This is a genomic window from Methanoculleus sp. UBA374, from assembly GCA_002508705.1.
Classification (GTDB): Archaea; Halobacteriota; Methanomicrobia; order Methanomicrobiales; family Methanoculleaceae; genus Methanoculleus; species Methanoculleus palmolei.
This window is the reverse complement of the sequence record DAYL01000034.1, coordinates 1-56,443: the sequence shown is the minus strand read 5'-3', so window position 1 is coordinate 56,443 and position 56,443 is coordinate 1. Positions and strand designations below refer to the sequence as shown.

Sequence of the window (56,443 nt, the reverse complement as noted above, 5' to 3'; positions counted from 1 at the left end):
CTCCAGGCGATAGAAGACCTGGGCTTTGAGGAGCCCACGCCGATCCAGGTACGCACAATACCAATGATACTCAAAGGCCGCGACGTGACCGGCCAGGCCCAGACCGGGACAGGAAAGACGGCAGCGTTCGGCATCCCGGCAATTGAGCGCGTCGACCCCGACAGCCGGGCGACACAGGTTCTTGTCCTCTCTCCCACCCGAGAACTCGCCATTCAGACCGCCGAAGAGTTCTCCCGCCTGGCAAAATACCACAAGGGCATCAGCACCACCCCGATCTACGGTGGCCAGCCGATAGACCGGCAGTTCAAGGCATTGCAACGCGGCGTCCAGATCGTTGTCGGGACCCCCGGCCGGGTGCTCGACCACCTCGACCGCGGGACGCTCTCGTTTGCCCGGGTAGGCCTGGTCGTCCTCGACGAAGCCGACCAGATGCTGGATATGGGATTTCGTGAAGATATCGAGAAGATCCTGGACGAAACACCAAAAGACCGCCAGACGGTTCTCTTCTCGGCCACCCTCCCGAAACCCATCCTCGATATCTCGAAGAAGTTCCAGAAGAACCCCGAGTTCATCTCTGTCGCACGGCGCGAGGTGACCGTCCCGCAGATCGAGCAACTCTACATTGAGGTGCGGAATAGAGACAAACTCGAAGTCCTCACCCGTCTGCTCGATATGTACGACCCGGAATTGACCCTCGTCTTCTCAAACACCAAAAAGGGCGTCGACGAACTGACCACGCACCTCCAGGCCCGCGGCTACTTCGCCGAAGGACTCCACGGGGACATGAAACAGACCCTCCGGGACCGGGTGATGGCAAAGTTCCGTGCGGGGACGATCGACATTCTCGTCGCCACGGACGTCGCCGCGCGGGGCATCGATGTAGAGGACGTCGACCTGGTCATCAACTACGACGTCCCGCAGGACATCGAATATTACATCCACCGGATCGGCCGGACAGCGCGTGCCGGCCGCACCGGACGGGCCGTCACGTTCGTGGGCCCGAAAGAGTATTTCAAACTCCGGACGATCCAGGACTACACCCGGATCAAGATCGCCCGCATCCCGCTCCCAACACAGGGAGATGTTGAGGAGAGCCGGACACGGAAACTCATCGACCGGGTACAGCACATCATAGAGGAGGGCGACCTTGAACACTACATGAACCTCGTCGACCAGATATCCGAAGACTACACCTCACTTGAGGTTGCCGCGGCCCTCCTGAAGATGGAGCTTGCCGGGAGCAGTCCGGGCGACAGGAACCAGGTCCTGCCGCAGGAGATCGGACCGGCTCAGGGGTTGGCTCTCCTCAAGATCCCGGTCGGAAAAGAGCACCAGATCCGGCCCAAAGATATTGTCGGAGCACTCGCAGGCGAGACCGGGATTCCCGGGACCGCAATCGGAGCAATCAATATCTACGAGACATACTCCACGGTCGATCTCCCCCTCGACCTCGCCGACCAGGTCATTGAGGGAATGAAAGGGAAAACCATCGCAAGGGTCCGACTGACCCAGCCGATCGAGATCATCGGAGCGCCGGGGAGCAACGTATCTTGGGACAGGCGGTAAGTAAGAGCATGCGGGCTGGCTCCATTCCGGAGCACCTCTTTTATCGGGCAACGTGAAGAGAAAGGCCGCTGAACCACACTCCGGCTTATTCGGAACGCTTTTACACGAAATCTGGAATTCATTTGGTAAAGGTTGACGGGGGTGCTTCACGGCAGCCCGGAAGTATGGGGGGTTTCCCGGCATACCGGCACCGCCCCCTCCCATAGGAGAAAGGATTATATCCTAGAATACGTATTTTGTCATCGAAGGGGGTGGTGGCGTCAACGGATACGAGATGCAATCACTGAATCTCCCGAAAGTCTCATCACCAAGTGCATCCTCCCGGTAAGACCTGCCCAATAAACTCATATCACCCACAAGAGATACGAATACCATGGTGTGCTGTAAGCCTCTGACCGGGTTCAGACAACCTGTGCTGCCGACCCTGCATCCAGAGGGCGTTGACGGGTGACCAGACGACGCGTCACGCCCTCCTGGAAACCCGATCTGAAGTTAGGAGACGCGAGACCGTGAAGTCCATGTGACTGCTCCTTCGAGGTCGTCCCCGGGGACACCCTCCCTCTGAATTGCAGTCCCGTAGACCGATTGCTGCGTTCGGGTCGCGGTCCACGACGAGCCTGCAATGCGGGCAGGCATGGACCGCGCCCGGAGAGCTTTTTTGCGACGATCATCTCACACAGATAGTTTCGAAAAACGGTTACAGGTGTCGTGGGCCTTCTGCCTGCCTTCGTCCTGAAGCATCAATGCGTGAGAGATAATAATTTATACTGACTTAAGCGGTTATCAAAAGCAAACGTCGTTTGACAGCGATCAAATTTGATTTATACCTGTTTCATGGTAAAATGGGCACGCGAAAAGGATAATAGGAGAGCATGGATTCGGACCTTCCGTGCGGGGCCGGGCAGGGGAGCACCATGGCAATCCCGGGGAGGAACGCCCATATAGGCAAGGGACCAAACGCTACCTGATGCAATGGCCCGAAAGGATGTTACATCGGTCGTCGCTTACGACGACATAACCTTCAGGAGGATGCCGGATTCGGCCGATGCCGTCTACGTCGTCGGCGAATACCGCATCGACGACATCCGGCCGGACGAGAGAGTCCTCGATATTGGGGCGAACGTCGGTGCGTTCTGCATTCGGGCCGCCCGGAGATCCCGGCGGGTCCTGGCCGTCGAACCAATCCTCACGGAGGCACTCCGGGAGAATGTCAGAGCAAACGGCGTCGACGTCACGGTGTTCGACGGGGCGCTCGGCGATGGAAGCGTAAGGCGGATCGCCTGGGGAAACCGGACCCTCGCCGTGAAAACCCGGACCCTCGAGGAGTTCATCGATACGGCCAGGGGCTGCGACTTCCTGAAGTGCGACTGCGAGGGTGCGGAATGGTCCATCCGGCCCGGGGCCCTCGACGGGGTGCGCCGGATCGAGATGGAACTTCACATGCCCCCGATCGGGGGGCCGGTGAACAGGGCGCTCCTCGACTACATCGGGGAGCACTACGACTTTACGATCGACCGGACCCCGGGCTACGATGTGCGGGGCGTGATGGGGATCCTGCACGCCGCCCGCAAGAACGGCAAACGACATCTTCGCCCTCAAATGCCGGGAGTTCCCGTCTCCGCCGATAACCAGGATTCGGTCGACACGCATAAATAGGAGTCAGGATCACCACCCCGCCGGTGAAGCAGTATGGCACAGGTAAAGGAAGGCGACACCGTCAAGGTGCACTACACCGGGAAACTGGAAGACGGCACGGTCTTTGACAGTTCCAACGAACGAGAGCCTCTGGAGTTCACCATCGGCAACGGACAGATTATCTCCGGGTTCGAGCAGGCTGTGATCGGCATGACGCCGGGAGAGACAAAGACCGCCACGATCCCCCCGGAAGAGGCATACGGTCCGCACCGTGAAGACATGACGCTTACCGTAGACCGGGAGCAGTTCCCCGAAGATATCAACCCCGAGCCGGGCCAGCAACTCCAGATCCAGCAGCCGGACGGCAAGGCGGCAATCGTCGTCGTCAGCGACGTCTCGACTTCGACCGTGACGCTGGACGCAAACCATCCGCTGGCCGGAAAACCCCTGACGTTCGACATCCGCCTCATGGATGTCGTCAACGCGGCATGAGAGCGGGTAACCGGTGACCACCGGCCCACTCTTATGTCCGCAGAACTCTTCTCAACCCCGCAAGCGGGTGGGTATTGACGATATCGTCCGCCGAGAGCCAGCCTCGCCGGGCGGTCGCGACCCCGAACTCCATGTAGCGGAGGTTCTCCCGGCTGTGGGCGTCCGAACCGAGCGAGAACCGGACTCCCGCCTCGCGGGCCGCGAAGCAGTTGACGTCGGAGAGGTCCAGACGGGACGGAAAGGCGTTGATCTCCATCAAGACACCGAGTTTTGTTGCGGCATCATAGACCGCAGATAGATCGATCCGGTAGGGCTCGCGTTCAAGGAGGATCCGCCCCGTCGGGTGGCCGATGATGTCGACGTGGTCGTTATGCATCGCCGTGATAACCCGCCCGGTCATCTCCCGCTCGGTCTGCTTGAACCCGGAATGAACGCTCGCCACCACAACGTCAAGGTCGGCGAGGACGCTGTCCGGGAGGTCCGGCTTCCCATCCATGCCGATGTTGCACTCGGTGCCGGAGAGGACGGTGAAATCATCGCCGGCCACCCGGTTAATCCGCTCGATCTCGCGCACCTGGTCGGCCAGGCGCCCGGGGGAGAGGCCGCGGGCGATATGGAGGGCCTCTGAATGGTCGCAGATGGCGATGTACCTGTAGCCGAGTGCTCGCGCCGCCTCCGCCATCTCCTCGATGGAGTGAGCGCCCTCGCTCCAGCGGGTATGGACGTGGAGATCGCCCCGGATCGCGTCGTAGCCGACGAGGTCGGGCAGGGTCCCGGTCCGTGCGGCCTCGATCTCGCCGCGGTCCTCCCGGAGTTCCGGCTCGATCCAGGCAAGACCGAGAGCCCGGTAGACCCCGCCCTCGTCCTCGCCCGCGACCGTCCTGCCGCTTGCAAGGTCTACGAGCCCATACTCGTTCAGCCGCCAGTTTCGCGCAACAGCAAGTTTCCGGAGAGCAATATTGTGCTCCTTTGAACCCGTGAAATACTGGAGCGCGGCCCCGAAATGCCCGTCCTCCACAACCCGGAGGTCGACCTGGATCCCGGTCGCGAGCACCACCGACGTCTTCGTCGTTCCCCGGGCGAGAACCCGCTCAATACCCGGAAGGGTGGAAAATACCTCCATCACCTCCTCCGGGCGCGAAGAGGTCGCGAGGACGTCGACGTCCCCGACCGTCTCCTTCCTGCGCCGTATCGAACCGGCAAGGCTCACCTGCCGGACCGACGTGAGCGACGAAAGACGCCGTTCGATATCGCGGGCGACGGGCAGGATATACCCGAGAAGGCGGCGCTCTTTTGCGGTCCGGCTCATCCGGACGCTCTCGAGGATGTTCTGCTCGGTCTTCTCCCCGAACCCGGGGAGGTCGCGGATCCGGCCGGCCGCTGCCGCCGCCTCCAGGTCGTCGACGGTCCGGACCCCGAGTTCCCGGGCGAGATAGACCGCCTTCTTCGGCCCGATCCCGGGAAGCCGGACCAGGTGCTGCACGCCCTCCGGGAGTTCCTCGCGGAGAGACGCGAGGTAAGCGAGGCGGCCAGTCTCGACGATCTCGCGGATCTTTTCGGCGATGCTCTTGCCGACGCCGGGGATATCATCGAGGTCGCCCTCCCGCGCGACGTCGGCGATATCCTCCGGAAGAGTCTCGATCGCCCGGGCTGCCCGCCGGTATGCCTGCGGCTTGAACCGGACGCCTTTGATCTCCAGGAGGTCCGCGACCTCGTCGAGGACCGCCGCGACCTCTATATTGGTCACCTGCGAAAGATTCTCCACCGTCACGCCTCCCGCTGCCGGCGGAACATGGCCGCGACCTCGGTGGTCGTCGTCGCCTGTTCCGGGCTCTTCTCGTCCCGCCACCGCACGAACCGCGGGAACCGGAGGGCGAGCCCCCGCCGCCGCTCCGGGTCCCAGTTGCAGGTATGGACCGGGCTCTCGGTGATCTCAAGCCCGAGCACCTCCACGACCCGGGCCGGCACGAACCAGAAGTCGGGTGCCGCCTGCGGGTTCACCATCACCCGCGCCGGCTGCCGGTCCGTCCTCGCACCGGCGAGCCGTCGGGGGAGGCCCGCGAGTTCTTCGTCAGAGAAACCCGTGCCCATGCCGCAGACCGTCTGAAAGAGGTCTTCCTCGTGGTTATAGGCGGCACAGAGGACCGAACCGTAGGTCCCGGCCCGCTTCCCCCGACCGGCGCTGGCGCCGACGATGACAAGGTCGAGCGTATCGGCAAGGCCGGGAGCGTAGTCCCCCTTCCACTTGATCCACTGCCACTCCCGCGCTCCCGCCCGGTAAAACGAGTCCTTTGCGCACGACTTGCAGACGATCCCTTCGAGCCCGCGTTCAATGCAGGCGCTGTAGAACTCCGTGATCCCGTCGGTATCCCCTGTTACAATGCGGTCGGCGACGGAGATCCGGTCGTCCCCTGAGAGGACCGCCTCGAGTATCGCCCGCCGGTCGGGGTAACTCCGGGAGAGGCAGGACTCGCCGTTAACGTAGAGGAGATCGAAGACCCGGTAGGTCGCGGGGATCTCGCCGGCAACCTCCCGGACCCGGTACTTCCGTCGCCGCCGCATCAGCGTCTGGAACGGCTGATAGGTCCCGGCCTCATGGTTGAACGCAACCGCCTCGCCGTCGAGGATCGCCGTCTTCGCCGTAACGGAGCCCCGGACGCGGCGGACGATATCGGGGTACTGGTCGGTGACGTCGGTCAACCGCCGCGAAAAGAGGGTGACGTCGTCGCCGTCCTTGTGCGCCTGAATCCGTTCGCCGTCGTACTTCTCCTCGACGGCGATGACGGGAGAGCCGATCCGCTCGAGGATCTCCGAGATCCTGGCGACCCGCTGGGGAAGCATCGGCCGGACGGGCCGGTGCAGGGCGATGGTGATTGCCTGCACCCCGGGCGGCCCTTTCACCCGGAGCGTCCGGGCCACAAAACCGATATCGGATGATACGTTGTAGGCATGCTCGAGGAGCGGGCGCCCCGTCTTCGATCCCAGGTATGCCTCCGCAAGGGCATCGAGGAGCGTCATATCCCCGACGCCGAGCCGCATCTCCCCGGTGGCGAGCCGGACCAGGTAACGCCGCTCAGGCGGCGTGGCGGCGGTGAGCAGCCGTGCGAGGATGTTTTTCTTCTCTTCCGCCGAACCCTGGCCGGACGCATGGGCGATCCCGACAAGACCGCGGTGGACGTCGGCGACCGAGAGCGATCCTGTGGCCGGGGCCTCGATCAACCGGGATGCGGCGTCGCCGTAATCGCCGAGTTCCCGCGTCGCCGCCTCGACGAAAGCCGGATCGGTTCCGGCCGCAAGAGCGATCGCCGCCGCCGTGGTCCGGTCCCCGAGGCCCAGATTCAGATCGCTGGCGCCCGGACCGATCTCTCCCAGCACAAAGTAGCAGACGATGCCGATCTCGTCCGGCTCCGCCCCGGCGAGCAGTCGCGCGAGAAGTGCGGTCATCTCGTTTCGGGACGATGTCGCCTCAAGCCGCTCAAAGCAGGAGGTGAGGGTTGCAAATTTCACGGCTGACCGGTTTCTTCACTGCCGGGAGCTACATCAACGTTGCGGTCTCCGGCCCGGCGGGGACTTTATTACCGACCGGGGACAGGGTAGGTGCATGGAGCCCCTGATACGTGTCGAACCTCCGGGTGAGAAAGCCCTCGAGGTGCTCCGCCGGGACGCGGCGGTCATCTCCCGGTCGATCGTGAGGAAGTACCCCCTCGTGCTGCAGAAGGCGAGCGGCGTGAATCTCTGGGATGTCGATGGAAACCGCTACCTTGATTTTACGGCCGGGATCGCCGTAATGAACGCGGGGTGGAACCACCCCCGGGTCGTCTCCGCCGTCCAGGAGCAGGCGAAGTACCTCTCGCACGGGGCGTTTCTGGACTTCTGCTCCGAAATCCCGGTGCGGTGCGCCGAGGAATTGGTGAGACTCCTCCCGGACGGGCTTAACCGGGTTTACTACGCCAACTCCGGGGCGGAGAGCATTGAAGCGGCGATGAAACTTGCCCGGCACCACACGGGCAGGAACTTCTTCATATCGTTCTACCGCGGGTTTCACGGCCGGACCTACGGGGCCCTCAGCCTCACCGCCTCGCAGGTTATTCAGCGCCGCGCCTTCGGGCCGTTTCTGCCGGTTGTCCACGTGCCTTATCCCGATCCCTATCACCCGCTCGGCGGGGACCCCGCGACCTGCGACGCCGACGTCATAACCTACCTTGAGGATACCGTCTTTCGCTCCGAGGTCGCGCCCGACGAGGTTGCCGCGATCTTCGTCGAACCCGTACTGGGGGAAGGTGGATACGTCGTCCCGCCGCCGGGTTTCCTTCCCCGGCTGCGGCGGCTCTGCGACGAGCACGGGATCCTCCTTGCGGCGGATGAGGTGCAGTCGGGGTGCTTCCGGACCGGGCGGTTCCTCGCCTCCATGCACGCCGGCGTCACCCCCGATATCGTCTGTCTCGGGAAAGCGATCGGCGGAGGGTTGCCGCTCGGCGTCACCGTTGCCTCCGAGGAGGTCATGGACTGGCCGCCCGGCTCGCACGCGAGCACCTTCGGCGGGAACAACCTTGCCTGCGCGGCGGCGCTCGCCGTGATGGCTCTCCTCCGTGAAGAGGGGTTCGGAGACCGGGTGCTGGAAAGAGGAGAGTATCTGATGGAGCGCCTGCGCGAACTTGCGGAGCGGCATCCGATCGTCGGGGACGTTCGCGGCCTCGGGCTCATGGCAGGGATGGAACTCGTCCGGGACCCGACCACAAAGGAGCCGGCAGGAGAGGAGCGGGAGACCGTCCTCCGGCACGCGTTCGAACACGGTCTCGTCCTGCTCCCGGCAGGGGAGTCGACGATCCGGTTCAGCCCGCCCCTGACCATAGACGAGGAGGAGATCGATATCGGCATGGATATCCTCGACAGGGTCATGGAGGGGTTTTAATGCCGGAGTCGGAGAAGGTCACCTACGTCTCGCTTGAATCGGACGAGAGGCTCCACGGCGAGTACGAAGCGGCGCTCCATGAGATCGAGCGGGAGTTCGGAAAGCGCCACCCGATGTACATCGGCGGCCGGGAGGTCACGGCCGATCGGGAGTTCGAGGTGTGGTCTCCCATCGACGCGACCGTCCTGCTCGGGGCGTTCTCCTCCGGAGGAGAGGAGCATGCCCGGCAGGGAATCGCCGCAGCGAACGGGACCTTCCCGGAGTGGAGCCGGAGGGACTGGCGGAAACGGGTCGCGGTCATCAGGCGGACGGCCGATGCAATTGAGGACCGGCTCTTTTCGCTTGCAGCCCTCCTGACTTTTGAAGCAGGGAAGACCCGGTCCGAGGCACTGGCGGAGGTCGGCGAGACGGCCGATATGCTCCGGTATTACTGCGGGGTCTACGAGCAGAACAACGGCTACGTGCTCTCCCTGCACTCCCCGGCCCCGGGGGAGGAGTCCCGGAGCGTCATGCGGCCGTACGGCGTCTGGGCGGTCATCTCCCCGTTCAACTTCCCGATAGCGCTTGCCGCTGGCATGATCTCCGGGGCGCTCCTCACCGGGAACACAGTCGTCTTCAAACCGACAAGCAAGACGCCTCTTTCCGGGGCGACCCTCTTCCGACTTTTTGCGGAGAGCGGGGTCCCTCCCGGCGTCCTCAACCTGGTGACCGGGCCCGGGGGCCCCTTCGGCAGAGTCGTGGCCGCCCATCCGGACGTCGCCGGGATCGCATTCACGGGGTCGCGGGCCGTGGGGATGCGGCTGGAGCGGCAGACGGTCGCGGTGCAGCCCTACCACAGACCGCTGGTCATGGAACTGGGGAGCAAAAACCCGGTGATCGTCACGGCGAACGCCGATATCACAAAGGCGGTTGAGGGTGTGGCCCGGGCGGCCTTCGGGTTTGCGGGACAGAAGTGCAGCGCCGCATCCCGGGTCTACGTCCAGGCATCGGTTGCGGAGCGGTTCCTGCAGGCGCTCCGCAACCGGGCGGAGCGGATGGAAATCGGGGACCCCCGACGGCGGGAGGTCGCGTACGGCCCCCTGATCGACGACGATGCGCGGCTGACCTTCCAGAAGGCGGTCGACGAGGCGATCCGGGACGGCGGCAGGATTGTTGCCGGCGGGAAGGTCCTCGAGGACGAACGCACCGGTCGGGGCGCCTACGTCCGGCCCACGGTCATCGCCGGCCTCGCGCACGATCACCGGATCTTCCGGGAAGAACTCTTCGTCCCGATCCTCGCCGTCGGCACCTTCGAGACCCTCGATGAGGCGCTCGCGCTCGCAAACGCGACGGAATACGGCCTGACGGCGGGAATATTTACAGAAGACCCAGAAGAGGTGGAGAATTTCTTCGACAGGATACGGTTCGGGGTCGTCTACGCCAACCGGCGCGGAGGGGCGACGACCGGAGCCTGGCCCGGGGCCCAGCCTTTCGGGGGCTGGAAGGCGAGCGGAACGACCGGCAGGGGTGTCGGGGGACCCTACTACCTCCTCTCGTTTCTCCGCGAGCAGGCAGAGACCCGGGTGACGGAGCCGGGCGGAGATGAACAGGACCTCGCCCGCCGCACGCCGGCATCACAATAAGGGGAGAGGTCCCACCACCCACACAAGGAAGAGATCGGCATGGGCAAGCGCAGGAAGATATCGGTCGTCGGCGTCCTCGTCTCATGGGCCATCGGACTTGTCGTCTTCCTGATCCTGCTCGGCCTCCTGAACGCCCTCGCCGGCTCCTCCGTCCAGACCCCGGTCTTCCTCCGCATCGTCGCGTTCCTCAACGCGAATCTCGGGCTGCTGATCCTGATCTCGGTAACCTTCCTCATCGGCGACCTCTTCGGCGCCCTCGCGTTTCCTCTGAACCTGCCCGGCCCGGTCTTTGGCGCCGTCGGTGCCGTCCTTCTGGTCGTCTTTCTCTTCCGGCTCATCCGGATCGTCGGCGAGATCGCGGGCATTGGAATCTTCGCGCTGCTTACCGGGACGCCCGCGCTCCTGATCTCCCTCTTCGTCTTCGTCGTCGTGCTCGTCGGGGGATACATCGCGCTCTTTGCGGACCCACCCGGCGAGGATCACAGCTGAAGCATGAGCCGACGATTATTCGGACCCTTCCGCCTCCTCAAACGTACTCACCCCATATTCCTGTAACCGGCCGGTCTCCGGGTTCATACGAACTATCACGAAGAGTTCATACTCGGGGTTCTCCCAGAGGGCGAGGGCAGGGTTGTCCTCCCGGGCCCGGAACCCAAGGTCTTCGAGGCCCTTGCAGACGTCGCCGTAGGTGGTGCTTGCGGCGATCATCTCCCGGACCCGGCCCTTTCTGGTCTCCTGCTCCTTCCGGTAAGCCGCTATCGATCCGCGCATGCGATTGACCATACCGCATACGTCCTCATAAATTTGACCCGGCGGGAGACAGGTGAGAAGAGGCGGAGATCGGGTTGTCCGGAAAAAAGACCTTATCGGGCAGTATATCCAGGGAAATCTTCCCTGTGGTCTTCAAGGTCGTCGTAGGCGGCCACCCTGTACCCCGCATACCCGCCCCCGAGGTTCATCCTGAGCAGGACAAAGATCCTGAGGGCAGGCTGTACCCAGATCGCGACATCGGCATCGTCCTGCTCGGGAACGAAGTTAAGCGACCGGAGTGTCTCTTTGACACTGGCGTAGTCGGGCGTCGACTGGATCATCTCCTCGATCTCCGCCATCACGGCCCGCTGCTGTGCCGCTGCGATATCATCAAGCATGGCTCTCCCGATCGATCGTCTCATATAAAACATGATCCGGGAGCGGATATCGAGAAGAATCTCGCCGCCCCGGGGCGTTGCAGCCCCCCGGACCGGCGTCTTAAATGCCGGATTTTCACATTCCACAGAGTAAAACTACGAAAATTCCCGTAGTTAAAGCAAGATATTTATTTTCACCAAATCAAGTGATGACTGATATCTATGCGAGGAAAGACAGCACTTCTGGGGATTGTTCTGGCGATCCTTCTCTCTGCCGCGGTGATCGGCAACGTCACCGCACAGGTGTCGGAGGAGTCCACAGACAAACTGATCCATGTTTCAGGGACGGGCAAAGTGACGACCACACCCGACCAGGCCGTCATCCGGTTCGCGGTCGAGACCGAGCACGCCGACGTTACGGTGGCGCAGCAGCAGAACGCCCAAAGAATGGACGCCGTGATCAATGCTCTAAAGAACGCAGGAATTCCGGAGAAAGATATCCGGACCGCCGGTTACAACATCATCCCGGTGACCGAAAACAACGACCGGCCCCTGACTACCGACGCAAAGGTCCGGTTCTACCGCGTCGTCAACACCCTTGAGGTCACGCTCACCGACGTGAATCGCGCCGGAGAGATCATCGACCTTGCAGTCGCGAACGGCGCAAACCGGGTCGACCGGTTCACGTTCACCTTAAGCGACGCAAAACAGCTGGAGTTCCGCTCGCAGGCCCTGACCGCCGCGGTAGCGCAGGCGCGGGGCGACGCGGACGCGGTTGCCGCGGCCCTCGGGAAGACCATCGTCGACGTCAAAGAGGTCAACGTCGGAAACAACTACATACCGCTGGCTTACGACAGCAGTTATATGAACATGGAAAAGACGGCGGGTGCGGCGGTCCGGACCCCGCTCGAGGTCGGTGAGATCGACGTGACCGCAACCGTCTCCATCTCCTACGTCATCGGGTAACGCTTTCGCAAAACCCACTTTTTTTTGTCTGCAGGTCCGGGGGCGGTCTTATGCACCGTCCCGGTGAAGATATCGGCGCCCTCATCGGGGCGGCGTATCTCCGGCATCCCCAAACGGCGGGACTGCAGGCACGGCACCCGGAGTCCCTCCTGCGGAGGAGGGGGCGGAAAGGCGCACCGGACCTAAAAGGGTTACTCCATCCGCTCTCGCTTTTCAGGAGCCCTGTTCGTCACCCTGAGTTCGTCCGCAAACCGGAGGGTCTGTTGCGGGTAGGGCATCTCGATACCGTTCTCTTCGAGCGCCTGTTTGATCTTCCAGAGGAGGTCCGTCCTGACGCCCCACCAGTTCTGAGCCGGCGCCCAGATGTAAGCGGTCAGGTTGACGCTGCTATCGCCGAAGTTGTCGACGAAGACCGAGGGCGCCGGATTCTTCAGTGCGAACGGATGGGTCGCGATGACCTCCTTCATGATCCGCATCGCCGCCTCTGCATCGTCCTCATACCTGATGCCGATCTGATACTCAAACCTTCGGGCGGCGTTATGGACATAGTTGGTAATATTGGAGGTGAAGACCTTTTCGTTTGGAATCCGGACGTAAATCCCGTCATAGGTCTTGATGACGGTCGAGAGGATGCGGATATCCTCGACGTTACCGCTGACGTTCGCGACGTTGATGCTGTCGCCGATCCGGATCGGGTGCTCGAACATGAGGAAGAGGCCGGAGATCAGGTTGGAGACGACGCTCTGGCTGGCAAAACCGAGGACGAGACCGGCAACGCCCCCGGCCACCAGGAGGCCGGAGAGGTTGAAATTGAGCTGCGGGAGAGCGACGACGAGCGCCCAGACGATGATGAAGTAGTAGATCAGTTTCACGAGCAACTCGCGCTCGTTCTTGGGCAGCCGGTCCCCGAGGGCTCGCCGGACGTTTATCGCGACGATCTTCGCGATGGTGACGCCGACGATGAGGATGATCGCAAAATACAGGAGGTCCTCGACGGTGATCGAACCGACGCCGATAGGGATCTCCAGAACCTCGGTCAGGTCGAACGTCATGACAGCCCCCACTCCATCAGGTATCCCCGGGAGAGCACCGGGATCTTGCGGGCCGTGTAGAGCTCGATGGACTTCACCATATCCGATTTGAGGGGCACATCGACGAAGTCCGTCTCCGCAAGGAGCTTGGAGAGAATCTTCATGGTGGTAGTGACCGCCACGAACTCACCGTAGTAGAGCTTCATGTCGGTGCTGTCAAAGACCGCCCGGGAGACCTCCGCCCATTCGTGGGATGCATTCGAGATGGAGAGTTCCATCACCCCGTCACAAAAAGATTCGACCGGAGGGATCTCCGGGTAGACGGCACTCCAGTAGTACCGGGCGATGACCCCGGTCGTCGCCGGGCCGTAGAGCGTATACTTCTGACGTCCGGGAGCGAAGACGTCCAGCACCTCAATGCATTTTGCAGCATCGAGATACACGCCGATCTCGACGGGGAACTTCAGGTAGATCGTCTGGGTGGCACCGGGCCCGATGACCATCGGAGGGAATTCCATCATCAGGAAGTCCGTGATCTCCTCAGGGAGGTTGACCGGCTCCACCGGGTTGATGACGATCTCATCTGTCTCCGAGACCAAGATCCGCTCGAACGTCTGCCCTTCGCACCTCCGCCGGTAGGTCATAAGACCGTTCACCGGCCCGGCCTCCACCGAAACACTCCCGCATTCACGATGGAAAGCGCCTCTATACCTCCCAAACATCATCTATAATCTGCAAATACTCAAATATTAACTTACTTCAATGACGTAAGATGCCGATTTTTGCGTCCCGGAGCACAATCCGGAAAGACCCCCAGAAAAAGCCTGTTACTCCTGTTCCCGGAGAGAACCTGCTTATTGTAGTAACTCCGGCTGCCCAGACGGGATGAGATCTGAGAAAATATAAATATCAAATCGCCCGGGATGTATATTTTGAAGAGAATAAATAGACATCCTTTTAAGCGACGGTTCCAGAAACTTTCTCTGCGTATTAGTCCCGGTTCAGGGTGATACCCGTCGTTTCCGCCTTTTGCGGTAGTTGTCGTGAAGGTAGGGGCTATCACCACTGATCGGAAGCAGTAATTAATAAGAGGCGTCGAACTTGTCCAGAGAGAAGATCTTCCCGGCGGCCAAGAAGGTGCCACCGGGGCAACTTTGCAGGGGCGAAAACCGTCCACAGGTGATGCGCGTGAAGATGTACCAGGAGATTGCCAGAGGGCATATGAATTGCAGCCAGATACCTGTGGGTATCTTCGACCGTCTCCAGCAACCGACACTCGTTCTCGACTGCGAGGGGCGGGTGGTTATCTGGAACGACAGCATGGTACAGTATACCGGCGTTCCGGCAGAAAATATCGTTGGAATGGGCGGGTACGCGCATGGAGAAGCGCTGTTCGGCGAGAAACGTCCTACACTCGCGAACTACCTCCTGACTCGCGGCGATGCCGGAAGCGACTACCAGCAGCACAACGAAAGTGAGGAGACATTCACCGAGTCACGCATCACCCTGGCGTCCGGGAGAGAGGTTGTCTGCACGGCAGCTTCCCTCTACGACACCACCGGCAGACAGATCGGTGCCGTTGAGACCATCCGGAACACCCCGGAAGAGGAAACGATCCAAGAGTCTCGTGGAGGAGCGGAGGAGCAGATCCAGGTCCTGGCAAGCGCTCTGCCGGATATGATCTTCAAGCTCAACCGGGACGGCGTCTTCACCCAGTTTTACTGGTCCGAAGCCCGGAAAATGGGCGTAGACCCGGAAAAAGTCATCGGTGCGGCTCCCGGCGTCCTGCTCCCGCCGGAGGAGGCGGACTTCCTGACCGGAGCCGCTCGCCGGGTCATCGAGATGGGAGAGGTCGTCTCGAAGACCCGGTCGTTTATGTGGCACGGCGACCGACGGTCGTTCAAAGTCACCATTCACCCCCTGCACAACCAGGCCGGAAAAGTCGTGGCCGCCGCCGGGGTCAGCCGCGACATCACCAGCGTTCTCTGCCGTGAACGAACCATTCAGGAGACCGGCCAGCTCTCCAGCCTTTACCTCGACCTGCTCGGCACCGACATCTACAACACCAACATGGTCGCAGCAACGATCATCGAGATGCTTCGGGAGCGGCTCTCCGGCGAAGAGGCGGAACTCGCTCAAATGGTCAAAAATACGGTCGAGCAGGGGATCAACGTCATCAAAAACGTCGAACTCTTAAATACGCTCAAAACTCATCGCATCTGCCTGGAGCCGGTTGACCTGGACAGCAGTATCCGCAGCCAGATACGCCGGTACGCAGGCATCGATATCAGGTATGAGGGAGAAAAACTCATGGTCTGGGCGAACCCTCTCCTCGAGCACATCATATCAAATCTGATCAGCAACAGCATCAAGTTCGGCGGAATGAAGGTGCGGATTGAGATAACCGTCATGGAGGCCGGAGATACCGTAACGCTGACGGTTGCCGATACCGGCATCGGCATACCGGACCATCTGAAGCCCAACATATTCGATCGCTTCGCCAGGGGAAACAAAACCGCATCCGGGAGCAGAGGTCTTGGACTCCATATCGTCAAAACCCTCACAAACCAGTACGGCGGACGTGTCTGGGCGGCGGATCGGGTGCCCGGCAAACCGGAGGAAGGAGCGGCAATAAAGGTGATCCTGCAGAAGTGCTAGGCCGACATCCGGTTATGGCCAAGGGTACTTAGATATATATTCTCTCAAGGACTATATCCTACCGCATCATTCCCATCGGGGACTGCTTCAATGATACGAACCATATGCTTTAAAGAACGACGATACATCGAAGAGTTGAGAATTCTTACCAGAGCGACCGCGCTGGACTGCATCATCGATGAACGCTTCGACCGGGTAGTATACCTCATAAAAGAAGGCGATATGGGTCTCGCCATCGGCCGAAAGGGAAGCAATATCAGGAAAATGCAGCGGGTCCTCGGAAAACGCATCGAGATGGTTGAATATTCCCCGGAAATTGAAAATTTCACGAGGAATGTATTTAAGCCTGCCAGCGTCGTCGGTGTCAGGAGAGAAGACGACGGGAGACTCACGGTCTACGTCGATCCGGGCGATCTCGGCATCGCCATCGGGAAGAGCGGGTGCACCATCGAGAAAGCACGGCTCCTCCTCTCCCGGTACTTCGACACTGTCCTTGGTGAGGTGCTCGCGGAGGAAAACACCCATGCGTGACTGGAGCATCCTCGACGAGGTCTGGGAGGTCATCCAGGACCGGGCAGAACACCCCTCTGCCGAGAGTTACGTCAGTTCGGTCCTGACGCACCGGAAAGGAATCGACAAATCCCTGGAGAAGGTCGGTGAAGAAGCAGTCGAGTTCATCCTGGCCGCAAAGAACCAGGTGCCGGAGAGAACGGTCTCCGAAGCGGCCGACCTCCTCTTCCACTTCCTGGTGGCGCTTCAGGCATCCGGCACCGACATTTCGACTGTGCTCGACGAACTCTCCGCACGTCGAAAATAACCATAGTCATCCGGATTTCGGGGCGGGGCAATTCCCGGCGAACCGCTCAAAGGTATTCCTTCAGGTCCACCATCCGGGGAAGATCGTCCTTCTTCACGGCCGCGGACTCGACGACTGTATCTTCGATCATGATGGGAGCACGGTAACGCAGAGCGATGGCTATCCCGTCGCTCGGCCGGCAATCCATGATCTCGGTGCGCGACCCCTGCCGGAGGAGGAGTTTGGCATAGAAGACCCCCTCTTCCAGGGAATCGATGTGCAGGGCGTCGAGGGCTATCTCAAAATTCCGGAACAGCTCGACAATGAGGTCGTGGGTTATGGGCCGGGGAAGCATCTCACTATTTAACGCATTATTTATCGAAATCGCCTCCCAGAGCCCGACGTATATAGGTATCGTGCTGTCCTCCCCGGCATCCAGGACGACTGTCGGCGCCGCCCCCATATCGCTCACCGACATGAACACGCCCTGCACCCTGCAACTTTGAGCAGTCATGTTATCATCTGACATGAGCCTTATGACGTTTAAACCTTGGGGTCAATCCTTGCTATTTCTTCACGCGGGCAAGATACTCGCGCCGTACAATGACGAGACTCGACAGGAGACCGACGAGTATGTTGAGGTAGTAGAGGATCAGCCGCCAGAGAAGGACGAAGACCCCCACAATCGACGATGGGATGAAGAGGCTGTAGAGCGATGTGGCGCCGAGCTCCGCAATACCCGAGCCTCCGGGCGTGAGCGGGATCATCATGATGACGGCAAGGATAAGCTGGGCGACGAACGACTCGATGAGGAAAGGCGGCTGCCCAAGACCCACAAGGAGCAGCGAACCGATGGCAAACTCTGCGAACCAGAAGAGCGTTGTAAAGATAATCCCCCATACAAGGCCAACCTTTCCGCGGTTCACGAACCTGACGAGGCCGTCGTTAAAGTTGTCCACCTCCCGATCGATCGTCTCAAGGAGGCTCTCGAACCGCTTTAAGTGCCAGCGCCGGTCGATCCACCGCGACATCCTTTTGAGGAGACGCTTGAGGTAGTCCGGGTTCCTCACCGAGTAGACGAAGACCAGCACAAAGAGGATGACGGCTATCCAGGCGGCGTACATAAGGAGGCTCAGGCCGCTGAACCCTGAGGCAAGGCCGCTCCAGTACCGCCCGAGGAAGAGCATGGAAAAAGCCCCGAGGGCTCCAAGGACGATCCCATCAAGAATCCGCTCCATAACGACGACGGCGGTGGCGTCTCCGATCGGGACGCCGGCCCGGTAGAGTTCGTGAACCCGGACCGGTTCGCCTCCCGCCTGCGCCGGGGTGACCGACGCAACGAGTATGTTTGCCAGTACCAGGTTCATGCAGTGTTTAAAGCCCACGCGGTATCCGAGCGACGCTGTCATCAACTGGATACGGAGGGCCCAGAACCCGAACGAGACGAGGTGGAGGAGGACGGCAAGGACCAGGTAGAGCAGACTCACCCGGCTGAGATACTCGATCGTCATCTCGTCGACGGTGAAGTACAGGACACCCACCATGACAAGGGTGCTAAAACCGATCGAGATGAGCAGCCAGGTCCACTGGGACTTCTTCATGCTTTACGACGCTCCGTGTACTGGGGACGGATTCGGAGACCCGGTCCCCGAACGCCAATAGATATCCGCAGATATCATGCAAATTATCGGGCAATTTCAGGGGAAGGTGCCCGAAATGAGTTAATAGAGTATCGTGCAGCTACTATTTAACGATGATTTTATCGGATTTCGGCGGGATTGTCAGGATTCGGAAAACCCGCCGTCCGCGCACAGAGCATTACGAAGACCTCTAGACGGTGAAGAGTCCCCGGTCGCCGGTTATACGGAATAACCCGGCACGGATACCGGCATCAAGCCAGGCATACCCATAGCTGAACCGGGCGAGGGCCCCGGCAAGGTCGCCCGCTTCGAGGCACTCCACACCCCCGGTATACCAGGAGTGAGCCGCGGCATGGAGCGACTCGGCTCCCGCACAGAGGGGACTCGCCCTGTCCGGCCCCGTGCAAACCGCCATATAAGCATCAGAAAGCATCCGCCGGTAACGATGGGTCTTTTCATCCAGATGGGCGCTCAGTGAATCCGGGATGCATGCATCCACATCGACCGGGGGGTGGGCGGCAAGCGGTTCGAGCAGCCCGAGGCGCGAGCCCGCGTCGAGCCAGCCGATCCCGTATGCAAACGCGGCGAGCGCGTTTACCGGGTCACCCGCCCGGAGAAACGTTGTGCCGTCGCTCTGGTATGCTATGGCCATCTCGACCACCTCGTCCGCTGCCCGGTGGAGGAGAGTTCCCGCCGGAACGGCAATCCGGGTCCTGGAGAGGGACCCCCGGTAGAGAGTTCCGTAGTCTTCGAGGATCATAGGCCGGCAAAGACCTCCAGGTACTCGCGCTCCATGGGGTGGAGTTCCGCCGGCACGAGAAGGACATGGAGCGGAGGCCCGAAATCGGTCTCTTTGAGGTCCACGCCTGACCCGGCGCGAACCACCGGGGCCGCCGATCCAGCCCGGGCGATGCCCACGTAGAGTGCCGGCGGTTCGATGCCGAGCTTCTCCGCCATCTCTTCGAGGAGAGCGATCGCTTCGGGGATGCACATGTAGCGGTCCTTCTGGATATCAAGGTAGACGAGCGTATGGAGAGAAAGAGCGAGGTTTGCCGCAACCGTCTCGATCGGAGTCGTGGGGAACCACCCTTTCGCGGGGAACGGCACCGAACAGGATTTCCCGAACCGGTAATTCTGGAGACCGGAGAGGCCCGAGACGGCGCTCGATATGGACGAAGCGTGGATGATGGACGTCTCAATGCCGGCGGCGGCCGCCCGCATCCGTAAGTCGGCATGCGTCGTCGAGACCATGGGGTCCCCCCCGGTCAGGAACACCACCCGACCTCTCGCGGCACGTTCCAGGACCTCACGGGGGTCCTGCTCGACGTCCTCCCGCACGAGCACCCGGACCTCCTTGCCGAAGAACGCCTCCATCGCGGCGACATCCGTCCCCATCAGCCGGGACGTATACGACTCAAGGTAGATGGCATCGGCATCCCGGACGCAATCGAGACCTTTGACCGATATATCCCCGAGATCGTAGAGCCCGAGGCCCACAAACGTCAGCATGGCCGGTTCGACTCCGGAGCAGGCATCATCGTCATCCCTCAATCGTCAGTATGTCATCATCGTAGAAGTAGCGGATCCAGGGAGTCGTTCTGCCGCGGATGCCGATAACGCGGAAGCTCCGCTCCACCGGCTGCCTTCCGTCATCCGTCCTCACTTCAATGACAATGTTCATCAGCTGCTTGATCGTGGCTATGATCTTCTCATCGAACGACTCGCTGTTAAGGACATAGACGCCGATCCCCTCGATTTTCTTCACCCGGTTCGTGATGACGTGGAGAAACTTGAAGGTCACCTCCAGCCGCGCATACAGAAGGAGCGTCGAGACCGAATTGACGCAGAGCCGGACCGGCGGGGGCATCGGCCCCGGAGGATCGGCCATCACCCCCTCTTTCCACATATACTCCACCATCCGGAAGAACTTGATCCCCATGTTGGTCAGGTCGCGGGGGCTCGTGACGAACTTCACCTTCGCCGTGTCCTGCAGGGTCGGCACCGACGTCTTCGTGACCGCGTCGATGAACCCGATATGGCTCATGTTCACCCCTGCCCCCTTGAACACATCGGCGACGACGGCGACACGCTCGTCGGTCGTGATTGCAACGGTCCATTCCCCGGACTGGGGGCAGGTTATCCTGTACGCGAGGTGTTCCGCGTAGGCAAGAGGCGGTGCCAGGACGAGGATATTCGTGGCGGCCCGCAGGCCACCGAATTCCCTGTCTATCATCGGGATACCGGTTTTATAGAGATACATCACATCACCAGCGGCAGTATATGGAACAGAAGACTTCCGACGAGGAGGCCGAGGGCGACCGTATAGACCGTGATTGCAAGCGTGATCTTTGAACCGACCTCGCGCAGGAGGACGGTGATGGTCGCGAGGCAGGGGACGAAGAGGACCGTCACGACCGCAAAGATATAGAGTTGCAGAGACGAGAGCACCGCCCCGAGGTTCGCGGTCCCTGCGAGGATGGCAAGGGTCTCAAACGCCATCTCCTTACGGAGAATGCCGAAGACGAGCGCCGTCGCCGAGTAACCGGGCAGGCCGAGGAGGGCCATGGTGTAGGGCTCCACCAGTTGTTCGAAGGCGCCCATGACGCCGAAGAATTCGAGCAGTCCGAGAACGACGCTTCCCACGAGGAGCAAAGGCATGGCGATGAAGAGGAACTCGGAGAGGCGCAGCCAGGCCTTCTTCATCACGAGTTTCGGAACCGGCCGGCGGAGCGGCGCCATTTCCATGATCATGCCGAACCGCTCGCCGGGCGTCACCCGGGAGAGGAAGAGCCCCGTGATCAGGATCAGGACAAAGACGATGGCGTAGACGCTGAATGCCGCTCCGATACCGACAAAACCCGCCACAATCCCGGCAATGATGACGGACCGGGCCGAGCAGGGCACCATGGTGACCAGGAACGAAGCGATGACGCGCTCCCGCCGGGAGGAGAGAAGTCGTATGCTCATAATGGCCGGCACGTTGCACCCGAATGCCAGCGTCAGCGGGATGACCGCACCGCCGTGCATCCCGACCCGGTGCATCGCGTTGTCGGCGAGAAAGGCCGCCCGGGTCATATACCCGGAGTCCTCGAGGATAGAGATGATGATGTAGAAGAGGAAGACATACGGGAACGCTATCCCGAAACCCGCCTGGAGCGCGAGCAGGAGAGATTTTCCCAGTTCTTCCACCAGAGGGGGCAGCCCGAGCGCGAGGAACGGCTGGAGCAAAAAGACATCGAAGAACTCCACGATAACTTCCTCAAGAAACGATCCCGTGATGAAGACCACAAGAAGCATCCCCACGAGGATACCGAGCATGATGGGGATGCCCGGGAACACCCGCGTCAGGATGCGGTCGAGATCGGTTTTGGGGAGGTGGGCCTTCTCCTTTATGGTGAGTCCGGCGATTTCGTGGGCGAAGTTGTGCCGGTTGGCCGCGATGATCTGGGCGACCGTCATCCGGTGCCGGGACTCGATCTCGTCGGCAATCGTCCGTGCCGCTTCGAGCAACTCCGGATTATCGCCAAACCCAAGGAGCGCACGGATGCTCTCCTTTCGGTCGGTCCCGAACATCTTTTCAAGGCTCCGGATGGCAGCCTCGATGTGGTGATCGTAGGGGATCTCAATCGCCGACGGGCGGGGAGCGGCAAGAGCCGCTGGAATGATCTGGTCGATGTTCTTCCCCTGCGACGCGGCCGTCGGGATCACGTCGATGCCGAGGAGGTCGCGGAGCGGGCCGGGATCGATTTCGAGCCCCTCTTTTACGGCTTCGTCGGCCATATTCAGCACAACGACCATCGGAAGACCGTACTCCGCCACCTGGAGGAGAAGATAGAGGTTGCGTTCCAGACGCGTGGCGTTCAACACCACGATGACCGCATCGGTGTCCTTCTGTTCCAGGAACCGACGGACCAGATTTTCTTCCTCCGAACTTCCATCCAGGGAGTAGACACCGGGGAGGTCCACAAGTTCGATGATCTCCCGCTGGAAGCAGGTGTTGCCCCGCTGCAATTCGACGGTGGTCCCGGGGTAGTTGCTCACCTCGACGCCGAGACCGGTGAGCTGGCTGAAGATCATGGATTTGCCCACGCTGGGGTTACCGATCAGTGCAAACCTCATGGGCACGACTCCACAATGATCGATGTCGCTATCTCGGGGCTGATCGCAATGTCGCACCCTTTCACCCGGACCACGATCGACTGGTTCGGTAGTTTCCGCCGGATCTGCACGACTTCACCGGGGAAGATGCCGAGGTCGAGCAGCCTCCGGTTCCGCCGGGGCCCCTGGATCATCGCTACCCGGGCGGTATCCCCTTCCTTGCAGTCGAGCAGCGTGCAGGTTCCCTGCCCCCGGCGGCAGCGTCCCATATGCCGCCCCGGGGCGGTTTGCGCGTCGTCCATGTAGGTGGAGAGCCGATCGATGGTCTCGTCGGAGATGCCGTGCTCGAGCGTGCAGGCCTCTTTGCTTGCTCTCTCCGCATCAACGCCAAGCATCTCCGTCAGGAAGCACTGCAGGACACGGTGCTTTCGGGCAACCTGCGACGCGACCGCCGACCCGTTCTCGGTCAGCCTGACGGCATCGTCCGATACTCGCTCAAGGTATCCTTCCTCGACCAGGGAGGCGAGAGAAGCGTCGACGGTCGCCTTCTCGACGCCGAGTGCCGCGGCTATCTCCTGCGACGTCGCCGACTGCCTGCCGTTTTCCGTGATCGTGAGAATTGCTTCAAGGTAATCCTCAACTGTGGAAGAAAGCATGTTACACTTTCTTTCATTTCTACAAGTTTATGGATTTGGGTTATCATAGTCGTCTATGAAAAACAGCGCCGTGCCGTCTTCATGAACCGAACAGACGGGGGTTCGTCCGAAGCGCCTGACGAACGTTAATGCCTATATGGTTTTGCAAATGATCGATTGATCATGGAAAGCCCGGGTAAGCAGGTCACCAACAGGGATGTCGCCGAACGGCTCGCGTTCATGAGCCGTCTACTCGAGGTCGCGGGAAGCGACCGATACCGGATCGGGGCTTACGAGCGGGCGGCACGGCAGGTCGAGCGACTCCCCCTCCCGGTTGCCGGACTCGACGAAGAGGAACTGACCCGGGTCCCGGGCATAGGAGTCAAGATAGCCGGACAGATCCGGGAGATCGCCGCCACCGGATCGTTCCGGGAACTCAACGACCTGCAGACAGCCGTTCCCGGGTCGCTCGTCGAGCTGCTCGACGTTGCCGGGGTGGGACCCCGGACCCTGCGCGTCCTCTGGAAGAGACTCGGTGTCCGGACCGTGGAGGATCTCGCGCAGGCAGTGGAAGGGCACCGGATCAGGGCGCTCCCGGGTTTCGGCGTAAAGAAGGAAGAGATGATCAAAAGAGGCATCAGGCAGCTTCGCCGGAAATCGGACCGGATGACCAGACAGCAGGCCGAGGCCGTGCTTGCGAGCGCGCGAGCATTGCTCCCTCGCGGAGGGTATGCGGTCGCGGGGAGCTACCGGCGAGGGTCAAGTACCGTCGGCCGGATTGAGATTGTCGCTATCGGAGACCGGAGCACATTCTTGCACCGTCCTGGAACCGCCGCCGACGGGGTCGCCGGCGAGAGCGCTGAAGAAACCGTGCTCTTTGTCAACGACGCCGAACTGAACATCCGATTCACCGACCCCGAACGGTGCGGCACCGCACTCCTCTGCGCCACCGGCTCCCGCGGGTTTTTAGACCGGCTCGGTGCGGTAGCACAGAAACAGGGTTACCGGCTTGACCGAAACGGCCTCGCGGACTCGGCGACCGGGAAACTGCAGACGTTCGAGAGCGAGGAGGAGGTCTTTGCGTTCCTTGGCATGGCGACTATCCCGCCGGAACTGCGCGAGAACCGGGGCGAGGTCGAACTTGCCCTCCAGCACGCCCTCCCCGACCTTGTCGACCTCCACGAGATACGGGGGGACCTCCACGCCCACACCACCTCAAGCGACGGCCGCCAGTCGCTGGAAGACGTGGCAGAGGCAGGAGATGCCCGGGGCTATGAGTATATCGCAGTCACCGACCACTCGTCACGCATGAGCCCGGATGCTCTCGCAAAGCAGCGGGTCGAGATCGAGCGGGTCAACCGGCGGCATGTCTGCCAGCTCCTTGCCGGGAGCGAGGTGGAGATCAAGAGCGACGGGAAGTTAGGGTATTCGAATAAGGTCCTTGCAGACCTGGACCTGGTGATCGCCTCGGTTCATACTGGATTCAGCCAGGACCAGGATACCCTGACCCGGCGGGTCCTCACCGCGATGGAGAACGACCACGTCGATATCATTGGCCATCCTACCGGGCGCCTCCTCGGCCGGCGACCGCCGTACGCAATCGATCTTGTGCGCGTGGTCGCTCATGCGGCGGAGACGGGGACCGCCCTTGAGATCAACGCGTCGCCCCACCGGCTTGACCTTGAGGATATTTATATCTGGCACGCGAAGAAGAAGGGAGTGAAACTGGCTGCAGGAACAGATGCTCACAGGATTGGCGAATTCTCGAATATGCGCTACGGCGTTATGCTGGCGCGCCGGGGCTGGTGCACCGCGAGCGATATTATAAACACCCTCTCTCTATCCGGGTTGCTGGAGTGGAGGTCGTGATCTACCGTCTCTACGAGAAGATCCTCCTTCGGGACCTCCATACGCTTCCGGAGCAGATCTGTTTCATGATCACCGAGCAGGATATGCTCGACGCCCCGGGCAACCTCTACCGCGCCACCCAGTGGTGCCGTGACCTCGGGATCAGGAGCGTCATGTTCCACATCAGTACCACCGACCCGGCCCGGCTGGAGCAATGCCTTCCGCAGATCCGCGCGATCTCGTCGATTGCGCACCTGACCCTGCACTACCTGGACGGAATGGAGGCGAGCGGGGAAGGTATGGACGTAACGGTGGCGATCGGGAAGAGCGGGCGGGAAGAGATCGCCGACTGCGTGAGAAGGATGGCCAGAGACGGTGTAGACCCATCTTCGGTCGACGAAGACCTGCTGGAGTCATACCTCACCTTCAACTACGAACCGGACCTCGTCATCAAAACGGGCGGCAACCACCTGACCGACTTCCTCATATGGCAGTCGGTCTACTCCGAACTCTTCTTTCTCGACGTCAACTGGGCGCTTCTGCGGAAAGTGGATTTTCTCCGGGCACTCAGGGATTACCAGTCGCGCGCGCGCCGGTTCGGGCGATGAGATGTATCCGGCGCGAGGTCCGGAAAACCCTCTGCCTTTATCGTCAGGACCGACTCTCTGCACGCTCCTTCAGGCGCATGCGCTGGTCATAGACGCGCATCGCCCGCAGGAGATCGATCTTCCGGAACGCCGGCCAGTAGGGGGCGCAGAAGTAGACGGCGGACTCGTGGCCGTTCGCGAGCCAGGGGAGGAAGTTGGATGTCCGGTAGTCGTTGCCGGTGCGGATGATCAGGTCGACGGGGGGTATCGGCGCTCCCCGGTTGAGGTGGCTCTCGATGGTCGCGGTGCTGATAGCCCGAGGATCGATGACGCCCTGCTTTATTTCATTCAGTATTGACCGGGTTGCATGCACGATCTCGTTTCGGCCGCCGTATGCAAGCGCGATGTTGATGTAGTAGTCGGTGTAGTGCAGCGTCGCCTTCTCCGCCGCCTCAATGGTGGCAAGAAGGGCGTCGGGGAGGAGGGACCGGTCGCCGATCATCTGTACCCGGATATGGTTTTGATGCACCCGCTCGTCGGTCAGTATCGCGACAAATTTCTCCTGGAAGAGCGTAAAGAGCGATTTTAACTCGCTCTTATCCCTCCGGAAGTTCTCGGTGGAGAAGGTATAGAGCGTGATGTGCTGCACCCCGAGATCGCACGCCCAATCGAGGACATGCTCCGTGGTGTCCGCCCCGAGCCGGTGTCCTATTGCGGTATCGAACCCCTGTTCTTTGGCAAATCGGCGATTTCCGTCCTGGATCACCGCAACATGCCGGGGAATGTGCTTCACCTCCCATCGCAAACAGCGCTCATAGAGGGCCTCAATCCGGGACCTGAGTATCACAGAGGCGTCACCTCCACCACCATACCACCGTTGGGGTAGCGCTCGACGACGTACTTCCGGCCGGGCAGCCCGGCACCCTCGCCGGCAAGCACCCACCATGCCATCTCGACCCTTCCATCGCAGACCATATAATCATCCTCATCGAGGCTCGCCAGAAACTCGGTGACGGGGACCGCCGGTTCGAGCACCCCGTACACGACAGTCCCGTCATCGGTCACCTCTTCAAACGGACGCGCAGTATTGGCAGCGATCCGCTTTAACCGTTCCCGCAGCTGGACCGAGTCTTTGAAGACGGATGAGCAGAAATGGACTTTCGGGTCGTCGGGGAGTTCTTCCACCCAGCGGCGGGCGCCCAGCACCGCGTTATGCAGTCCGTCCTCGGGTTCGAGCCCGCGCGCGCGCATGGCGGCGGCGCAGGTCTCGCCCCACTCCAGTTCGTTGATGTTGAGGAAGTCAAGGAGCGGCAGCACGGCGGCAAGGGCGCCGATGCCCGGGAGCGCCGGCACCTCGATGCCGATGGAAAAACCCATTCGACGGGCGATGACGGCAGAACGGGCGTAGTCGGTCTCGCTGATGCGGGGCCAGGACTCGTGGGGCGGGTGGAGCCGGATCTCGTCGACCAGACCCTGCAGGCGCCGGAACATGGTTTCGTCCGGTGCAAGGCCGGTGTAGAGATGGATCTGGTGATCCTGGCCAAAATGCTCTTTGAGGGCCCGGCAATACTCCACCACGCGGTCAAGTTCAAGCAGCGGTTCGCCGCCGGTGACACCGGTCCCGAGAGCGCTCATGCACTCCGCTTCCTCGATGGCCTCCGACGGCGACGAGACCTGCCGGTCGTTTGCAAAAACAACATCCCGGCCTTTTCTCTCGCGCGAGAGCGGGCAGTACCAGCAGGTGCGGCGACACCGTCCGGTCACGAAGAGAACCATCTTTGCTCCCTGGTGGCAGAGGACACAACCCGGGCTCAGATGCGGCCCGTCGGAGGATACTCCCGAATCCTGTGGCATAAGACTGTATTATTTATGGCGGATGGAGATGAAAAGGTTTAATGATAAAGGAAGGAAGGGCAGAAAGACCAGATATGGGCATTAAATTGCCATACGCTCCAGGATTTTGCGTTTATCCTTCGGGCCGCAGGTGGCGGTGAACAATAAACAGATATAGGCCACGCACAGAAAATGATCCTGATAATGTCACCCAAGCCGCGCGATGACGGCCTCTCGGAGGTTGTCGGTTTCGTCCTTCTCCTCGGCGTGATCGTTGTCGCACTCTCGCTCTACCAGGTCTACGCAGTCCCTGCGGCGGGAAGGGAGAACGAGATCGCGCACATGAACCAGGTGAAGGACCGGTTCGTAGACTATAAGATCGGTCTGGATTCGCTCTGGGTGAACGAAAGACATGGGGTGCTCCTCTCGACGGCCTTCGACCTCGGGACGGGCGCGGGCGCGACCGGCGGCAGAGTCTTCACGCTCCCCATCTTTACTCCTGCGGGCTCGGGGGGGACGGTCTCGGTGATGAGCGGGGGGGCCAACCTGACGATTGAAGCCGGGACTGAGAGCACGACCATCCCCCTCGGCAGCCTTACCTACCGGTCCTCGAACAACTACTGGGTGGAGCAGACCTGGACTTACCAGATGGGCGCGGTCTTCCTCTCCCAGGAAGAGGGGACGACGGTGCGGGTCGGGCCGTCGATCGCGGCCTACAAAACCACCGACGGCAACACCACCCTCACCATCGCCCCGATCAGTCTCGACGGGGCGGCCACGATAGCGGGCTCGGGGCCGGTGCGGGTCGAGACAAGGATGCGCTCGAGCGGTTCTTCCTCCCTCAACGGGGCCTACGATCGGGTGAACCTGACCATCGAGGCTGGCGATCTGACGACGGCCAGAGCCTGGGAGAGAGGTTTTGGGGAGGTCCGGCAAAGGGCGATAGAAGAGGGGGTTGATACCTCGTCGTGGTCGATTGAACGGGACGGGAACACGACCCGGCTCATCGTCCGGCCGCCAGCAGACGAGAGCGAGACGGTGACCCTCAAGGTGTATCCGGCGAACTACACGGTGACGATCCATAACGCGGCGTCCCTGGTGGAGTGAGCGGTATGAGACAACATCGCGGTGAAGATGGAATCTCCGAGGTGGTCGGGGCCATGCTCCTGGTCGGCGTGACCGTCCTCGCCGTGGTGATCGTGGCGGTAGTCCTCCTCTCCGGCTACCAGCCGGACGAGGTCCCCCGTGCAGCCATCGTCGCGGGGAACGAGAGCGGCCGCCTCGCCCTCGTTCACGAGGGAGGCGACCCCCTCAGGGCGGGGGAGTACCGGATCTACGTTGACAACGAGAGCGGCCTTGCTGACGGGACCGATGACTTCATCGGACTTGAAGACGGCGTCTGGTCGATCGGGGGAGTCCTCACCTACACAGGCGACGCAAACCCTACCCGCGTGATCGTGACCGCAGTCGCAGGGAGCGGCGAGACGATCCTTGCCGAGGTGGCCTTCAGGGGAGGGGGGAAGACGTTCTCCCCGGACCCGACGGAGCCGGGGGCCGGGACCGTCTCTGCAAACTTCACCGCCAACGCCACCTACGGCCCCGCCCCGCTTGCCGTCCGGTTCACCGACACCTCCACGGGCAGGCCGACCGCCTGGCTCTGGGACTTCGGAGACGGAAACACGTCGACTGTGCAGAACCCAACCCATACCTACGCGGCCCCGGGCAACTACACCGTCAGCCTGACCGTAACGAGGGCGGGAGCATCCGATACCGAAACAAAGACAGGATACATCACCGTTACAGCATCTTCAACCGGGCACGATGCCCTGCTCAACACGGCAGTGGGAAAAACGGGCTCTCTCATGCCGGGCGGCTATCTCGAATTCAAGGTGACCGGAGCCTACTCCTACATCGAGATCGGGGGTACGCGCTACGACCTCGCGATCGGCGATACGGTGAAACTGGTCATCGGAACGAGCGGAAGGGGCGAGATCTACATGAGCGGATCGACGATCACAACGTTTGCCTACGACGATGTAACGCTCTATATCAACGACGGCAGGAAAGGAACCGCAAAAATCAACGGCATCTACATCCAGAGCCACGAAGACCTCGTTTCAACACTGACACTGAACGTGCCGTCGAACAATATGTGGACACGGTTCACGGTGGATGATGAAACCATCATCGATGGTGATGATGACCGTGAAATTACCCTCTACAACCTGATGCCGGGAACGGATGGGCTGATGAATCTGAACAACGGGCAGGAGACGATCTACTTCGTGGGATCGATCACCAATTACATATTCTACGGGTAACGTTTATGGAAAACAACCAAAATGACGTGCAAACAATCTCCAGTCATTCACCCCGGGGCGAATACTGGATGGAATATGGAGGTTCGGCTCTGCCTGACCTCTTTGTGAAGAACCATCAGGCGTTGAGATGACCATAAGTTCCGCTCCTCGAGATAGTGTGATTTCTGCTGTCTCCGCTTCAATTGCCCTTGATAAGCGTGGCATTGCCGGAGGTAGTGTACAGAAAGTAAATGTATCGATGAAGACAACCAAGTTTCAGGACGAAACGTAAAAGGACCCTTCATGCCCGGCGACACCGCCGCCTCCGACCTCATCGGCGTCATGGCTCTCATCGCCGTCTTCGTGACGGCGGTAGCGATAGCCGGGGTGGCGCTCCTCTCCCACCCGCCCGGGGATGCGGCGCCCGCAATGATCGCCCGCATGGAGACCGATAGTGAGGGAGGGACCGTTTCAATCTACCACGACGGCGGCGACCCGCTTGAGAAGGGGCGCTTCGCGATCCTCGTCGACGGAGTCGACCGGACGGCCGATTTCAGCCTTATCGACGCCGCAGGAGAAAAGCATGAGATCTGGACGTCGTGGAAGACCGGGGAGGCCCTTGTCCTCGATACGAACGGAACGGAGAACCTCCGCATCCAGATTGTCGGAGAGGGCGTGAGACGCACCGGCGGCGACTGGCTCCTCCACGACCTCGGGAACGGCACGGCGGTGACGCCGACAACAGGACCCACACCGACAGAGACAGCAGGACCAACACCGGTGCCCCTTGCTGCGAACTTCACCGCCAACGTCACCTACGGCACCGCCCCGCTCGCCGTCCGGTTCACTGACACCTCCACGGGCGGGCCGACCGCCTGGCTCTGGGACTTCGGGGACAACGCTACCTCGACCGACCGGCACCCAACTCATATCTACGCGGCGCCGGGCAACTACACCGTCAGCCTGACCGTAACCCGGGCCGGGGCCTCCGACACCGAGACGAAGACCGGGTACATCATCGTCTCCTGCTGCTCGTCCCCGGGGCTTCTCGGCACCTATTACCCGACCAGAGAGTTCACCGGCACGCCGGTCCAGAGGGTCGATCAGAGACTCCGGTTCGCCGACGCGGAGGCCGGGAGAATATATCGTTGCGGTTCCGACGAAGAGGACTGGCCCAACAGCACTCTCAACAAGACCGAGCAGTTCAGCGTCGTCTATGAAGGTTACCTGCTCGTTCCGGCGGATGCCACATACACCTTCTACCTCACCTCAGACGACGGGTCGCGCCTCTGGATCGATGCCGTGGACGAGGGTGCCGAACCCCTGATCGACCACTGGGGTTACCACAAGCCGGAGGAGAAGAACAGTTCGATCCATCTCTCCGCCGGGTCGCACCCCATCAAGGTGAAGATGTTCGAGAACAACGGAGCGGCCGTCCTTTACCTTGAGTGGTCGTCGCCCGACTTCGAGCGCAAACCGGTCGATTCCTTCTGTCAGGGCACGGTGCAGGTCTCTGCAAACTTCACCGCAACACCGCTGAACGGCACCGCACCCCTTGAGGTGCAGTTCACCGACGCTTCCATGGGAGGGGTGACATCGTGGTTCTGGAACTTCGGGGACGGCACCACGTCGACTGTGCAGCATCCGAACCACACCTACACGGCGCCGGGAACCTACACCGTCAGCCTGACGGCAAGCAACGCCTGCGGGTTCTCGACCGAGACCAGGACCGACTACATAACCGTGCTGGCCCCGCCCGTTGCAAACTTCACCGCGAACGTCACCGAAGGAAACGCGCCGCTCGTCGTCCAGTTCAACGACACCTCGACCGGCAATGTGACCTCATGGTCCTGGGACTTCGGGGACGGCAACACATCGACCGAGCAGAACCCGGTGCATATCTACGAGAGCCCCGGCAACTACACCGTCAGCCTGACCGCAAGCAACGCCTACGGCAACGACACCTGGACCAGAGAGGACTACATCCGGGTTACAAAATCCTTCATCGATTTCATCATAGACGAGAACGTCTTCGTCTACGGAAGCGCCCTCCAGTTCGGCGGGAACAACGTCAACGGCCCGGGAGCAACGGTCATCGTTACCGGTGGGCTGACGACGAGTGACCTGAACGGCGGCGCCTCCATCGCCGTGACGGACATCTACATCGACGGCGACGTTACCCTCGACGACGGGAGCGCGGGCCTCGGGTCGGCAGAAAAACCCGGGTCCATCTACGTCAACGGGGACCTTGAGTTATGGAGAGGCGCAAGAGAGATCTATGGCGACGTGTACGTTGCCGGCAACTTCAGCCTGAAGGACGCGAAGATCCACGGGAACGTCTACGTCGACGGAGACCTCACACTCGAATGGACCCCCTGGATCGCGGACGATGCATACATCTACTACACCGGCACGAACACGACCCCCAGCAACTACAATGCCGATATCCTTGCAAAATGCATCCACCAGGCAACAGTGCCCGGATTCACCATGCCGGATCAGGGGATACCCTCCGTGAAATCTGACGAATGGTATGCGACACGAGGGTACGTCTCGGGCGGAGACCTGACGAGCAACATGAAGGTATTTGCCGACAGTTACACCTCCGAAGGTTGGAAGCACACCGCAACCAACGTCATCATCATCGCACGCACCGGCGACATCACCATAACAGGGCTGGGCGGTAGCGGTGTCACCGGCATCTTCTTCGCCCCGAACGGGAAGGTAACGTTTAATGGTGCATTCCTGGAGGGAGTCGTCGTCGCCCGCGACGGATTCGACGTCACCAGCGGCGGAACGACGGTCACCTTCAAGAACGTCGAGGTATACGTCAGCGACCCTGCGGACTATCCGTTCTGACGGGTGAAGATAAGGATCACAGGGCCGACCATAGCCCTCACCCCAAATATCATCTTCGCCCCACTCCCCGCCGTCGAGCAAGCATGAAAAGCCTCCCTGCCCCTAACCGGGAACGAAAACCCTTATAGACGGAACCGGTCCTGCTCGTGTGCATTCTCCGGCAGGCGGGCATATCTCCCGAGGAGTGGAGCGCAATTGAGGATTAAAACTCCATTCTAGGCCAGACTGCTCTTAGCGCATCTCAGGCGCCCAAACCCCCGTTCGCCCCGGCGTGAACTCCGCACCCGACGACAACCTCCCGGACAGCCTACATCGGCCCATCCGGCCCCGTCACCCTCCCCTCGTCCATCAGGTCCGTGTAATCGTCGAACCAGTAGGCCTCCGGGTTGCTCTTATAGACCATGAACCGGCCTATGTCCTCCGGGTTTTCCGCCTGGTTGTACTTGAAGAACGTGAACTCATCGGTCCGGCCCACCACCTCGATCTTCCCCGTCGCGTGGGAGATCACAAACCGGGCCCGCTTCGCCAGCCCCGAGCAGCCCGACCGCGCCTGCTCGAAGATCCGGTAGGACTCCTCCACCGGCACCGCGAACGTCCGGTTGCCGGTCGTCGGGCGGCACTGGAAGACATAGTAAGGATTCGCCCCGATCGAAGCGAGTCTCTCGAAGAGCGCAGCAAGCACCGCCGGGTCGTCGTTGATGCCGCGGATCAGAGGCGTCTGGTTCATGACGACCGCTCCGGCATCCTGCAGGAGAGAGACTGACTGACATGCAGCGTCGGTCAGTTCCCGCGGGTGGGTGAACTGCGCCATGACGTAGATCCGCTTTTCGTCCGTGCTGTACTTCCGGATCATATCGAGGAGCGCCGGGTTATCGGTGACCCGGAAGGGATCGTATGCAGGCACCTTCGTCCCTATCCGGATGACCCCGACATGATCGATCCCCCGGAGTCGCCGGACGATATCGGCCAGCCCGGCGGCCTCAAGCATCAGCGGATCGCCTCCGGTAAGCAGGACGTTGGTGATCTCCGGATGGTCCCGGATGTAGAGAAGTCCCTCCGAGACGTCCTTAGTCACTTCGCGCGCACTCTTGATGAAGAGACGCTTGCGGAAGCAATAACGACAGAGACCGCCGCAGAGGTCGCTGACCAGCAGGAGAGCAGTCTCCCGGTATTTGTGCTGCAGCCCCGGCGCCATGGTGTATCGGTGTTCGGACGACGGGTCAAGTTGCCCCCAGGGCTCCAGTTCCTCAAGGGTCGGGATGATCAACCGCCGGATAGGGTCCCGGGGATCGCTCCAGTCGATCAATGAGAGGTAATAGTCGTTTGCGCGAAACGCAAAGAGTTCCGTTACCCGCGCAAGGTCGGCACGCTCCTCCGGAGGGATACCGGAGATCCTATCGAGCGATGATAGGTAGACCGGAGTTCTGGTATCATTGATCTGGCCCGTTGCATCATCGACCGGATTCTGGGTATCATCTCTTGTGTTCATGGGAATGCCTCCAGACCGACACTCTGCCGTGCATGATGCGACCCGCACAGGCCGGGGGACAGGTGCATGAGAGCGAGAGCGAGAAGAAGATCCGATCTACGCGCAAAGATTCATGAGAGATTCATGCTCTCATGCAGGAAACCGTCGTTTCGGCATGTATCACAGAGTGTCGGGTTTGGTTTGTACCTGAAAAAAGGGTCTGACGATATTTAAACATTCGGTTTGAGGTGCAAAAATGCAGGGATCTCGCCCGGATTCCCATCGACTCCCCGGTTCGTCAGGGCAGGGCGGGAGTGCAGATACCCGGGCGGAAGGGCAATGCCTCTCCCGCTTACAGGGGGTCTCCGACCGGTGAAACGGTCGGAGGCGCTATCTCCTCTTCTTTCTGGCCATCGAGAGGATATCCACCACGTATCTTCCTTCTTTCTCCAATCCGACGACAACTTCATCAGATCTGGCCAATTTATCGATGTTCAGTTCGTACGAACCCGGCCCGAGGATCCGGATGCTCTCAATCCGCTCAAAGACCTCGATCTCCTCTTTTTTCCGGTCCTCGCGGATCTCAAGCACGTTCTCACCCGTTTCCCGGGCTATTTCGTCGATGGTCTTCTCTTTCAGCACGTCGTCGTGCCGTTCGGCCTCACGAATGTAAAGAAACTTCTTTCCGCCACAGCTCGGGCACCCCTTCAGTATCTTCGTCGAACCGTCCTCGAATTCCCTGCCGCATTGCGTACACTTGTGAGGCATATCTATCACCCGTACTTATCCCGCTACTTTGAAGATGAGACCCACGCACTGATGAGGTCTTTCTCCTTCTTAAGGGTCCGAAGCTGGTTTGCAGGCCCGATCACGGTCAATCGGCTCTCAGAGCGCTTCCCTCCAAGCAGTTTGCCGAGGAATCCGGTCGGCGCTTCCCGAATCGGATAGGTCTCCATCTCAATCCCGGAAAACCCGTCGGGCGCGATCTCCCGCATCGTGATCTCGATAAGTTTACTCTGTTCGTCCGGCGCGAGACCCTTCTCCAGAACAACGATGTTCCCCTCCATGACATCGTCAAGGATCAGGCGAATCTTCTCCATGGATGTGAGCCGGTCGAGGCGATCTGCCGAAATAAGGTCTATCTGTACACCCTGTATCATCTCCATCACCCAAAGTATGATGCCATCTTTTCGTACAACTCGTCCACGTTGTTCCCTTCAAGACCCGAGATGGAGATCACCGGGTGCTGAGGAAACGCACTCTTGATCCGGGCGGCAGAAGCATCAGGGAGGTCGTTCTTGTTCGCAACGATCAGGACCGGGAGACTCCGGCTCTCGATGATCCCGATCAGCATGATATTCACCTGCTGGAACGGGTCCTGCGTTGAATCAAGCATGTAAATGACGCCGTCGATATCCTCACGGAGCCAGTGCATCGCCTCGGCCACGCCCTCGGTAGCCTCCCGTGCCCGCTTGATCGCTTCCTCCTTCTCGATGCCGTATTCAACGAACTCGTTATAATCAATCTTGGTCGTCACGCCCGGCGTATCGACGATGTCGATGGTGATCGAGTTGCCGTTGTGGCTCGTGATGGTGATGTCCTCCTTGCGCCGCACGCGGCGGGTTTCGTGAGGCACCTCACTGACCGGCCCGACTGCATCACCCACCCAATCCCGCACAATTCTGTTTGCAAGCGTCGTTTTGCCTGCATTGGGAGGGCCGTAAATCCCAATACGGCAGGTCCGCTTCTTAAAGAGCGTCTTTAAGAACGTTGAGATCTTTTGTTTTGCACGAACGAAGAACGTCATTAAGCTCCCTCAAGTAGGCCGATTCGCCTATACTAAGGTGTGTTATGGCACTCACAAATACATATAATTATATGTTCCGTTCAGCGCACCCATCTGATTTTATGGAAAGAACCGCAATCCCAGAGCGAGAGAATTCTTTTATACTGTTGAGACCTAGATACACTTGCACCGGGGGAATCAGACCGCATATCGACCGGATTAGAAGAATACCAACATATTGATCGGATCAGGTGAATCCCATGATGAACAACAGCGATACTATCCGTTTCGAGACACGCATACCGGTAAGGGAGGTCATGCAAAGTCATCCAACGACAATCGATGTGGGAGAGGCCGTTGCCAGAGCGGCGCAGACCATGTGCCGGGATGGAGTCGGCAGTTGTATCGTACTGCAAAATAACCTGCCCACCGGGATCGTCACGGAGGAGGATATCAACTGTAAAGTCGTGGCAAAAGACTTAAAACCGAGCAGCATTCAGGTTCGCGAGATCATGAGCACCCCGCTGATCACGATCGGTGCCGATAAACTGGTCGGCGACGCGGCGGCAATGATGGTGAAGCACCGCGTTCGCAGACTTCCCGTCGTTGAGAACCAGATGGTTATCGGGATCGTGACGGTCAGAGATATTCTCACCGTTGCAGCCGAAGTGAACGAACTGCTGGCAGATCTTATTGAGATCAATCGCGAGGAGGAGTATGCCATGGGCGTCTGCGACCGATGCGGGAAGATGTCCGACGACCTATCAAGGGTCGACAACCTTATGCTCTGTCCCGCCTGTCGGGAGGAGGAACAATTGCTATGAAAGTGGCCTCAAGCCTGATGGTGGAAATACCCACCCTGCACTACGACGACTACGTCACGAAAGCGCGAAGCGTTCTCCGGGACGACGTCTTTCGTGAACTTTTCGTCGTAGACGAGACAAAGCGCCTGATGGGATACCTGGACATATCCGACGTCCTGTTGGTGATAGACACCAAATCAAACGTTACCATCAAGGGCTTTATCCGGGAGGCCGCCCGGGTCGCTCCGGATACGCCCCTAACAGAGGTCGCCCTCGCCATAATGGAGGCCCGGACAAACAGCGCGGCGGTCGTGAACGAAGACGGCCGGCTCCTCGGGGGAGTACTCTTCTCCGAGCTCTTTCCGGTCCTGATCTCCCGCTACAACATCCCGGGGAGGGTCAAGGACGTCATGTCGCGGGAACCCGTCACCTGCGAATTCCGGGAGCCCATACACCGCATCTACAGCCTGATCACCTCCAGCGGTTTCATTGCATTCCCGGTTCTGCAGAAGAAAGAAGTCATCGGCGTCGTCTCCCGTCGAGACCTTCTGCGCGCCGGAAACATTCGTATGTCGGTGAAAAACCAGGCGGATACCACGGTGGAGCGGGTGATGACAACACCCGTCATCAGCGTAGCACCCGACGATACGATTGCAACGGCGAGCCGGCTGATGGTCGATCATGATGTCAGCATCCTCCCGGTTATCGATGAAAAAAAGAGGTTTGTCGGCGTTATCGACCGTCACGACGTTCTAAGCAGTCTCCCCCGATGAGGAGATTTCCATACCATATCTTTCCGAAAAGAGTGATACTATGCAACCGAACTCCAATAACTCAGAGAAGAAACCGGCCGACCGGCTCCTGAAGATGCCGGGGAAAGGCGAACGCGGGCCTGTCGATTTCAAGACGAGGGTCGCCGGGCACGAAGGCGAAGTCATGGCGATCGCCACAAGAGATGTTGTCGTGGCACAGCGGACCACCTCGATCATCCAGGCAGTCGAGATCATGACAAGGGAAGGGTTCCGCAGGCTGCCGGTCGTCGACGCGGGTACGCACCGCCTCCGCGGGATCGTGACCGTCAGCGACATCATCGACTTCATGGGCGGCGGCGACAAATCGAATCTTGTGCAGGTGAAGCACGGGGGAAACTTCCTTGCCGCCGTCAACGAGGATCTGCGCGAGATTATGACCGCGCACCCGGTCACCATGCCCGTATCCGGGAGCATTGCCGATGCGGTCGAGATCATCGTCAATCGGAACATCGGCGGGATCCCCATCGTCAACGGAGGGGGAGACCTGAAGGGCATCGTGACCGAGCGCGACGTGATGAAGGTGCTCACCACCGAGCACTCGAGCCGCACGGTGGAGGATGTGATGACGTCATCGGTCCGCGTCACCGGGCCCGACACCCCTATCGGCAAGGTCTGTGAAGAGATGGTGAAGTGCAGGTTCCGGCGGCTTCCGGTCGTCGTGGACGAGGTTCTCTGCGGTATCGTTACCGCTACCGATATTATGAATTACCTCGGCAAAGGCAAAGCATTCGAACAACTGACGACCGGGGACTCCGCCGAGGTGATGGGGGCGCCGGTGCGGTCGCTCCTCTCCGGGGAACTGCACACCACCACACTGGACCGAAATATCCACGACGTCGCCATCGAGCTGATCCGGCGACGTATCGGTGCGTTTCCGGTTATCGAAGATTCACGCCTTGTCGGACTCGTGACGGAATACGACCTCGTGAAGGCATTTGCAGAGGAGTGAAAGGAACATGCGTGCCATTGACGTGATGTCGAGTCCGGTGTATGTCGTTGCACCGGCCGATAACGTTGCCTATGCGCGAAACCTGATGCTTAAACACCGTGTATCAAGACTTCCCGTCATGGAGGGGGATGAACTCCGGGGCATCCTCACCAAGAAGGACATCGCCTATCGACTCAGGCAGACGGAACCGATGTGGCGACGACGCCCAATCGACCGGATTCCGGTCAGTATCCTGATGGCGCCAACGCCGATCACCGTAACGCCGGAGACCGGCATTCGCGAGATTGCAGCAACGATGCTTGACCGCGACATATCGGGATTGCCTGTCGTCGCCGACGGCAAGGTGACCGGCATCGTCACCAAACTGGATGTTATGCGCTCCGCCCATGTACTCGGGCTCTCGTCCCGGGTCGACGAGATCATGGAGGATGCGGTCACGGTCAACCGGTATCACTCACTGGACCATGTCATCGACACGATTAAGGGGAAAAACGATAAACTTATCGTCGTTAACGACAATGGAAGCCTTGCCGGCATTATTACGGAGAGTAACCTTGCATTCTACGAGTATCTGGACGAACGGATGAACCTGCCCAGAAAAGACATCACTCTCCTCCGGAAAGAGGAGCCGGCAGGGCAGAAACGATTCAGATACGTCGTCGAGGTATCGGCAGTCGCAGAGGACATCATGAGCCGCCCCGTCATCACCGTCTCCCCCGGCGCATCCCTGCAGGATGCCACCGGGCTGATGCTCGAAAATCAGATCAACAGCCTCGTTGTCGTTGAGGACGGTGATATCCGGGGCGTGCTCAAGAGAGACGATATCATTAAGGAAGTGGCAAAATGAGCGACAAATATCAGGTACTTGTCAAAGACGTGATGGCAAAACCGATCGCCATCGCAAAGTCTGCCTTTGTCAGCGAAGCGCTCGAAAAAATGCTCGATCAGGGGGTCGATCCGCTCATCGTGACCAACAACGGCACGGTCATCGGCACGACTTCCCGGGCGGCGATTGCTGAGACGCTCGGGAGCAAGAAGACCCAGGCACTGAAAGCCACATCCATTCACGTCGCGAACACGGTCGAAGAAGACTTCACCTCCGCATACCCGGACCAGAGCATCGATGTTCTGGTGCCGTTGCTCCAGCACTACAAGCTGGTCGTGGTTCTTGATGCCGAGCACCGCCTCATCGGACAGGTGACGGCGGGCGACCTCCTGAAGGTGCTTCGGCCGGCAGGCGGCATCAAGGACGTTCTGGAACCGGTGCAGTCCATCCAGGCCGAGGAGCGGGCCGTCCACCTCCGCAGGAGGATGCTTGACGGCAACATCAACCGGTTCATCGTTGAGGACGGCGACAAAGTTCTCGGGATCGTCACGGAGACCGATGTCGCAAAGGCGCTCTATGCGTTCAAGGATATCGTGGAGGGGACCCGGCAGGAGTACCGGATCAGAAACCTCCTTGTGCGCGACATCATGAGCACGCCCCTGATCTCGACGGATGCGGGTACGGACGTCTCGGACGTCATCTCCCTGATGCTCAAGAAGAGCATCAGTTCCGTCCCGGTCACGGAGAACGGAAAGATCACGGGCGTTGTTACCAGGAACTCACTCGTTCAGGCCCTGTGAACGGGGCCCTGAAGACCACCTCTTTTTCGGGCCCGGGGGCCAACGCCGGCGTTTGTTTTGCTTAACAGGACTGATTAAAGGGGGACCGGAGCCAGGCTTCGCCGGGCGCCATCGGTGCCCCCATTCCCAGCACCACCAGCCTTATCTAACTGACCTTCTGACGCTCAGTCGCCGCTGTGGCTCCAGGCGAAACCCTCCAGGGTGACCCTCGCCGGTCACCCTTCCGGGTCGAATGTCCTGGACATGAGGGTATCCCCGACCGAAGAGAGCCCTTTTAGTGGATTTCTGTAGGTCGAAATTAAAGGGGCGAAACCTGCACCGACCGCATCTCGTGCACGATCTTTCCAGAAACTTCGCTTCGTTCTTCCGGACGGGTGCCAATCATTATGGTTCTGCAACAAGAAACGGGTAATCAGGATGTATCCATGATACCAACGCAGCCAGTCAAACCGAACACGGACGTAACGGCACTTCTTCTGTCCATGAGCAGGACCGGCTTCCAGGGGCGGAAACTCGGGGAGTCGCTCGGCGTCTGGACCAGGATGGTCGAAGATCCGGACTGCACGATATTCATGGGGCTGTCGGGGGCGATGATCCCGGCAGGAATGCAAACGGTGTTGATCGAACTCGTCAGGCACCGCTACGTCGACGTCCTCGTCTCGACGGGCGCAAACATCTTTCACGACACCTGCGAGCACCTCGGCGTGCGCCACTACCTCGGCAACCACCACGCCGACGACGCGGCGCTCCTCGAAGAGGGGATCGACCGGATCTACGACGTCTTTGCCTACGAAGAGGAGTTCCGGAGCATCGATGCGGAGATCGCCCGGTTTGCCGACGAGCTCGCGCCGTTCCGGGGGTCGTCGCGGGAGTTCATCCGGCTCCTCGGGGAGTGGCTCCGCAAGCGGCAGCCGGAAGGGCGGTCGCTCATCGCCACCTGCGCCGAATACGACGTCCCGATCTTCATTCCCGCTCTCGGCGATTCGTCCATCGGCATCGCCCTCGTCATGGCCCGCCGGCGTGGGGTCGAGATCGAGATCGACCAGATCGCCGATACCGACGAGATCACCCGCATGGTCGAAGAGTCGAGGAAGACCGGCGTCATCTACATCGGCGGCGGTGTGCCGAAGAACTTCATCCAGCAGACTCAGGTCATCGCCTCAATTCACGAACAACACCTTGGCGGACATGCCTACGCCATCCAGTACACCACCGACGCCCCCCACTGGGGCGGCCTCTCCGGGTGCACCTTTGAAGAGGCGATCAGCTGGGGCAAGGAGGCGCCGGAGTCCCCGCGCGTCCAGTGTTTCTGCGACGCGACGATAGCACTCCCCATCGTCGCCTCGGGGCTGATCGGAAGCGGGGTCAAGCGGGCCCGTCCGTCTCCCTGACACCACCACAATTATTATTAGGGTATCGTACTAAAATTAATAGGCACAAGTCATAGAATGCTGTGTCTGGAGCAGCACCCCGTGTGTTGCGAGTATCGAAAGATGCGAAGTTCTATGTTGAGGTAGCCAAGCCTGGTATGGCGCAGGTTTGCTAAACCTGTGTCCCCCTGGGACTCGAGGGTTCAAATCCCTCCCTCAGCGCTTTCACCGACAACGTCGATGATGAGGCGATCACATGGATGATGAAGAGATAAAATACTTTGTTCGAATCAGGAACACTGATCTCGACGGCACGAAGGCGGTGCACATAGCACTGACCGGGATCAAGGGCATCGGCCCGCATACGTCGCGCACCATCGCCGCCCTTGCTGGCGTGGACCCCCACGCCGTGCTCGGCAAACTTGACGACGAGACGGTCGGGCGGATCGCAAACACCGTCGATACGTATACCGAACAGGTACCCGACTGGATGGTGAACCGTCCAAAGGATGTCTATACCGGGGAAGTCCGTCACCTTCTCGGGACCGATCTTTCCATGATGAATGACGATGATGTCAACCGTATGAGGAAGATGCGCAGTTACCGCGGCATCAGGCACGAGACAGGACAGAAGGTCCGCGGCCAGCGCACCAAGTCCACCGGAAGAACCGGTACGACAGTCGGCGTCAAGAGAAAGAAAGAGTAAGGCGGTGATTGAATGGGATATCCCGGAAAGAGTTACAAGCAGTATGCGACGCCCAAGCGGCGGTTCGAGAAGACAAGACTTGAAGACGAAAAGCGGCTGATCATCGACTACGGGCTCCGGAACAAGCGTGAACTCTGGAAGGCGCAGAGCGTGCTCCGGAAGTACCGGGCCGCAGCCCGTGAACTGGTGGCGCTGCGATCGGGAGGCCTCAGCCCGGAGGATTATCAGAAGAAAAAGGATCAATTCATCAACCACCTCTACCGCTACGGTCTCGTCGGTGAGAGCGCCGATGTCGGCGACGCTCTCGCCCTGAAGGTCGAGCAGCAGCTCGATCGCCGCCTCCAGACGCTGGTCCTCCGGAAAGGACTCGCACGCTCGCCCAAGCAGGCCCGCCAGTTCATTACGCACGGGCACATCGCAATCGCCGGCCGCCGGGTGACCGTGCCCGGTTACCGGGTCGAGAGAGCCGAAGAAATGGAGATCGGTTACTACGGCCCCTCTCCGCTCTCGAACGAGGTCCACCCCGAAAGAAGCCGCATCGTCCGTGCAGGAGTGAGGTAAACCCATGGCAGAAGAGAAATGGGGCATTGCACACATCTTTGCCTCCTTCAACAACACCATCATCACCGTCACCGACCTCTCCGGAGCCGAGACGGTCACCAAGAGCAGCGGTGGCATGGTCGTGAAACAGGACCGGAACGAGAGCTCGCCGTATGCGGCCATGCAGATGGCAATCCAGGTCGCACAGAATGCACGCGACAAGGGGATCACCGGCGTCCACGTGAAAGTTCGTGCACCGGGCCGCGGCAAACAGCGGAGCCCCGGTCCCGGCGCTCAGGCAGCGATCCGTGCCCTTGCCCGCGCAGGGATGAAGATCGGCCGCATAGAAGACGTCACCCCGGTGCCCCACGACAGCATCCGCGGCAAGGGCGGACGGCGAGGAAGGAGAGTGTAATGGAGATAGCGTTTTCTCGACTGGATGAGAGAGTCGCCAAATTCATCTTAAACGGCGTTTCCACGTCGTTCGCCAATATGCTCCGACGGGCGATGATCAGCGAAGTGCCGACGCTCGCCATAGAAGATGTCCGCGTATATGATAACACCAGCGTCCTCTTCGATGAGATGCTGGCGCACCGGTTGGGGCTCATTCCCCTGCGAACCGACCTGAAACGCTACGCGGCACGGAGCGAGTGCGCCTGCAACGGCGCCGGCTGTCCGGTCTGCACCGCGACCTATACGCTCTCCGCCGAGGGGCCGAAAACGGTCTACTCAAGCGACCTGATACCCCAGGACCCCGACGCGGCACCGGTAGAGGGGAGCATTCCCATCATCGATCTCGCCAAAGAACAGAAGGTTGTTCTCGAAGCGCAAGCGATCCTCGGTACCGGAAAAGAGCATGCGAAATGGCAGGCGACCACCGTCTGCGGGTACAAAAACTACCCCGTGATTACCATCGACGAATTGTGCGACGGGTGCGGGATGTGCGTCGATGAATGCCCACGCCATGTCCTCGAAACGGGACAGGGAAAGGTCCGGGTCATCGAAGGACGGTTGGAATCCTGTTCCCTCTGCAAACTCTGCGAGCGGGCGTGCCTTGCCGGCGGTATCGGCAATGAACCGGCCGTCCATATCGGTACCGACGCGGAGAGGTTCATCTTCGTGGTGGAAGGCGATGGATCGATGCCCGTCCGGGAGATCATCGAGAGAGCGCTACAATATATCCAGAAATCATCAGACGACCTGGTAGACGTGATGAACGAGATAACGGGAGAGGGGACTCATGAAGAAGACAAGCGAGACTAAATCCAACCCCCGGCTGGCCGCACTCATTGTGACGCTGAAGGATGCGTCACGCGTACATGAGGCGAACATCTGGCGCGAGATTGCAAAGAGGCTGGATGCACCCCGGAAGAACTACGCCGAGGTAAACCTCAGTAAGATCGACCGCTATGCGAACGAAGACGAGACGATCCTGGTGCCGGGCAAGGTGCTCGGCAGCGGCGCGCTCAGTCTGCCGGTGAAGATCGCCGCACTGGATTTCTCAGAGGCTGCGGTGAGCAAGATCACCGGCGCCAACGGGACGTGCATGACTATCGAGGACCTCATTCGAGATAACCCGAAGGGGAGCAAGGTACGGATCCTCAGGTGAGACGAATGGTTACAGTTATCGATGCAGACGGACTACTGCTCGGAAGAATGGCCAGCATGATCGCACAGCGCGCGCTCGCCGGCGAGGAGATTGCCATTGTGAACGTCGAAAAGGCGATCGTCTCCGGAAGCCGGGCGCACGTGCTCGCGAACTACACTACCAAGCGCGAGCGCGGGTCCCGGGAAGGCGGCCCGTTCTTCCCGCGCAGGCCCGACCAGATCGTCAAGCGCACCATCCGGGGCATGCTCCCTTACAAGCGTGAGCGCGGCATTGCCGCATTCAAGCGGATCAAGGCTTATGTCGGCGTTCCCGTGGAGTTCTCCGGAGTGGAGACCGAAACGCTCGAAGCGGCTCATATCGACCGGCTGAGCAGCCCGAGATACCTGACGATCGGGGCAATAAGTACCAACCTCGGAGCAAAATATTAAATGAGGTGATGGAGTGGCAAAGATCATCAATACAAGCGGGAAGAGAAAGACGGCAATCGCCAGGGCGACCCTGAAATCCGGCAACGGACGGGTCCGTATCAACTCCGTGCCCCTGGAGATCTACGGGAACGAGTTGACGCGCATGAAGATCGCCGAACCGTTGCTGCTGATCCCGAACGCACTCGACGGTATTGACGCAGCAATTGATGTTGCAGGCGGCGGCATGATGGGCCAGGCCGAAGCGATCAGGACAGCGCTTGCGCGCGGCATTGTGGAGTGGCATAACGATCCCCGGATCAAGGACGCGTTCCTCGCATACGACCGGACTCTGCTCGTGAATGACTCACGGCAGAAAGAAACCAAGAAACCGCACGGTCGGGGTGCACGGGCAAGATTCCAGAAGTCCTACCGGTGAGACAAAAGAGATATAAGTGATGCAGGATAACGGATATGATACCCGTACGATGTTTTACATGCGGTAAGGTCATCTCTACAGCCTGGAAAGAGTTCAAGGAGCGGCGAGATGCCGGCGAGGATCCGGGAAGGATCCTCGACGACCTCGGTCTGGAGCGGTACTGTTGCAGGCGGATGCTGCTGACGCACAAGGAAGTAGTGGAGGACCTGAATCCGTATCAATGAGGGGTCGTGGGGTAGCCTGGACTATCCTATGGCGTTCGGGATGCTGTGACCTGAGTTCAAATCTCAGCGACCCCATTTAATTATTAATGATTTTGAGGCTGCACGATGGAATCATATACCCGATACGAACGAGCGCGGATTATAGGGGCTCGTGCTCTGCAGATATCGATGGGTGCACCGGTTTTGGTTAAAACGACGAAGACGGAACCGCTCGAGATCGCACTTGAAGAATTCGATCAAGGCGTGATCCCTATAACGGTGAAGAGAAAGTAGTGATCTGATGACGACCATCGAACAGATTATCTTGAGACCGATCCTGGATAGCCGTGGAAACGAAACCGTTGAGGCGGAGATTTACACGGACTGCGGCTTCGGACGGGCTGCTGCACCGAGCGGCGCAAGCACCGGGACCTATGAGGCAAGGGTGCGGCCGCCGCGCGAGGCTATCGAGGACGCACGGAAAAACCTGATTCCATCGCTCATCGGTGAGGACACTCACGATCAGATCACATTCGACGCACTGCTCCGGGAGAACGACGGAACGCCCAACTTCAGTTCAATCGGCGCAAACGTTGCCGTAGCACTCTCTCTTGCGTGTGCAAAGGCAGCGGCATCGTCCCTTAACCTGGAACTCTTCCGTTACCTGGGCGGCGCATTTGCCGGAGAGACGCCTCTCCCCCTCGGCAACGTCATCGGCGGCGGGGCTCACGCTCCGAACGCCACATCCATCCAGGAGTTTCTGGTGGTTCCGACCGGGGCTTCCGGCGCAACGGAGGGGGTCTTCGCAAACGCCGCCGTTCACCGCACCGTAAAGAAGATTCTGCAGGAGCGGGGCAAACTCTCCGGTAAAGGAGATGAAGGCGCCTGGGCGCCCGCCATATCCGATACCGAGGCATTCGAGACCATCAGCGAAGCAATCGCCACGGTCTCCGACGAGATGAACGTCGAGATCCGGATGGGAATCGACGTGGCGGCAAGCGAACTCTGGGACGGCGGACAGTATCACTACAAGGATGCCGACCGGACGCGTGAAGACCAGATCGCCTACATGGCGGACCTCGTCGACCGCTACAACCTCATCTACATCGAGGACCCGCTCTTTGAGGAAGACTTCAGCGGATTCGCCGAACTGACCGATCAGGTCGGGGACCGCTGCCTGATCTGCGGCGACGACCTCTTCGTAACCAACGTCGAGCGGATCACGAAAGGCATCGAGACGGACGCGGCAAACTGCGTGCTGATCAAACCCAACCAGATCGGAACGCTCACCGATACCTACGAGGCAATCCACCTCGCCCAGGAAAACGGCATGGAGACGGTCATGAGCCACCGGTCCGGAGAGACCACCGACACGACGATTGCGCATCTCGCCACCGCATTCGGATGCATCTTCATCAAGACCGGCGTGGTCGGCGGGGAACGGATAGCCAAACTGAACGAACTTATTCGCATAGAGGAGCTGATCTAACTTGACGGGAAACGAACTTGAAATCGAACTGAAAGAACCACTGGTACCTGTGGAAGAGTACCTCGCAGCGGGTGTGCACATCGGCACCCAGCAGAAGAGCAAGGACATGATGAAGTTCATCTACCGCGTACGCGGGGATGGGCTCTACATCCTGGACATCCAGGCAACCGACGAGAGAATTAAGACTGCAGCAAAGTTCCTCTCGCAGTATGAACCGGCAAAGATCCTGGTCGTCACCTCACGGCAGTACGGCCAATACCCCGCAAAGAAGTTCGCCGACACCATCGGCGGCATGGCGGTCATCGGCCGCTTCATCCCGGGGATGCTCACGAACCAGCGTCTGAACAAGTACATCGAGCCCGACGTGATCGTGGTGACCGATCCGATCGGCGACTCCCAGGCGATCAACGAAGCGGTCCAGGCAGGTATCCCGATTGTTGCTCTCTGCGACACCAACAACATGACGAAGTACGTCGACGTGGTCATCCCGACAAACAACAAAGGCAGAAAGGCGCTCTCGATGATCTACTACCTCCTGACGAAAGAGATGCTCCACCTGCGCGGTGTGACCACATCGCTCACTCCCGAAGACTTTGAGACAGAGTTATAAGATCGAAGCACAAGAGCTCAACCTTGATGGATATGCGCCCATGCAGTGTAGCGGGAATGTTCTATCCTGCCGAGCCCCGGCATCTGGAGCAACTGCTGGAAACGTTCTTCCAGAAGAGGGCCCCGGAGACCAACGCCCGGGGAATCGTCGCTCCCCATGCAGGGTATATCTACTCGGGGGAGACCGGAGCCTGTGCTTTCTCCACCATATCACCTGATTTTGACGGTACGTTCGTTGTCATCGGCCCAAGCCACCGGGGGTACATGACCTGCGCCTCTGCCGTGCCGTGGGAGACGCCTCTCGGAATAGTCGAGGTTGACGGGGCGTTTGTCGACGTGCTGGATATCGAGATAGATGAGGCATCCCATCAGAGCGAGCACTCCATCGAGGTGCAGATGCCGTTTATCAAGTACCGGTTCCCGAGAGCAAGGGTTGTGCCCATCCTGATGGGCGACCAGAGTCCCGAAGCGGCGACTGATCTCGCCGGGCAGATACTCCGGGCGACGGAGCGGACAGGAAGAGACGTGCGGGTCGTTGCTTCAAGCGATTTCTCCCATTATGTCCCGGAGAGGATAGCCCGCCAGCAGGATCTCTATGCAATCGATGCGCTCAAAAACCTGGACACATCGGAGTTCTACCGGAGACTTCGAGAAACCGGCGCTACGGTGTGCGGCTACGGCCCGATCTCGACCATGTGCATCGCCTGCCGGTCGCTCGGTGCGGAGCGGGGGGAACTCTTACGGTATACGACCAGCGGCGACGTGACGGGAGACTATAATCAGGTAGTGGGGTATGCGGCGATAGCGGTGGTGTGATTGGCAACGTGGAGCGCGCCGGGCAAGGTTTTCCTGTTCGGCGAGCATGCAGTGGTCTATGGAAAGCCGGGGGTCGCGATGGCGATAAAACCCCGCGTCTTTGTCACGGTGAGAAAATCCCGGAACCCGACACGCCCAAAATCGCCCTACATAGATGAGTGTTTCAAGCGGATGGGCGTCCGGGGCAGCGTCTACGTCCATTCGCAACTGCAGAGTTCATCGGGGCTCGGATCATCGGCAGCGGTGACGGTGGCGACGCTCTCTGCGATCAACGACGAGTTCGGTCTCGGGCACACCCGTGAATACATCGCCGACGTCGCGTATGCTATCGAGAAGAAGGTCCAGAACGGGCGGGCAAGCCCTACGGACACTTACGTCTCCGCGAACGGAGGAATGGTCCTCATCACCGGCAATTCCAAGCGGAGACTCCCCCCGCAGGGCCTGCAGATCGTCGTGGGGAATACCCTGGTGCCGCACAGCACCGCGAAGATGGTGGAGCTGGTCGGGGCCCTTCATCGGAAGCACCCGGAGATCGCAAACCCGATACTGGACGCCATTGAGGCCGTGACGCTGACCGCCCTCCATAACATCAACCAGCCGAAAGGACTGGGGCAATGCATGGACATGAATAACGCCCTCCTGGAAGCCCTCGGGGTGGGACACCCGATAAGCAGTAAACTCGTGCTTGCGGCAAGGGCGAGCGGCGCTTACGGAGCGAAGATAACCGGGGCCGGGGGCGGCGGGTGTATAATCGCCCTCTGCCCGCGGCGTGCAAAGAGCCGAGTTGCCGGGGCCATCGAAGCCTGCGAAGGAAAAGCAATCATCACCACGATCGACACCGACGGCGCGAGAAAAGAGAAGCATGACTGAGACCGTGATACTGAAACTGGGAGGAAGCGTGATCACCGATAAGTCGGGAGACGGTGCGATCGATCGCGCCCGCCTGCACGAGATTGCAGGCCAGCTCGCCGCACGAGGAGCCGCCGCACTCGTTCTCGTCCATGGTGCGGGGTCATGCGGGCACCCGGAGGCCCGGCGCTACCGCATCAACAAAGGTCTCACCGGGAAGAATGTTCCCGGCGTCTACTACACGCACGCCGCCGTCGTGCGCCTGAACGCCGCGGTCGTCGAGGCCTTGCGGGATGCAGGCATCGAGGCGATCGGCATCCACCCGCTCGATCTGGCTCTCACCGAAGACGGCCGTCTGGTCTCGCTGGAGACCCGCCATATTGCCGAAATGACAGAACACGGCATTGTGCCCGTGCTGCACGGCGATGTGGTGATGGACCGTCTGAAGGGCTCCTGCATTGTGTCGGGGGACCAGCTGGTGACCCGCCTTGCCGCAGCGCTCGGGAGCAGGCGCGTGGGGCTTGCAACGGATGTGCCCGGCGTGCTGCAGAACGGCTCGGTCGTCCCGCGCATAGACCGGGACACAGCGGCGTCGCTCTCCATCGGCGGATCGAGCAACACCGACGTGACCGGGGGTATGCAGGGCAAGATTGCAGAACTCCTCACACTCGCCGATGCCGGCATCGAGTCGCACATCTTTCATGTCTCAAAGATCGCCCGATTCCTTGACGAAACCGGGCACGGCGGAACGACCATAACGGGAAGAGGGATACGATGACGGGAGAGACCGCGACATCTTCGAGGAAACGAGATCACCTGGTCATCTGTTGTGAAAAACCCATCGAGGCGGGCGACGCCGGATTTGGCGACGTTCGGCTTGTCCACAATGCTCTTCCCGAATGCAACCTTGATGCGATCGAGACCGGGACCCGGTTCCTCGGCGCATCGCTCGGCTCTCCTCTCTTCATTGCAGCGATGACCGGAGGACATCCGGACACCCTCGAGGTAAACCGGCGGCTTGCACGTGCCGCCGAACGGTACAATCTCGGTATGGGTGTTGGTTCTCAGCGAGCGGCACTGGAAAAACCCGAACTGGAGGAGAGTTTCGTTGTTGTGCGGGAGGAGGCGCCACATGCCTTCCTCTGCGCGAATCTCGGGATCATCCAGCTCCGCGACCATGGCATCGAATGGGCGGAACGGGCTGTCGAGATGATCGATGCACAGGCGATCGCCATCCACGTCAATCCACTTCAGGAAGCGATTCAGCCGGAAGGCGATCATAACGCGGAGGGGTGCCTCGAAGCCCTCCGCAATCTCTGCGAAGAATTCTCCCACCCGGTCATCGTGAAGGAGACTGGTTCCGGCATATCCGCCGGAACTGCGCGGGCAATCCGGGGAGCAGGAGCGAGTGCCATCGATATCGGCGGCTACGGAGGCACGTCCTGGGCAAAGATAGAATGCCTGCGGGCGAACGCCACCGGACTTGCCGATCTCGGGGAAGCGTTCCTCTCCTGGGGCATACCGACTGTGGTAAGCCTCTGTGAGGTGCGGACGGCAGGAGGCCCGATCGTTGCAACGGGCGGACTGCGCTCAGGAACCGATATCGCGAAGGCAATCGCGCTCGGGGCGGATCTCGGGGGCATGGCGCTCCCCCTCTTAAAACCCGCCATGGAGAGCGAGGAAGCACTCTTTGCGACCGTCGAGGCGATACATCGCGAGTTAACGGTGGCGATGTTCCTGACGGGGTCCAGGACGATAGGGGACCTCCACCATGCACGGACGTATATAACCGGACTGACCCGGCAAATGATTGAAACAAGCGACTAACCACAAAAACATCCGAATTTGGAGGCATACATGGATATTGAAATCATAGCAGTGGGCGGGTATAACGAAGTCGGCAGAAATATGACTGCCGTCCGCTGCGGAAAGGAGATTGTCATCTTTGATATGGGTCTGCGCCTCGACCAGGTGATGATCCACGAGGATGCCGATATCGAGAACATGCATTCACTGGACCTGATCCAGATGAAAGCCATTCCCGACGACACCATCATGAATTCGGTGGAAGGGAGCGTCAAGGCGATCGTCTGTTCGCACGGGCACCTGGACCACATCGGTGCGATACCGAAACTGGCGCACCGCTACAACGCTCCCATCATCAGCACGCCGTATACCTCGGAACTGATCAGGCAGCAGATAGCGGGCGAACAGAAGTTCGGGGTGAACAATAAGCTCTTCGTCCTGAAGGCCGGACAGCGTTACACCATCTCTCCGCACCTCACGCTCGAGTTCGTGCGGACCCAGCACTCGATCATCGATACCGTCTTCCCGGTCCTGCATACGCCGCGGGGCGCAATCGTCTATGCGAACGACTTTAAACTGGACCGGACCCCGGTGCTCGGGGAACCGCCGGACTTCGCCAGGCTACGGCAGATCGGGAAGGAGGGGGTTCTCGCCCTCATCACGGAGAGCGTCAACATTGCCGATAAGGGGCGCTGTCCGAGCGAGAAGATCGCACGGGACCTCGTGCGGGATACCATCACGAGTTACGAGGACGATAAGAGCGCGATATTTGTCTCGACGTTCTCATCGCATATCTCCCGCGTCAAGACCATCGCCGAGTGCGCCCACGAGATCGGGAGAAAACCGATCCTGCTCGGGCGGTCGATGGAACGCTACAGTTCGGCAGCCGAGCAGTTGAAACTGGTCGGGTTTCCCGAGAGCCTCTCGATGTTCGGCAACCGCCGGACAGTCGACCGGACGCTGCGGCGGATCATGAAGACCGGGAAAGACAAGTTCCTCCCGATCGTCACCGGCCACCAGGGGGAGCCGGGCGCCATCCTGACAAGGATTGTGATGGGGGACACGCCGTTCAAACTGGAGAAGGGCGACAAGGTCCTCTTTTCGGCAAAAGTGATCCCGAATCCGATGAACTACGGGCAGCGCTATCTCGTCGAGGCCCGTGCCAAGATGGCAGGTGTGCGGATCTTCGATGACCTGCACGTCTCGGGTCATGCTTACAAGGAGGACCATTACGAGTTCCTGCACCTCTTAAATCCCCAGCACGTCATCCCGTCCCACGGCGATATCGGTATGACCGGAGAGTATGCGAAATTCGCTGAGGAGATCGGGTATACGCTCGGAAACGACCTTCATATTCTCCGGAACGGGCAAAACATAGTGATAAAGTAGGTGATGAGATATGACGATGCTTGAAGACTACCTGGAGAAGAATGCTGACATAATCGACAAGGTGATCCACCGCTACTTTGGAGATGTCCATGGCGACCTCTTCCAGGCGAGCGCCCACCTGCTGCTTGCAGGCGGGAAGCGTCTTCGCCCGGCGGTCGTTCTCCTTGCTGCGGATGCGGTGAGGAAAGGCAGTTCGGACGATCTGCTCCCGGCGGCCCTCGCGCTTGAGTTGACGCACAGTTTCACCCTCATCCATGACGACATCATGGACGGCGACGCCGTGCGGCGCGGCGTCCCGACGGTGCACACGGTCTGGGATGAGCCGACGGCCATCCTTGCGGGCGACGTGCTGTATGCGAAGGCATTCGAGTATCTCTGTCTCTCGGAATCCAAAGATGCAGCAAAAATTCGGGCCACGAAGATGCTCGCCCGGACATGCACCGAGATCTGCGAGGGGCAGAGTATGGATATGGCGTTTGAAGCGAGAGACGATGTCTCGGATCTCGAATACCTGGAGATGATCAGCAAGAAGACGGGCGTGCTCTACGGTGCGTCTGCCGCCATCGGGGGAATCCTTGCGGGTGCAACCTCGGTACAGGCCGATGCCCTCTACCAGTTCGGGTTAAACAGCGGCGTTGCCTTCCAGATCCAGGACGATCTCATCGATCTTCTCGCCAGCGCCGAGGTGACCGGCAAGGACCGTGCATCGGACATCCGGGAAGGGAAGCAGACCCTGATTGCAATCAGGGCGCGCGAGAAAGGGATCGACCTCGCTCCGTACCGGAGGGCTCTCTCGGACGCGGAGACCGACGGCCTGATCGCACGGTTGAAGGATGCGGGCATCATCGACGAGGTCAGGGCCAAGGCCATCGAGCGGGCGACCGTTGCAAAGGAAGCGCTCGCGATCCTCCCGGACACCGAGGAGAAGCATCTCCTTGCAGATATCGCCGATTACTTTGTCAATCGGGGATTCTGATATCATGGACGCCGATATCGAGCACCTGCTCCTCATTTACGCTCTTCAGAACGCTGTGAAGTACGGCGACACCCCGAAGAGCGGGACGGTCATCGGTACGGTGCTCGGCAAGCACCCGGAGTTCCGGAGCCGGGCCCGGGAGGTAGGTCCTCTTGCGGCGAAGGTGATCGCGAAGGTGGCGGCGATGAGTCAGCAGGAGCGAAAGAGCCTTCTTCTCGAGATAGCCCCCGAACTCCTCGACGAGCTCGCCGAGACGCATGAGCGGTCGTCGCGGGAACTGCCCGCCCTGCCCGGCGCCGGGAACGGTGTGGTGATGCGGTTCGCACCGAACCCGAGCGGGCCGCTGCACCTCGGGCACGCCCGGGCCTCCGTCCTGAACGATTACTATGTGCGGCGGTATGGGGGCCGGTATGTTCTCCGTATCGAGGATACCGACCCGAGAAGGGTTGATCCGGAGGCATACGGGATGGTGCTTGAGGATGTCGAGTGGCTGGGGCTCGGGATCACAGATATCGTCTACCAGAGCGACCGGCTGGACATCTACTACGACTGGTGCAGGAAGCTCATCGAACTCGGCGGCGCCTACGTCTGCGTCTGCGAGGCGGAACGCTTCCGGGAACTCAAACTCAGGGGGAAGGCGTGCCCCTGCCGGGAGCGGACGGTGGAGGAGAACCTGGAACTCTGGCAGCAGATGCTCGACGGCGAGTTCTATGAGGGCGACGTGACCGTCCGGGTGAAGACGGACCTCACCCACCCCGACCCGGCGATGCGGGATTACTCCGCGATGAGGATCGTGAACGCGCCCCTCCACCCGAGAGTGGACGCCACGGTCTTTCCGCTGATGAACTTCTCGGTTGCGGTGGACGACCACCTGCTCGGGATCACGCACGTGATCCGCGGGAAGGACCACATTGCAAACACGCGGCGGCAGCGCTACATCTTCGATTACTTCGGCTGGGAGCCGCCGGTTTATCGCCACTACGGCAGGATGGGGATATCGGGGGTCGTCCTCTCGACGTCGGGGATGCGCGAGGGGATCAAGAGCGGCCTCTACACCGGCTGGGACGATATCCACCTCGGGACGCTCCGGGCGATTGCACGCCGGGGCATCAAGGCGGAGGCGGTTCGGAACGCCATGATCGATATCGGGATCGGGGAGACCGATATATCGTTCTCGTGGGAGAACCTTTATTCCCGGAACAAGGAGATCGTCGACCCGAAGGCGAACCGGTACTTCTTTGTGCCCGACCCGGTCGAGGTCGTCGTGGAGGGGGCCCCGTGCCGCGAGGCCCATGCGGCTCTTCACCCGGGCGATCCCTCCCGGGGGGCCCGGACCCTCGTCGCCGGGGGGAGGGTCCTCCTCCCGAAGGCGGATATCGAAGGAAAGAGCATGGTCCGGTTAAAAGACCTCTACAACGTCAGGATCGCGTGGGACGGAGATCTGCCGCGCGTCTCCTACGCGGGGGACTCGCTTGAGGATGCCCGGCGGGATAAGGCGCCGATCATCCAGTGGCTGCCGGCGGATGCGAACCTTCCCTGCACCCTCCTCCGGCAGGAGGGGAGCCTCGAAGGGTTCTGCGAACCCCTGGTCGCCGGGGAGAGAGATAACGTCGTCCAGTTCGAGCGGATCGGGTTTGCCCGGGTCGACTCGGCGGACGGCGGACGGGTGAGCGCCTACTTCGCGCACCGGTAAGACGATTCATCTTTTTCTGGAGAGAAGGGGCAGAGGTGCCGGTCCGGAACGCTACGGCCGCGCACCGCCCCCATCTTCGCGTGAGAGCCCCGTGCGATCCCCTTCAACGATCTTCAGACCTAAGATGCCGACGCTTATACGATAACGTACCGGCAGCTGCGGGTTTGCCCGGAGATAGATCCGTTCGCAGCACAACGTGCACGAACTCCGGCAGCGGATCGGCGGACCGCCGGCAGCCGGCGTACACAAAATCCCCCCTCACCTCGATTGAGCAGCGGAACCGAGGATCGGCACAGAGTTCCTGCAAGTCTCGTGCAATCGTTCGTTCGCACGACTGCAGGTGCGACCTTGCCGGGATGTCCCGGCGGATATCGATCTCCACCCCTGCCTCGATGTCGCGGAAGACCAGGGAGGCATCGTTGTGCTTCAGGAGACCGGGGTATTTCAACAGAACGCCGAATTCGTAGAGACTCCGGGCGCCGTCGGGACCGGTGGAGAGAGTATTGCAATGCGACCGTTCCACAATCAAATCCAGAAACTCAGGATTGTCGAGAGCATACTCCAGGGAGAAGAGGTACCTTTCGCCGGGGACAAGGCGGTTCAGCTTGATCTTATATGCACTGTCGGCCGTTACAACCGCTTCGGGCACCGGAACCAGTTTCGGCAGCCGGGCGATGGCGACCCGTAACGGGACGACATGCGTGTATTTCACCGTTTTAGGGAGAAGATACGTCTTTTCGGGTATCAGGACCATGTCGTATCTCTGTATCCGCTCGCTGCAGGAGATCGTCATCTGCCGACCTTCGATCCTGAACTCCTCCCGTAATTCGGCATCGATAACACCCATGGTGCGGTAGATACGCTCTATTGCGGCAGAGACCAGATCCCGTTCGTTATGAACCCGGGCGCCCCCTGTGGCGGACAGGGCCGGCCCGGGGGAATCACCGGCGAGACGAGGGCCGTGTACCGGCGAGCCGATCAGGTTCACCCGTTTTGTATGCACTTCGCCAAGGCCGTCTTCGGCCTCGACGGCATATGTCAACTGCATCGTATCCGATGCTTTATCCAGCACCGGGGCTCTGAATACCACGCCCAGGTATCCGTTCACCCCGAATCGTGAGAACACCAGCTCGTCTTCCCCGGTACCTTGTTCCAGTTCCGCATTAAAGATCTCTTCAACTGTGAAACACTCCGGTTTCGTGATCCGGATGATAACCTTCCGGCTTTCCGGCCATAGAACGTATGTGGTCACCCTGCCGCCCTGAGGGCATGAAGAGGGGACAAAGAGGTTTCTTACCAGCATTCAATCTCCCGCCCGCTCGTCCCGGAGGGGAAAGGCACAATCATCCCGTCGCGGTCCGCCCGAACGCCTTCGATTCTCGATTCATGCATCCCTATACCCCTGCAAAGGGTGCGGGAAGAGCACCGGGTTTCATGGGCATTAATAAATGTTTATCTATTAACAAATGACACATATTGAGTTCTTTTATTTAACA

The 56,443-nt window shown here is 60.2% G+C and carries 59 protein-coding genes and 2 tRNA genes (1 of these 61 cut by a window edge); 41 read left to right on the top strand and 20 right to left on the bottom strand.

Annotated elements, in window-relative coordinates:
• From BRA42_RS13575 to BRA42_RS13565, 3 genes are all read left to right on the top strand, one after another.
• Nucleotides 1-1,566 carry the 3' portion of a DEAD/DEAH box helicase gene (locus tag BRA42_RS13575; protein ID WP_292410196.1) on the top strand. The gene continues 48 nt to the left of window position 1, outside the view, so 1,566 of the gene's 1,614 nt are visible here — the last part of the coding sequence; the start codon falls outside the window, past its left edge; its stop codon occupies nt 1,564-1,566.
• Nucleotides 1,567-2,538: 972 nt separating this feature from the next.
• Nucleotides 2,539-3,222, top strand: coding sequence for an FkbM family methyltransferase (locus BRA42_RS13570; RefSeq protein WP_292410198.1), 684 nt, complete (start codon nt 2,539-2,541; stop codon nt 3,220-3,222).
• 33 nt (nt 3,223-3,255) lie between these two features.
• The gene (locus tag BRA42_RS13565) at nt 3,256-3,693 is read left to right on the top strand and encodes an FKBP-type peptidyl-prolyl cis-trans isomerase (RefSeq protein WP_292410200.1); all 438 of its coding nucleotides are present in this window, start codon (nt 3,256-3,258) and stop codon (nt 3,691-3,693) included.
• Between the two features lie 31 nt (nt 3,694-3,724).
• On the opposite strand, the gene polX is transcribed toward BRA42_RS13565, so the two are convergent.
• Both polX and BRA42_RS13555 read right to left on the bottom strand, forming a co-directional pair.
• Entirely contained in the window at nt 3,725-5,458 is a 1,734-nt protein-coding gene (gene polX / locus BRA42_RS13560) for a DNA polymerase/3'-5' exonuclease PolX (protein WP_342685981.1), read from the bottom strand.
• A 2-nt stretch (nt 5,459-5,460) separates the two neighbouring features.
• Complete coding sequence (locus BRA42_RS13555; protein ID WP_292410204.1) at nt 5,461-7,200, bottom strand: ATP-dependent DNA ligase; 1,740 nt, start codon at nt 7,198-7,200, stop codon at nt 5,461-5,463.
• Nucleotides 7,201-7,294: 94 nt separating this feature from the next.
• Here BRA42_RS13555 and BRA42_RS13550 point away from each other — a divergent pair, with 94 nt between their 5' ends.
• From BRA42_RS13550 to BRA42_RS13540, 3 genes are read left to right on the top strand one after another with little or no spacing between them, the layout of a single operon-like run.
• Nucleotides 7,295-8,605: an acetyl ornithine aminotransferase family protein gene (locus tag BRA42_RS13550; protein WP_292410206.1), complete on the top strand. Its 1,311-nt coding sequence runs from the start codon at nt 7,295-7,297 to the stop codon at nt 8,603-8,605.
• The gene (locus BRA42_RS13545; RefSeq protein WP_292410208.1) at nt 8,605-10,227 is read left to right on the top strand and encodes an aldehyde dehydrogenase family protein; all 1,623 of its coding nucleotides are present in this window, start codon (nt 8,605-8,607) and stop codon (nt 10,225-10,227) included. Before BRA42_RS13550 ends, BRA42_RS13545 begins: the two co-directional genes overlap by 1 nt.
• 39 nt (nt 10,228-10,266) lie before the next feature.
• On the top strand, nt 10,267-10,716 hold the full coding sequence (locus BRA42_RS13540) for a hypothetical protein (RefSeq protein ID WP_292410211.1): 450 nt from the start codon (nt 10,267-10,269) through the stop codon (nt 10,714-10,716).
• Nucleotides 10,717-10,731: 15 nt separating this feature from the next.
• On the opposite strand, the gene BRA42_RS13535 is transcribed toward BRA42_RS13540, so the two are convergent.
• Nucleotides 10,732-10,998 (bottom strand): hypothetical protein, encoded by a 267-nt coding sequence (locus BRA42_RS13535; RefSeq protein ID WP_292410213.1) that lies wholly within the window; start codon nt 10,996-10,998, stop codon nt 10,732-10,734.
• Nucleotides 10,999-11,090: 92 nt separating this feature from the next.
• Nucleotides 11,091-11,375 carry a hypothetical protein gene (locus tag BRA42_RS13530; protein WP_292410215.1) on the bottom strand — a complete coding sequence of 95 codons (285 nt, stop codon included), beginning with the start codon at nt 11,373-11,375 and terminating at the stop codon, nt 11,091-11,093.
• A gap of 201 nt (nt 11,376-11,576) precedes the next feature.
• On the opposite strand from BRA42_RS13530, the gene BRA42_RS13525 reads away from it, so the two are divergent.
• Nucleotides 11,577-12,320, top strand: a complete 744-nt coding sequence (locus BRA42_RS13525; RefSeq protein ID WP_292410217.1) for an SIMPL domain-containing protein — start codon at nt 11,577-11,579, stop codon at nt 12,318-12,320.
• A gap of 191 nt (nt 12,321-12,511) precedes the next feature.
• Here BRA42_RS13525 and BRA42_RS13520 read toward each other — a convergent pair whose 3' ends face one another.
• Together BRA42_RS13520 and BRA42_RS13515 are read right to left on the bottom strand one after the other, a co-directional pair.
• A complete protein-coding gene (locus BRA42_RS13520; protein ID WP_292410219.1) occupies nt 12,512-13,372 on the bottom strand; it encodes a mechanosensitive ion channel family protein in 861 nt (286 codons plus the stop codon).
• The gene (locus tag BRA42_RS13515) at nt 13,369-14,007 is read right to left on the bottom strand and encodes a DUF432 domain-containing protein (protein ID WP_292410221.1); all 639 of its coding nucleotides are present in this window, start codon (nt 14,005-14,007) and stop codon (nt 13,369-13,371) included. Before BRA42_RS13515 ends, BRA42_RS13520 begins: the two co-directional genes overlap by 4 nt.
• A gap of 565 nt (nt 14,008-14,572) precedes the next feature.
• Between BRA42_RS13515 and BRA42_RS13510 the strand changes: the two genes are divergently transcribed.
• From BRA42_RS13510 to hisE, 3 genes are all read left to right on the top strand, one after another.
• Entirely contained in the window at nt 14,573-16,009 is a 1,437-nt protein-coding gene (locus BRA42_RS13510; protein ID WP_292410223.1) for a sensor histidine kinase, read from the top strand.
• 90 nt (nt 16,010-16,099) lie between these two features.
• Nucleotides 16,100-16,540, top strand: coding sequence for a NusA-like transcription termination signal-binding factor (locus tag BRA42_RS13505; RefSeq protein ID WP_292410225.1), 441 nt, complete (start codon nt 16,100-16,102; stop codon nt 16,538-16,540).
• Nucleotides 16,533-16,826 (top strand): phosphoribosyl-ATP diphosphatase, encoded by a 294-nt coding sequence (hisE, locus tag BRA42_RS13500; RefSeq protein WP_292410226.1) that lies wholly within the window; start codon nt 16,533-16,535, stop codon nt 16,824-16,826. The genes BRA42_RS13505 and hisE overlap by 8 nt, the downstream gene beginning before the upstream one ends.
• A 46-nt stretch (nt 16,827-16,872) precedes the next feature.
• On the opposite strand, the gene BRA42_RS13495 is transcribed toward hisE, so the two are convergent.
• From BRA42_RS13495 to BRA42_RS13465, 7 genes are all read right to left on the bottom strand, one after another.
• Nucleotides 16,873-17,319: a bifunctional nuclease family protein gene (locus BRA42_RS13495; protein WP_292410227.1), complete on the bottom strand. Its 447-nt coding sequence runs from the start codon at nt 17,317-17,319 to the stop codon at nt 16,873-16,875.
• Between the two features lie 52 nt (nt 17,320-17,371).
• A complete protein-coding gene (locus BRA42_RS13490) occupies nt 17,372-18,406 on the bottom strand; it encodes a lysylphosphatidylglycerol synthase transmembrane domain-containing protein (RefSeq protein ID WP_292410228.1) in 1,035 nt (344 codons plus the stop codon).
• A gap of 229 nt (nt 18,407-18,635) precedes the next feature.
• Entirely contained in the window at nt 18,636-19,205 is a 570-nt protein-coding gene (locus BRA42_RS13485) for a DUF357 domain-containing protein (protein ID WP_292410230.1), read from the bottom strand.
• Nucleotides 19,202-19,954 (bottom strand): diphthine synthase, encoded by a 753-nt coding sequence (dph5, locus tag BRA42_RS13480; protein WP_342770889.1) that lies wholly within the window; start codon nt 19,952-19,954, stop codon nt 19,202-19,204. The genes BRA42_RS13485 and dph5 overlap by 4 nt, the downstream gene beginning before the upstream one ends.
• Before the next feature lie 31 nt (nt 19,955-19,985).
• Nucleotides 19,986-20,705 carry an RAD55 family ATPase gene (locus tag BRA42_RS13475; protein WP_292410233.1) on the bottom strand — a complete coding sequence of 240 codons (720 nt, stop codon included), beginning with the start codon at nt 20,703-20,705 and terminating at the stop codon, nt 19,986-19,988.
• Nucleotides 20,705-22,564 carry a ferrous iron transport protein B gene (gene feoB, locus BRA42_RS13470; protein WP_292410235.1) on the bottom strand — a complete coding sequence of 620 codons (1,860 nt, stop codon included), beginning with the start codon at nt 22,562-22,564 and terminating at the stop codon, nt 20,705-20,707. Before feoB ends, BRA42_RS13475 begins: the two co-directional genes overlap by 1 nt.
• Entirely contained in the window at nt 22,561-23,199 is a 639-nt protein-coding gene (locus tag BRA42_RS13465) for a metal-dependent transcriptional regulator (RefSeq protein WP_342770888.1), read from the bottom strand. Before BRA42_RS13465 ends, feoB begins: the two co-directional genes overlap by 4 nt.
• A gap of 162 nt (nt 23,200-23,361) precedes the next feature.
• Between BRA42_RS13465 and BRA42_RS13460 the strand changes: the two genes are divergently transcribed.
• Nucleotides 23,362-25,047 (top strand): helix-hairpin-helix domain-containing protein, encoded by a 1,686-nt coding sequence (locus BRA42_RS13460; RefSeq protein WP_342770887.1) that lies wholly within the window; start codon nt 23,362-23,364, stop codon nt 25,045-25,047.
• Nucleotides 25,044-25,634, top strand: a complete 591-nt coding sequence (locus BRA42_RS13455) for an undecaprenyl diphosphate synthase family protein (protein ID WP_292410317.1) — start codon at nt 25,044-25,046, stop codon at nt 25,632-25,634. The genes BRA42_RS13460 and BRA42_RS13455 overlap by 4 nt, the downstream gene beginning before the upstream one ends.
• A 43-nt stretch (nt 25,635-25,677) precedes the next feature.
• On the opposite strand, the gene uppS is transcribed toward BRA42_RS13455, so the two are convergent.
• Entirely contained in the window at nt 25,678-26,457 is a 780-nt protein-coding gene (gene uppS / locus BRA42_RS13450) for a polyprenyl diphosphate synthase (RefSeq protein WP_342770897.1), read from the bottom strand.
• Nucleotides 26,457-27,389: a radical SAM protein gene (locus BRA42_RS13445; RefSeq protein ID WP_342770886.1), complete on the bottom strand. Its 933-nt coding sequence runs from the start codon at nt 27,387-27,389 to the stop codon at nt 26,457-26,459. The genes uppS and BRA42_RS13445 overlap by 1 nt, the downstream gene beginning before the upstream one ends.
• 261 nt (nt 27,390-27,650) lie before the next feature.
• Between BRA42_RS13445 and BRA42_RS13440 the strand changes: the two genes are divergently transcribed.
• From BRA42_RS13440 to BRA42_RS13430, 3 genes are all read left to right on the top strand, one after another.
• Nucleotides 27,651-28,553, top strand: coding sequence for a DUF7289 family protein (locus BRA42_RS13440; protein WP_292410242.1), 903 nt, complete (start codon nt 27,651-27,653; stop codon nt 28,551-28,553).
• 5 nt (nt 28,554-28,558) lie between these two features.
• Nucleotides 28,559-29,767, top strand: coding sequence for a PKD domain-containing protein (locus tag BRA42_RS13435; protein WP_342771302.1), 1,209 nt, complete (start codon nt 28,559-28,561; stop codon nt 29,765-29,767).
• A gap of 282 nt (nt 29,768-30,049) precedes the next feature.
• Nucleotides 30,050-32,605, top strand: a complete 2,556-nt coding sequence (locus BRA42_RS13430; RefSeq protein WP_342770539.1) for a PKD domain-containing protein — start codon at nt 30,050-30,052, stop codon at nt 32,603-32,605.
• A gap of 307 nt (nt 32,606-32,912) precedes the next feature.
• Here BRA42_RS13430 and BRA42_RS13425 read toward each other — a convergent pair whose 3' ends face one another.
• From BRA42_RS13425 to BRA42_RS13410, 4 genes are all read right to left on the bottom strand, one after another.
• A complete protein-coding gene (locus BRA42_RS13425; protein ID WP_292410246.1) occupies nt 32,913-34,094 on the bottom strand; it encodes a KamA family radical SAM protein in 1,182 nt (393 codons plus the stop codon).
• Between the two features lie 369 nt (nt 34,095-34,463).
• Nucleotides 34,464-34,841 carry a Zn-ribbon domain-containing protein gene (locus BRA42_RS13420; RefSeq protein ID WP_292410248.1) on the bottom strand — a complete coding sequence of 126 codons (378 nt, stop codon included), beginning with the start codon at nt 34,839-34,841 and terminating at the stop codon, nt 34,464-34,466.
• A gap of 23 nt (nt 34,842-34,864) precedes the next feature.
• Nucleotides 34,865-35,233 carry a DUF2073 domain-containing protein gene (locus BRA42_RS13415; RefSeq protein ID WP_292410250.1) on the bottom strand — a complete coding sequence of 123 codons (369 nt, stop codon included), beginning with the start codon at nt 35,231-35,233 and terminating at the stop codon, nt 34,865-34,867.
• A 5-nt stretch (nt 35,234-35,238) separates the two neighbouring features.
• Nucleotides 35,239-35,880 (bottom strand): Era-like GTP-binding protein, encoded by a 642-nt coding sequence (locus BRA42_RS13410; protein WP_292410252.1) that lies wholly within the window; start codon nt 35,878-35,880, stop codon nt 35,239-35,241.
• Between the two features lie 239 nt (nt 35,881-36,119).
• On the opposite strand from BRA42_RS13410, the gene BRA42_RS13405 reads away from it, so the two are divergent.
• The 26 genes from BRA42_RS13405 to BRA42_RS13280 all read left to right on the top strand — a co-directional run bounded on the left by BRA42_RS13405 (nt 36,120) and on the right by BRA42_RS13280 (nt 54,947).
• Nucleotides 36,120-36,683, top strand: coding sequence for a cyclic nucleotide-binding/CBS domain-containing protein (locus BRA42_RS13405; protein WP_342770540.1), 564 nt, complete (start codon nt 36,120-36,122; stop codon nt 36,681-36,683).
• On the top strand, nt 36,680-37,435 hold the full coding sequence (locus BRA42_RS13400; protein ID WP_292410257.1) for a CBS domain-containing protein: 756 nt from the start codon (nt 36,680-36,682) through the stop codon (nt 37,433-37,435). The genes BRA42_RS13405 and BRA42_RS13400 overlap by 4 nt, the downstream gene beginning before the upstream one ends.
• 40 nt (nt 37,436-37,475) lie before the next feature.
• Nucleotides 37,476-38,423 carry a CBS domain-containing protein gene (locus tag BRA42_RS13395; protein WP_292410259.1) on the top strand — a complete coding sequence of 316 codons (948 nt, stop codon included), beginning with the start codon at nt 37,476-37,478 and terminating at the stop codon, nt 38,421-38,423.
• Between the two features lie 7 nt (nt 38,424-38,430).
• The gene (locus BRA42_RS13390) at nt 38,431-39,270 is read left to right on the top strand and encodes a CBS domain-containing protein (protein WP_292410261.1); all 840 of its coding nucleotides are present in this window, start codon (nt 38,431-38,433) and stop codon (nt 39,268-39,270) included.
• The gene (locus BRA42_RS13385) at nt 39,267-40,049 is read left to right on the top strand and encodes an HPP family protein (RefSeq protein ID WP_292410263.1); all 783 of its coding nucleotides are present in this window, start codon (nt 39,267-39,269) and stop codon (nt 40,047-40,049) included. Before BRA42_RS13390 ends, BRA42_RS13385 begins: the two co-directional genes overlap by 4 nt.
• A gap of 425 nt (nt 40,050-40,474) precedes the next feature.
• A complete protein-coding gene (locus BRA42_RS13380; RefSeq protein ID WP_292410266.1) occupies nt 40,475-41,440 on the top strand; it encodes a deoxyhypusine synthase in 966 nt (321 codons plus the stop codon).
• A gap of 116 nt (nt 41,441-41,556) precedes the next feature.
• A tRNA-Ser gene (locus BRA42_RS13375) sits at nt 41,557-41,641 on the top strand.
• 34 nt (nt 41,642-41,675) lie between these two features.
• Nucleotides 41,676-42,125, top strand: coding sequence for a 30S ribosomal protein S13 (locus BRA42_RS13370; RefSeq protein WP_292410268.1), 450 nt, complete (start codon nt 41,676-41,678; stop codon nt 42,123-42,125).
• 12 nt (nt 42,126-42,137) lie between these two features.
• Nucleotides 42,138-42,686, top strand: a complete 549-nt coding sequence (locus tag BRA42_RS13365) for a 30S ribosomal protein S4 (RefSeq protein ID WP_292410270.1) — start codon at nt 42,138-42,140, stop codon at nt 42,684-42,686.
• A 4-nt stretch (nt 42,687-42,690) separates the two neighbouring features.
• Nucleotides 42,691-43,080, top strand: a complete 390-nt coding sequence (locus BRA42_RS13360) for a 30S ribosomal protein S11 (RefSeq protein ID WP_209729628.1) — start codon at nt 42,691-42,693, stop codon at nt 43,078-43,080.
• Complete coding sequence (locus BRA42_RS13355) at nt 43,080-43,928, top strand: DNA-directed RNA polymerase subunit D (protein WP_292410273.1); 849 nt, start codon at nt 43,080-43,082, stop codon at nt 43,926-43,928. Before BRA42_RS13360 ends, BRA42_RS13355 begins: the two co-directional genes overlap by 1 nt.
• On the top strand, nt 43,906-44,274 hold the full coding sequence (locus tag BRA42_RS13350; protein ID WP_292410275.1) for a 50S ribosomal protein L18e: 369 nt from the start codon (nt 43,906-43,908) through the stop codon (nt 44,272-44,274). The genes BRA42_RS13355 and BRA42_RS13350 overlap by 23 nt, the downstream gene beginning before the upstream one ends.
• Before the next feature lie 5 nt (nt 44,275-44,279).
• Entirely contained in the window at nt 44,280-44,702 is a 423-nt protein-coding gene (locus tag BRA42_RS13345) for a 50S ribosomal protein L13 (RefSeq protein WP_292410277.1), read from the top strand.
• 13 nt (nt 44,703-44,715) lie between these two features.
• Nucleotides 44,716-45,117 carry a 30S ribosomal protein S9 gene (locus tag BRA42_RS13340; RefSeq protein ID WP_292410279.1) on the top strand — a complete coding sequence of 134 codons (402 nt, stop codon included), beginning with the start codon at nt 44,716-44,718 and terminating at the stop codon, nt 45,115-45,117.
• A 35-nt stretch (nt 45,118-45,152) separates the two neighbouring features.
• The gene (locus BRA42_RS13335) at nt 45,153-45,341 is read left to right on the top strand and encodes a DNA-directed RNA polymerase subunit N (protein ID WP_292410281.1); all 189 of its coding nucleotides are present in this window, start codon (nt 45,153-45,155) and stop codon (nt 45,339-45,341) included.
• A tRNA-Pro gene (locus BRA42_RS13330) sits at nt 45,342-45,416 on the top strand.
• 30 nt (nt 45,417-45,446) lie between these two features.
• Nucleotides 45,447-45,614 carry a DNA-directed RNA polymerase subunit K gene (locus tag BRA42_RS13325; protein ID WP_292410283.1) on the top strand — a complete coding sequence of 56 codons (168 nt, stop codon included), beginning with the start codon at nt 45,447-45,449 and terminating at the stop codon, nt 45,612-45,614.
• 7 nt (nt 45,615-45,621) lie between these two features.
• Nucleotides 45,622-46,809, top strand: a complete 1,188-nt coding sequence (gene eno, locus BRA42_RS13320) for a phosphopyruvate hydratase (RefSeq protein WP_292410285.1) — start codon at nt 45,622-45,624, stop codon at nt 46,807-46,809.
• A gap of 1 nt (nt 46,810) precedes the next feature.
• Nucleotides 46,811-47,419 carry a 30S ribosomal protein S2 gene (rpsB, locus tag BRA42_RS13315; RefSeq protein WP_292410287.1) on the top strand — a complete coding sequence of 203 codons (609 nt, stop codon included), beginning with the start codon at nt 46,811-46,813 and terminating at the stop codon, nt 47,417-47,419.
• Between the two features lie 26 nt (nt 47,420-47,445).
• Nucleotides 47,446-48,234, top strand: a complete 789-nt coding sequence (amrB, locus tag BRA42_RS13310) for an AmmeMemoRadiSam system protein B (protein ID WP_292410289.1) — start codon at nt 47,446-47,448, stop codon at nt 48,232-48,234.
• Nucleotides 48,235-49,104, top strand: a complete 870-nt coding sequence (mvk, locus tag BRA42_RS13305; protein ID WP_292410291.1) for a mevalonate kinase — start codon at nt 48,235-48,237, stop codon at nt 49,102-49,104. It abuts the gene before it with no gap.
• Nucleotides 49,097-49,861: an isopentenyl phosphate kinase gene (locus BRA42_RS13300; RefSeq protein ID WP_292410293.1), complete on the top strand. Its 765-nt coding sequence runs from the start codon at nt 49,097-49,099 to the stop codon at nt 49,859-49,861. The genes mvk and BRA42_RS13300 overlap by 8 nt, the downstream gene beginning before the upstream one ends.
• Entirely contained in the window at nt 49,858-50,910 is a 1,053-nt protein-coding gene (gene fni / locus BRA42_RS13295; RefSeq protein WP_292410295.1) for a type 2 isopentenyl-diphosphate Delta-isomerase, read from the top strand. Before BRA42_RS13300 ends, fni begins: the two co-directional genes overlap by 4 nt.
• A 30-nt stretch (nt 50,911-50,940) precedes the next feature.
• Complete coding sequence (locus tag BRA42_RS13290) at nt 50,941-52,278, top strand: RNase J family beta-CASP ribonuclease (protein ID WP_292410297.1); 1,338 nt, start codon at nt 50,941-50,943, stop codon at nt 52,276-52,278.
• Nucleotides 52,279-52,288: 10 nt separating this feature from the next.
• Nucleotides 52,289-53,254 carry a polyprenyl synthetase family protein gene (locus tag BRA42_RS13285; RefSeq protein ID WP_292410299.1) on the top strand — a complete coding sequence of 322 codons (966 nt, stop codon included), beginning with the start codon at nt 52,289-52,291 and terminating at the stop codon, nt 53,252-53,254.
• A gap of 4 nt (nt 53,255-53,258) precedes the next feature.
• Complete coding sequence (locus tag BRA42_RS13280) at nt 53,259-54,947, top strand: glutamate--tRNA ligase (RefSeq protein WP_342770541.1); 1,689 nt, start codon at nt 53,259-53,261, stop codon at nt 54,945-54,947.
• A gap of 103 nt (nt 54,948-55,050) precedes the next feature.
• Here BRA42_RS13280 and BRA42_RS13275 read toward each other — a convergent pair whose 3' ends face one another.
• Nucleotides 55,051-56,250, bottom strand: a complete 1,200-nt coding sequence (locus BRA42_RS13275; protein WP_292410300.1) for a hypothetical protein — start codon at nt 56,248-56,250, stop codon at nt 55,051-55,053.
• Nucleotides 56,251-56,443 lie beyond the last annotated feature (193 nt).

Coding starts and splice junctions, on each gene's coding strand:
- BRA42_RS13570 (WP_292410198.1), top strand. CDS start 2,539: ATGGCCCGAAAGGATGTTACATCGGTCGTCGCTTACGACGACATAACC.
- BRA42_RS13565 (WP_292410200.1), top strand. CDS start 3,256: ATGGCACAGGTAAAGGAAGGCGACACCGTCAAGGTGCACTACACCGGG.
- BRA42_RS13550 (WP_292410206.1), top strand. CDS start 7,295: ATGGAGCCCCTGATACGTGTCGAACCTCCGGGTGAGAAAGCCCTCGAG.
- BRA42_RS13545 (WP_292410208.1), top strand. CDS start 8,605: ATGCCGGAGTCGGAGAAGGTCACCTACGTCTCGCTTGAATCGGACGAG.
- BRA42_RS13540 (WP_292410211.1), top strand. CDS start 10,267: ATGGGCAAGCGCAGGAAGATATCGGTCGTCGGCGTCCTCGTCTCATGG.
- BRA42_RS13535 (WP_292410213.1), bottom strand. CDS start 10,998: ATGCGCGGATCGATAGCGGCTTACCGGAAGGAGCAGGAGACCAGAAAG.
- BRA42_RS13530 (WP_292410215.1), bottom strand. CDS start 11,375: ATGCTTGATGATATCGCAGCGGCACAGCAGCGGGCCGTGATGGCGGAG.
- BRA42_RS13525 (WP_292410217.1), top strand. CDS start 11,577: ATGCGAGGAAAGACAGCACTTCTGGGGATTGTTCTGGCGATCCTTCTC.
- BRA42_RS13520 (WP_292410219.1), bottom strand. CDS start 13,372: ATGACGTTCGACCTGACCGAGGTTCTGGAGATCCCTATCGGCGTCGGT.
- BRA42_RS13510 (WP_292410223.1), top strand. CDS start 14,573: ATGAATTGCAGCCAGATACCTGTGGGTATCTTCGACCGTCTCCAGCAA.
- BRA42_RS13505 (WP_292410225.1), top strand. CDS start 16,100: ATGATACGAACCATATGCTTTAAAGAACGACGATACATCGAAGAGTTG.
- hisE (WP_292410226.1), top strand. CDS start 16,533: ATGCGTGACTGGAGCATCCTCGACGAGGTCTGGGAGGTCATCCAGGAC.
- BRA42_RS13495 (WP_292410227.1), bottom strand. CDS start 17,319: ATGACTGCTCAAAGTTGCAGGGTGCAGGGCGTGTTCATGTCGGTGAGC.
- BRA42_RS13490 (WP_292410228.1), bottom strand. CDS start 18,406: ATGAAGAAGTCCCAGTGGACCTGGCTGCTCATCTCGATCGGTTTTAGC.
- BRA42_RS13485 (WP_292410230.1), bottom strand. CDS start 19,205: ATGATCCTCGAAGACTACGGAACTCTCTACCGGGGGTCCCTCTCCAGG.
- dph5 (WP_342770889.1), bottom strand. CDS start 19,954: ATGCTGACGTTTGTGGGCCTCGGGCTCTACGATCTCGGGGATATATCG.
- BRA42_RS13475 (WP_292410233.1), bottom strand. CDS start 20,705: ATGTATCTCTATAAAACCGGTATCCCGATGATAGACAGGGAATTCGGT.
- feoB (WP_292410235.1), bottom strand. CDS start 22,564: ATGAGGTTTGCACTGATCGGTAACCCCAGCGTGGGCAAATCCATGATC.
- BRA42_RS13465 (WP_342770888.1), bottom strand. CDS start 23,199: ATGCTTTCTTCCACAGTTGAGGATTACCTTGAAGCAATTCTCACGATC.
- BRA42_RS13460 (WP_342770887.1), top strand. CDS start 23,362: ATGGAAAGCCCGGGTAAGCAGGTCACCAACAGGGATGTCGCCGAACGG.
- BRA42_RS13445 (WP_342770886.1), bottom strand. CDS start 27,389: ATGGTTCTCTTCGTGACCGGACGGTGTCGCCGCACCTGCTGGTACTGC.
- BRA42_RS13440 (WP_292410242.1), top strand. CDS start 27,651: ATGTCACCCAAGCCGCGCGATGACGGCCTCTCGGAGGTTGTCGGTTTC.
- BRA42_RS13435 (WP_342771302.1), top strand. CDS start 28,559: ATGAGACAACATCGCGGTGAAGATGGAATCTCCGAGGTGGTCGGGGCC.
- BRA42_RS13430 (WP_342770539.1), top strand. CDS start 30,050: ATGCCCGGCGACACCGCCGCCTCCGACCTCATCGGCGTCATGGCTCTC.
- BRA42_RS13425 (WP_292410246.1), bottom strand. CDS start 34,094: ATGAACACAAGAGATGATACCCAGAATCCGGTCGATGATGCAACGGGC.
- BRA42_RS13420 (WP_292410248.1), bottom strand. CDS start 34,841: ATGCCTCACAAGTGTACGCAATGCGGCAGGGAATTCGAGGACGGTTCG.
- BRA42_RS13415 (WP_292410250.1), bottom strand. CDS start 35,233: ATGATACAGGGTGTACAGATAGACCTTATTTCGGCAGATCGCCTCGAC.
- BRA42_RS13410 (WP_292410252.1), bottom strand. CDS start 35,880: ATGACGTTCTTCGTTCGTGCAAAACAAAAGATCTCAACGTTCTTAAAG.
- BRA42_RS13405 (WP_342770540.1), top strand. CDS start 36,120: ATGATGAACAACAGCGATACTATCCGTTTCGAGACACGCATACCGGTA.
- BRA42_RS13400 (WP_292410257.1), top strand. CDS start 36,680: ATGAAAGTGGCCTCAAGCCTGATGGTGGAAATACCCACCCTGCACTAC.
- BRA42_RS13395 (WP_292410259.1), top strand. CDS start 37,476: ATGCAACCGAACTCCAATAACTCAGAGAAGAAACCGGCCGACCGGCTC.
- BRA42_RS13390 (WP_292410261.1), top strand. CDS start 38,431: ATGCGTGCCATTGACGTGATGTCGAGTCCGGTGTATGTCGTTGCACCG.
- BRA42_RS13385 (WP_292410263.1), top strand. CDS start 39,267: ATGAGCGACAAATATCAGGTACTTGTCAAAGACGTGATGGCAAAACCG.
- BRA42_RS13380 (WP_292410266.1), top strand. CDS start 40,475: ATGATACCAACGCAGCCAGTCAAACCGAACACGGACGTAACGGCACTT.
- BRA42_RS13370 (WP_292410268.1), top strand. CDS start 41,676: ATGGATGATGAAGAGATAAAATACTTTGTTCGAATCAGGAACACTGAT.
- BRA42_RS13365 (WP_292410270.1), top strand. CDS start 42,138: ATGGGATATCCCGGAAAGAGTTACAAGCAGTATGCGACGCCCAAGCGG.
- BRA42_RS13360 (WP_209729628.1), top strand. CDS start 42,691: ATGGCAGAAGAGAAATGGGGCATTGCACACATCTTTGCCTCCTTCAAC.
- BRA42_RS13355 (WP_292410273.1), top strand. CDS start 43,080: ATGGAGATAGCGTTTTCTCGACTGGATGAGAGAGTCGCCAAATTCATC.
- BRA42_RS13350 (WP_292410275.1), top strand. CDS start 43,906: ATGAAGAAGACAAGCGAGACTAAATCCAACCCCCGGCTGGCCGCACTC.
- BRA42_RS13345 (WP_292410277.1), top strand. CDS start 44,280: ATGGTTACAGTTATCGATGCAGACGGACTACTGCTCGGAAGAATGGCC.
- BRA42_RS13335 (WP_292410281.1), top strand. CDS start 45,153: ATGATACCCGTACGATGTTTTACATGCGGTAAGGTCATCTCTACAGCC.
- BRA42_RS13325 (WP_292410283.1), top strand. CDS start 45,447: ATGGAATCATATACCCGATACGAACGAGCGCGGATTATAGGGGCTCGT.
- eno (WP_292410285.1), top strand. CDS start 45,622: ATGACGACCATCGAACAGATTATCTTGAGACCGATCCTGGATAGCCGT.
- amrB (WP_292410289.1), top strand. CDS start 47,446: ATGGATATGCGCCCATGCAGTGTAGCGGGAATGTTCTATCCTGCCGAG.
- BRA42_RS13300 (WP_292410293.1), top strand. CDS start 49,097: ATGACTGAGACCGTGATACTGAAACTGGGAGGAAGCGTGATCACCGAT.
- fni (WP_292410295.1), top strand. CDS start 49,858: ATGACGGGAGAGACCGCGACATCTTCGAGGAAACGAGATCACCTGGTC.
- BRA42_RS13290 (WP_292410297.1), top strand. CDS start 50,941: ATGGATATTGAAATCATAGCAGTGGGCGGGTATAACGAAGTCGGCAGA.
- BRA42_RS13285 (WP_292410299.1), top strand. CDS start 52,289: ATGACGATGCTTGAAGACTACCTGGAGAAGAATGCTGACATAATCGAC.
- BRA42_RS13280 (WP_342770541.1), top strand. CDS start 53,259: ATGGACGCCGATATCGAGCACCTGCTCCTCATTTACGCTCTTCAGAAC.
- BRA42_RS13275 (WP_292410300.1), bottom strand. CDS start 56,250: ATGCTGGTAAGAAACCTCTTTGTCCCCTCTTCATGCCCTCAGGGCGGC.